The 55,485-nt window shown below is 70.3% G+C and carries 58 protein-coding genes, 2 tRNA genes and 1 pseudogene (1 of these 61 only partly in view); 19 read left to right on the top strand and 42 right to left on the bottom strand.

Annotation, left to right across the window (positions count from 1 at the left end; all coding sequences use genetic code 11):
- A protein-coding gene (locus ABH927_RS31345) for a CaiB/BaiF CoA transferase family protein (RefSeq protein ID WP_370027578.1) crosses the window boundary here: on the top strand, nt 1-324 show its end. Its footprint begins 798 nt before the window's first position; 324 of the gene's 1,122 nt are visible here — the last part of the coding sequence; its start codon lies beyond the left edge, outside the window; it ends in the stop codon at nt 322-324.
- Between the two features lie 17 nt (nt 325-341).
- On the top strand, nt 342-1,007 hold the full coding sequence (locus ABH927_RS31340; protein ID WP_370027576.1) for a nitroreductase family protein: 666 nt from the start codon (nt 342-344) through the stop codon (nt 1,005-1,007).
- Nucleotides 1,008-1,113: 106 nt separating this feature from the next.
- Here ABH927_RS31340 and ABH927_RS31335 read toward each other — a convergent pair whose 3' ends face one another.
- On the bottom strand, nt 1,114-1,599 hold the full coding sequence (locus ABH927_RS31335) for a GyrI-like domain-containing protein (protein ID WP_370027574.1): 486 nt from the start codon (nt 1,597-1,599) through the stop codon (nt 1,114-1,116).
- 103 nt (nt 1,600-1,702) lie between these two features.
- On the opposite strand from ABH927_RS31335, the gene ABH927_RS31330 reads away from it, so the two are divergent.
- The 4 genes from ABH927_RS31330 (at nt 1,703) to ABH927_RS31315 (ending at nt 6,060) form a co-directional block, all read left to right on the top strand.
- Nucleotides 1,703-3,142 carry a GuaB1 family IMP dehydrogenase-related protein gene (locus ABH927_RS31330; RefSeq protein WP_370027573.1) on the top strand — a complete coding sequence of 480 codons (1,440 nt, stop codon included), beginning with the start codon at nt 1,703-1,705 and terminating at the stop codon, nt 3,140-3,142.
- 69 nt (nt 3,143-3,211) lie between these two features.
- Nucleotides 3,212-3,847 (top strand): general stress protein, encoded by a 636-nt coding sequence (locus ABH927_RS31325; RefSeq protein WP_370027571.1) that lies wholly within the window; start codon nt 3,212-3,214, stop codon nt 3,845-3,847.
- Nucleotides 3,848-3,993: 146 nt separating this feature from the next.
- Nucleotides 3,994-4,368 carry an FKBP-type peptidyl-prolyl cis-trans isomerase gene (locus tag ABH927_RS31320; protein WP_370027569.1) on the top strand — a complete coding sequence of 125 codons (375 nt, stop codon included), beginning with the start codon at nt 3,994-3,996 and terminating at the stop codon, nt 4,366-4,368.
- 165 nt (nt 4,369-4,533) lie between these two features.
- Nucleotides 4,534-6,060: an ATP-dependent DNA ligase gene (locus tag ABH927_RS31315; RefSeq protein WP_370027567.1), complete on the top strand. Its 1,527-nt coding sequence runs from the start codon at nt 4,534-4,536 to the stop codon at nt 6,058-6,060.
- A gap of 6 nt (nt 6,061-6,066) precedes the next feature.
- Here ABH927_RS31315 and ABH927_RS31310 read toward each other — a convergent pair whose 3' ends face one another.
- Entirely contained in the window at nt 6,067-6,648 is a 582-nt protein-coding gene (locus ABH927_RS31310) for a DUF1707 and DUF4870 domain-containing protein (protein WP_370027565.1), read from the bottom strand.
- A gap of 160 nt (nt 6,649-6,808) precedes the next feature.
- On the opposite strand from ABH927_RS31310, the gene ABH927_RS31305 reads away from it, so the two are divergent.
- From ABH927_RS31305 to ABH927_RS31295, 3 genes are all read left to right on the top strand, one after another.
- Nucleotides 6,809-7,159: a hypothetical protein gene (locus ABH927_RS31305; RefSeq protein ID WP_370027563.1), complete on the top strand. Its 351-nt coding sequence runs from the start codon at nt 6,809-6,811 to the stop codon at nt 7,157-7,159.
- Nucleotides 7,160-7,246: 87 nt separating this feature from the next.
- Nucleotides 7,247-8,398, top strand: coding sequence for an LLM class flavin-dependent oxidoreductase (locus ABH927_RS31300; protein WP_370027561.1), 1,152 nt, complete (start codon nt 7,247-7,249; stop codon nt 8,396-8,398).
- Nucleotides 8,399-8,435: 37 nt separating this feature from the next.
- Nucleotides 8,436-9,068 carry an FMN reductase gene (locus ABH927_RS31295; RefSeq protein WP_370027559.1) on the top strand — a complete coding sequence of 211 codons (633 nt, stop codon included), beginning with the start codon at nt 8,436-8,438 and terminating at the stop codon, nt 9,066-9,068.
- Nucleotides 9,069-9,159: 91 nt separating this feature from the next.
- Here ABH927_RS31295 and ABH927_RS31290 read toward each other — a convergent pair whose 3' ends face one another.
- Nucleotides 9,160-10,368, bottom strand: coding sequence for a DUF4192 domain-containing protein (locus ABH927_RS31290; protein ID WP_370027557.1), 1,209 nt, complete (start codon nt 10,366-10,368; stop codon nt 9,160-9,162).
- Nucleotides 10,369-10,526: 158 nt separating this feature from the next.
- Here ABH927_RS31290 and ABH927_RS31285 point away from each other — a divergent pair, with 158 nt between their 5' ends.
- Nucleotides 10,527-11,369, top strand: a complete 843-nt coding sequence (locus tag ABH927_RS31285) for an IS5 family transposase (protein ID WP_370027555.1) — start codon at nt 10,527-10,529, stop codon at nt 11,367-11,369.
- 19 nt (nt 11,370-11,388) lie between these two features.
- Here ABH927_RS31285 and ABH927_RS31280 read toward each other — a convergent pair whose 3' ends face one another.
- A complete protein-coding gene (locus ABH927_RS31280; protein ID WP_370027553.1) occupies nt 11,389-12,246 on the bottom strand; it encodes an alpha/beta fold hydrolase in 858 nt (285 codons plus the stop codon).
- A 104-nt stretch (nt 12,247-12,350) separates the two neighbouring features.
- Here ABH927_RS31280 and ABH927_RS31275 point away from each other — a divergent pair, with 104 nt between their 5' ends.
- Entirely contained in the window at nt 12,351-12,761 is a 411-nt protein-coding gene (locus ABH927_RS31275) for a winged helix-turn-helix transcriptional regulator (protein WP_370027551.1), read from the top strand.
- A gap of 128 nt (nt 12,762-12,889) precedes the next feature.
- On the opposite strand, the gene ABH927_RS31270 is transcribed toward ABH927_RS31275, so the two are convergent.
- Both ABH927_RS31270 and ABH927_RS31265 read right to left on the bottom strand, forming a co-directional pair.
- Nucleotides 12,890-13,702: an IS3 family transposase gene (locus ABH927_RS31270; RefSeq protein ID WP_370027549.1), complete on the bottom strand. Its 813-nt coding sequence runs from the start codon at nt 13,700-13,702 to the stop codon at nt 12,890-12,892.
- 97 nt (nt 13,703-13,799) lie between these two features.
- A complete protein-coding gene (locus ABH927_RS31265) occupies nt 13,800-14,126 on the bottom strand; it encodes a transposase (RefSeq protein WP_370027547.1) in 327 nt (108 codons plus the stop codon).
- Nucleotides 14,127-14,193: 67 nt separating this feature from the next.
- Between ABH927_RS31265 and ABH927_RS31260 the strand changes: the two are divergent.
- Nucleotides 14,194-14,508: pseudogene (locus ABH927_RS31260) on the top strand (IS5/IS1182 family transposase); the annotation flags it as partial.
- A 203-nt stretch (nt 14,509-14,711) separates the two neighbouring features.
- Here ABH927_RS31260 and ABH927_RS31255 read toward each other — a convergent pair.
- From ABH927_RS31255 to ABH927_RS31230, 6 genes are all read right to left on the bottom strand, one after another.
- The gene (locus ABH927_RS31255; protein ID WP_370027545.1) at nt 14,712-15,473 is read right to left on the bottom strand and encodes a class I SAM-dependent methyltransferase; all 762 of its coding nucleotides are present in this window, start codon (nt 15,471-15,473) and stop codon (nt 14,712-14,714) included.
- Nucleotides 15,474-15,892: 419 nt separating this feature from the next.
- Nucleotides 15,893-16,672, bottom strand: a complete 780-nt coding sequence (locus tag ABH927_RS31250) for an EI24 domain-containing protein (protein WP_370027543.1) — start codon at nt 16,670-16,672, stop codon at nt 15,893-15,895.
- A gap of 10 nt (nt 16,673-16,682) precedes the next feature.
- On the bottom strand, nt 16,683-17,270 hold the full coding sequence (locus tag ABH927_RS31245) for a nucleoside triphosphate pyrophosphatase (RefSeq protein ID WP_370027541.1): 588 nt from the start codon (nt 17,268-17,270) through the stop codon (nt 16,683-16,685).
- A gap of 105 nt (nt 17,271-17,375) precedes the next feature.
- Complete coding sequence (locus ABH927_RS31240) at nt 17,376-17,969, bottom strand: hypothetical protein (RefSeq protein WP_370027539.1); 594 nt, start codon at nt 17,967-17,969, stop codon at nt 17,376-17,378.
- Nucleotides 17,970-18,462: 493 nt separating this feature from the next.
- On the bottom strand, nt 18,463-19,113 hold the full coding sequence (locus ABH927_RS31235) for a peptidyl-tRNA hydrolase (protein WP_370027537.1): 651 nt from the start codon (nt 19,111-19,113) through the stop codon (nt 18,463-18,465).
- Nucleotides 19,110-20,387 (bottom strand): MFS transporter, encoded by a 1,278-nt coding sequence (locus tag ABH927_RS31230; RefSeq protein WP_370027535.1) that lies wholly within the window; start codon nt 20,385-20,387, stop codon nt 19,110-19,112. The genes ABH927_RS31235 and ABH927_RS31230 overlap by 4 nt, the downstream gene beginning before the upstream one ends.
- A gap of 62 nt (nt 20,388-20,449) precedes the next feature.
- Between ABH927_RS31230 and ABH927_RS31225 the strand changes: the two genes are divergently transcribed.
- Nucleotides 20,450-21,433, top strand: a complete 984-nt coding sequence (locus ABH927_RS31225; protein WP_370027533.1) for a GlxA family transcriptional regulator — start codon at nt 20,450-20,452, stop codon at nt 21,431-21,433.
- Here the strand turns inward: ABH927_RS31225 and ABH927_RS31220 are convergent.
- Complete coding sequence (locus tag ABH927_RS31220) at nt 21,408-21,959, bottom strand: TetR/AcrR family transcriptional regulator (protein WP_370027531.1); 552 nt, start codon at nt 21,957-21,959, stop codon at nt 21,408-21,410. The genes ABH927_RS31225 and ABH927_RS31220 overlap by 26 nt on opposite strands.
- 84 nt (nt 21,960-22,043) lie before the next feature.
- Here ABH927_RS31220 and ABH927_RS31215 point away from each other — a divergent pair, with 84 nt between their 5' ends.
- A complete protein-coding gene (locus tag ABH927_RS31215; RefSeq protein ID WP_370027529.1) occupies nt 22,044-22,277 on the top strand; it encodes a hypothetical protein in 234 nt (77 codons plus the stop codon).
- Here ABH927_RS31215 and ABH927_RS31210 read toward each other — a convergent pair.
- Genes ABH927_RS31210 through ABH927_RS31185 form a run of 6 tightly spaced genes read right to left on the bottom strand, consistent with a single transcriptional unit; the run spans nt 22,251 to nt 27,867 of the window.
- Nucleotides 22,251-23,903 (bottom strand): SpoIIE family protein phosphatase, encoded by a 1,653-nt coding sequence (locus tag ABH927_RS31210; protein WP_370027527.1) that lies wholly within the window; start codon nt 23,901-23,903, stop codon nt 22,251-22,253. The genes ABH927_RS31215 and ABH927_RS31210 overlap by 27 nt on opposite strands.
- Nucleotides 23,900-25,168 (bottom strand): ATP-binding protein, encoded by a 1,269-nt coding sequence (locus ABH927_RS31205; RefSeq protein ID WP_370027525.1) that lies wholly within the window; start codon nt 25,166-25,168, stop codon nt 23,900-23,902. Before ABH927_RS31205 ends, ABH927_RS31210 begins: the two co-directional genes overlap by 4 nt.
- Before the next feature lie 58 nt (nt 25,169-25,226).
- Complete coding sequence (locus tag ABH927_RS31200) at nt 25,227-26,264, bottom strand: SpoIIE family protein phosphatase (protein ID WP_370027523.1); 1,038 nt, start codon at nt 26,262-26,264, stop codon at nt 25,227-25,229.
- Nucleotides 26,252-26,650 carry an ATP-binding protein gene (locus ABH927_RS31195; RefSeq protein ID WP_370027521.1) on the bottom strand — a complete coding sequence of 133 codons (399 nt, stop codon included), beginning with the start codon at nt 26,648-26,650 and terminating at the stop codon, nt 26,252-26,254. The genes ABH927_RS31200 and ABH927_RS31195 overlap by 13 nt, the downstream gene beginning before the upstream one ends.
- On the bottom strand, nt 26,647-27,009 hold the full coding sequence (locus ABH927_RS31190) for an STAS domain-containing protein (protein ID WP_370027519.1): 363 nt from the start codon (nt 27,007-27,009) through the stop codon (nt 26,647-26,649). The genes ABH927_RS31195 and ABH927_RS31190 overlap by 4 nt, the downstream gene beginning before the upstream one ends.
- Nucleotides 27,010-27,867, bottom strand: coding sequence for an STAS domain-containing protein (locus ABH927_RS31185; RefSeq protein WP_370027517.1), 858 nt, complete (start codon nt 27,865-27,867; stop codon nt 27,010-27,012).
- 53 nt (nt 27,868-27,920) lie between these two features.
- On the opposite strand from ABH927_RS31185, the gene ABH927_RS31180 reads away from it, so the two are divergent.
- Nucleotides 27,921-28,298 (top strand): STAS domain-containing protein, encoded by a 378-nt coding sequence (locus ABH927_RS31180; RefSeq protein ID WP_370027515.1) that lies wholly within the window; start codon nt 27,921-27,923, stop codon nt 28,296-28,298.
- Between the two features lie 27 nt (nt 28,299-28,325).
- Here ABH927_RS31180 and ABH927_RS31175 read toward each other — a convergent pair whose 3' ends face one another.
- The 12 genes from ABH927_RS31175 to ABH927_RS31120 form a co-directional block, all read right to left on the bottom strand.
- Nucleotides 28,326-28,526, bottom strand: a complete 201-nt coding sequence (locus ABH927_RS31175) for a DUF6203 family protein (protein ID WP_370027513.1) — start codon at nt 28,524-28,526, stop codon at nt 28,326-28,328.
- Nucleotides 28,527-28,619: 93 nt separating this feature from the next.
- Complete coding sequence (locus tag ABH927_RS31170; RefSeq protein WP_370027511.1) at nt 28,620-28,853, bottom strand: hypothetical protein; 234 nt, start codon at nt 28,851-28,853, stop codon at nt 28,620-28,622.
- A gap of 105 nt (nt 28,854-28,958) precedes the next feature.
- Complete coding sequence (locus ABH927_RS31165) at nt 28,959-29,423, bottom strand: hypothetical protein (RefSeq protein WP_370027509.1); 465 nt, start codon at nt 29,421-29,423, stop codon at nt 28,959-28,961.
- A gap of 103 nt (nt 29,424-29,526) precedes the next feature.
- Nucleotides 29,527-29,727: a contact-dependent growth inhibition system immunity protein gene (locus ABH927_RS31160; RefSeq protein WP_370027602.1), complete on the bottom strand. Its 201-nt coding sequence runs from the start codon at nt 29,725-29,727 to the stop codon at nt 29,527-29,529.
- A 58-nt stretch (nt 29,728-29,785) separates the two neighbouring features.
- Nucleotides 29,786-29,858, bottom strand: a tRNA-Ala gene (locus ABH927_RS31155).
- Between the two features lie 67 nt (nt 29,859-29,925).
- Nucleotides 29,926-31,407, bottom strand: coding sequence for a von Willebrand factor type A domain-containing protein (locus ABH927_RS31150; RefSeq protein ID WP_370027507.1), 1,482 nt, complete (start codon nt 31,405-31,407; stop codon nt 29,926-29,928).
- A 199-nt stretch (nt 31,408-31,606) separates the two neighbouring features.
- Complete coding sequence (locus ABH927_RS31145) at nt 31,607-32,431, bottom strand: polysaccharide deacetylase family protein (protein WP_370027505.1); 825 nt, start codon at nt 32,429-32,431, stop codon at nt 31,607-31,609.
- 50 nt (nt 32,432-32,481) lie between these two features.
- Nucleotides 32,482-33,276 (bottom strand): SDR family oxidoreductase, encoded by a 795-nt coding sequence (locus ABH927_RS31140; protein WP_370027503.1) that lies wholly within the window; start codon nt 33,274-33,276, stop codon nt 32,482-32,484.
- Between the two features lie 170 nt (nt 33,277-33,446).
- Complete coding sequence (locus ABH927_RS31135) at nt 33,447-34,445, bottom strand: alpha/beta fold hydrolase (RefSeq protein ID WP_370027501.1); 999 nt, start codon at nt 34,443-34,445, stop codon at nt 33,447-33,449.
- A gap of 111 nt (nt 34,446-34,556) precedes the next feature.
- On the bottom strand, nt 34,557-36,008 hold the full coding sequence (locus tag ABH927_RS31130) for a SpoIIE family protein phosphatase (RefSeq protein WP_370027499.1): 1,452 nt from the start codon (nt 36,006-36,008) through the stop codon (nt 34,557-34,559).
- 55 nt (nt 36,009-36,063) lie between these two features.
- On the bottom strand, nt 36,064-36,729 hold the full coding sequence (locus tag ABH927_RS31125; protein WP_370027497.1) for a class I SAM-dependent methyltransferase: 666 nt from the start codon (nt 36,727-36,729) through the stop codon (nt 36,064-36,066).
- Nucleotides 36,730-36,907: 178 nt separating this feature from the next.
- Nucleotides 36,908-37,882 (bottom strand): LacI family DNA-binding transcriptional regulator, encoded by a 975-nt coding sequence (locus ABH927_RS31120; protein ID WP_370027495.1) that lies wholly within the window; start codon nt 37,880-37,882, stop codon nt 36,908-36,910.
- A 150-nt stretch (nt 37,883-38,032) separates the two neighbouring features.
- Between ABH927_RS31120 and ABH927_RS31115 the strand changes: the two genes are divergently transcribed.
- Complete coding sequence (locus ABH927_RS31115; RefSeq protein WP_370027493.1) at nt 38,033-38,920, top strand: dihydrodipicolinate synthase family protein; 888 nt, start codon at nt 38,033-38,035, stop codon at nt 38,918-38,920.
- Here the strand turns inward: ABH927_RS31115 and ABH927_RS31110 are convergent.
- Together ABH927_RS31110 and araD are read right to left on the bottom strand one after the other, a co-directional pair.
- Nucleotides 38,913-39,581 carry a GntR family transcriptional regulator gene (locus tag ABH927_RS31110; protein ID WP_370027491.1) on the bottom strand — a complete coding sequence of 223 codons (669 nt, stop codon included), beginning with the start codon at nt 39,579-39,581 and terminating at the stop codon, nt 38,913-38,915. The two genes, ABH927_RS31115 and ABH927_RS31110, sit on opposite strands and share 8 nt — an antisense overlap.
- Before the next feature lie 93 nt (nt 39,582-39,674).
- On the bottom strand, nt 39,675-41,372 hold the full coding sequence (gene araD, locus ABH927_RS31105; RefSeq protein ID WP_370027489.1) for an L-arabinonate dehydratase: 1,698 nt from the start codon (nt 41,370-41,372) through the stop codon (nt 39,675-39,677).
- Between the two features lie 374 nt (nt 41,373-41,746).
- Between araD and ABH927_RS31100 the strand changes: the two genes are divergently transcribed.
- Nucleotides 41,747-43,507 (top strand): glycoside hydrolase family 75 protein, encoded by a 1,761-nt coding sequence (locus ABH927_RS31100; RefSeq protein ID WP_370027487.1) that lies wholly within the window; start codon nt 41,747-41,749, stop codon nt 43,505-43,507.
- Between the two features lie 125 nt (nt 43,508-43,632).
- On the opposite strand, the gene ABH927_RS31095 is transcribed toward ABH927_RS31100, so the two are convergent.
- Complete coding sequence (locus ABH927_RS31095) at nt 43,633-44,475, bottom strand: SCO6745 family protein (protein WP_370027485.1); 843 nt, start codon at nt 44,473-44,475, stop codon at nt 43,633-43,635.
- Between the two features lie 723 nt (nt 44,476-45,198).
- Between ABH927_RS31095 and ABH927_RS31090 the strand changes: the two genes are divergently transcribed.
- A complete protein-coding gene (locus ABH927_RS31090) occupies nt 45,199-45,393 on the top strand; it encodes a hypothetical protein (protein ID WP_370027483.1) in 195 nt (64 codons plus the stop codon).
- Nucleotides 45,394-45,472: 79 nt separating this feature from the next.
- On the opposite strand, the gene ABH927_RS31085 is transcribed toward ABH927_RS31090, so the two are convergent.
- The 8 genes from ABH927_RS31085 to ABH927_RS31050 form a co-directional block, all read right to left on the bottom strand.
- Nucleotides 45,473-45,985: a hypothetical protein gene (locus tag ABH927_RS31085; RefSeq protein WP_370027481.1), complete on the bottom strand. Its 513-nt coding sequence runs from the start codon at nt 45,983-45,985 to the stop codon at nt 45,473-45,475.
- Between the two features lie 197 nt (nt 45,986-46,182).
- Nucleotides 46,183-46,255, bottom strand: a tRNA-Ala gene (locus ABH927_RS31080).
- Nucleotides 46,256-46,443: 188 nt separating this feature from the next.
- Nucleotides 46,444-47,325 carry a DMT family transporter gene (locus ABH927_RS31075; protein ID WP_370027479.1) on the bottom strand — a complete coding sequence of 294 codons (882 nt, stop codon included), beginning with the start codon at nt 47,323-47,325 and terminating at the stop codon, nt 46,444-46,446.
- A 479-nt stretch (nt 47,326-47,804) separates the two neighbouring features.
- The gene (locus ABH927_RS31070) at nt 47,805-48,500 is read right to left on the bottom strand and encodes an SRPBCC family protein (RefSeq protein WP_370027477.1); all 696 of its coding nucleotides are present in this window, start codon (nt 48,498-48,500) and stop codon (nt 47,805-47,807) included.
- A 122-nt stretch (nt 48,501-48,622) separates the two neighbouring features.
- On the bottom strand, nt 48,623-50,173 hold the full coding sequence (locus ABH927_RS31065; RefSeq protein ID WP_370027475.1) for a CynX/NimT family MFS transporter: 1,551 nt from the start codon (nt 50,171-50,173) through the stop codon (nt 48,623-48,625).
- Between the two features lie 92 nt (nt 50,174-50,265).
- Complete coding sequence (locus tag ABH927_RS31060) at nt 50,266-50,679, bottom strand: hypothetical protein (RefSeq protein WP_370027473.1); 414 nt, start codon at nt 50,677-50,679, stop codon at nt 50,266-50,268.
- Complete coding sequence (locus tag ABH927_RS31055; RefSeq protein ID WP_370027471.1) at nt 50,676-51,032, bottom strand: hypothetical protein; 357 nt, start codon at nt 51,030-51,032, stop codon at nt 50,676-50,678. Before ABH927_RS31055 ends, ABH927_RS31060 begins: the two co-directional genes overlap by 4 nt.
- A gap of 127 nt (nt 51,033-51,159) precedes the next feature.
- A complete protein-coding gene (locus ABH927_RS31050; RefSeq protein ID WP_370027470.1) occupies nt 51,160-52,254 on the bottom strand; it encodes a glutamate--cysteine ligase in 1,095 nt (364 codons plus the stop codon).
- A gap of 112 nt (nt 52,255-52,366) precedes the next feature.
- On the opposite strand from ABH927_RS31050, the gene ABH927_RS31045 reads away from it, so the two are divergent.
- A partial coding sequence (locus tag ABH927_RS31045; protein WP_370027468.1) for a glycosyl hydrolase 2 galactose-binding domain-containing protein occupies nt 52,367-55,485 on the top strand: 3,119 nt, incomplete at its 3' end.

Genomic DNA, 55,485 nt, shown 5'->3' with positions numbered 1-55,485 from the left:
CGGGCCAACTGGCCGGAGCTGCGCGAACGGCTGACGGCGGCCTTCCGGTCCAGGACCAGGGCGGAGTGGGAGGAGATCTTCGGCGACTCGGACGCCTGCGTGTTCCCCGTCCTGGAGATGGGCGAGGCCGCGGACCACCCCCACAACCGGGCGCGCGGGACGTTCGTAGAGGTCGGCGGCGTGACGCAGCCGGCTCCCGCCCCCCGCCTGCTGGACAGCGGGCGGAGCGACCTGTCCCCCGCCACCCGCCTCCACGACCTGACCGGCTGGGGGCTGCCGGACGAGGACGCCAAGACCCTCCGCGCTGCGGGGGTGCTGGCCTGATGGAAGGACCGATGCGCATGGACCTCTTCGAGGCCCTTTACACGACCCGGGCGATGCGGCGGGTGAAGCCGGACCCGATCCCGGCGGACGTCCAGGAGCGGATCCTCGACGCCGCCGTCCGCGCGCCGAGCGGCGGCAACACGCAGGGCTGGCGGTTCCTGCTGGTGGACGACCCGGCGGTGAAGGCCGAGCTGGGGCCGCTCTACCGCGAAGGGCTCGGCAGGCTCTTCGACGGCCACTACAAGCCGATGCGGGAGAGGGCCGAGGCGGCCGGGGATACTCAGACGCTGAGCGTGCTGAAGTCGGCCAAGCACCTGGCGGACAACTTCGAGGCGTACCCGCTGCTGCTGTTCGCCCTCACGCGGAACGACCCCAGCGGCGGATCGATCTTCCCCTCGGTGTGGAGCGCCCAGCTCGCCGCCCGCGCCTTCGGGGTGGGCAGCGCGCTGACGACGGTGCTCGGGCTCTTCCACGGCGCGGCGGCGATGAAGATCCTCGGCGTGCCGGAGGGCAAGGGCTGGGAGCTGGCCTGCATGGTCACGTTCGGCTACCCGACCGGCCGCTGGGGTGTGGCCGAGCGCAAGCCGGTCCACGAGGTGAGCTACCGCAACCGGTGGGGTGAGCCCGTCGGCTTCGAGATCCCGGGACCGCTCTGGGGCCCGTCCGCCGCACCCGAGGCATGATCACGAACGAAGGAGTCACAGGCCGCGAGGCATGCCCGGGAATCCCTGCATGATCACGCACGGAAGGCCGGCAGGCCGGGAGGCATGTCCGGGAATCCCTGCATGATCACGCGCTGGAGGTGGGATCGGTGAAGGAGGGGAGCACGGCGACGTAGACGTCGGCTCCCCCAGGGTGATGGATCTCCAGGTCGGTCGTGAAGGCCCGCGCCGGGGCGCCGCCCGACTCGGTGTGCTTCCACACGTACTGCCATGCCTCGACCAGCGCGCCCGGCATGGGACCGCGGGCCTCCAGCATCAGGGCCGGCACCCCCGGGGCCCGCACGGCCACCATGCCCTCGGGCAGCCGCGCCGCCGTGTGCACCGCGACGCCGACCACCTCGGTGTACGCCCCGTGGTGGTCGCTCTCGTAGTCGGTGAGCACCGCGTAGAGGTTCTCGTCGACGCGGCCGGGCACGTGGGCGAAGGCCCCCGGCGCCCCCGCCCGGGCCCACAGGGCCGGAAGCCGGGCGCGGGACGGATCGGCCTCCGCCGCGTTGGTGGTCCGTACGGCATAGCCGACGACCAGCACCTCAGGCCGGTCAACGATGATCACAGCTCCTCCTATTGGCCGACGTCAATGTATCCGCCCCCTGGGTCTGGGACTGCCCCGGGACGGGAATGCCGCGTCTAGCACTTACGACATAGGCTGGACAAACGTGCGATTCCTCAATGATGTGACGCCGCCCTACGATCTCACGTACAGCGATGTGTTCATGGTCCCGTCCCGGTCGATGGTCGGTTCGCGGCTCGCCGTGGACCTGTCGGCCAAGGACGGCACCGGCACCACGATCCCCATTGTCGTCGCCAACATGACCGCCGTGGCGGGACGCCGGATGGCGGAGACCGTCGCGCGACGCGGCGGCATCACCGTCATCCCGCAGGACATCCCCATCGACGTCGTCGCCGATGTGGTCGAGTGGGTCAAGGGCCGCGACCTGGTCCACGACACGCCCATCACGCTGACCCCGCACGACACGGTCGGAGAGGCGCTGAACCTGCTGCCCAAGCGGGCCCACGGCGCCGTCATCGTGGTCGACTGGGACAACCGCCCGGTCGGCGTCGCCACCGAGGCCGACTGCGCCGGCGTCGACATGTTCACCCAGCTCTCCCAGGTCATGACCGCGTCACCGCAGACGCTGCCACAGGGAGTCGACCCGCAGGCCGCGTTCGAGGCGCTGCACGAGGGCCGCCACCGGCTGGCGCCCGTCGTCGACCCGCAGGGCCGCCTGGTCGGCATCCTGACCCGCACAGGCGCGCTGCGCGCCACTCTCTACCAGCCCGCGGTCGACTCCCGGAACCGCCTGCGCGTCGCGGCGGCGGTGGGCGTCAACGGCGACGTGGCGGACAAGGCGAAGGAACTGCTCGACGCGGGCGTCGACGTGCTGGTGGTCGACACGGCGCACGGCCACCAGGAGAAGATGATCGCCGCCCTCAAGGCGGTCCGCGCGCTCGGCCCCGGCGTGCCCGTCGCCGCCGGGAACGTCGTGACGGCCGAGGGCGTCCGCGACCTGGTCGAGGCGGGGGCCGACATCGTCAAGGTCGGCGTGGGGCCTGGCGCCATGTGCACGACCCGCATGATGACCGGCGTCGGCCGGCCGCAGTTCTCCGCCGTGCTGGAGTGCGCCGCCGAGGCCCGCCGGCTCGGCCGCCACGTGTGGGCCGACGGCGGCGTCCGGCACCCCCGCGACGTCGCGCTGGCGCTCGCGGCGGGCGCGTCCAACGTCATGATCGGCTCATGGTTCGCCGGAACCTACGAGTCGCCCGGCGACACCCGCACCGCCCCCGACGGCCGCAAGTACAAGGAGAGCTTCGGCATGGCCTCCGCCCGCGCCGTACGGCTCCGCACCGCCGACGACACGCCGTTCGAGCGGGCCCGCAAGGGACTGTTCGAGGAGGGCATCTCGACGTCGCGGATGTACCTCGATCCCGTACGGCCCAGCGTCGAGGACCAGATCGACGCCATCGTCGCGGGCCTGCGCTCCTCGTGCACGTATGCCGGAGCCGCCAGCCTGGAGGAGTTCCACGAGCGGGCCGTCATCGGCGTCCAGAGCGCCTCCGGGTACACGGAAGGCATGCCTCTCCACCAAAGCTGGTAAGTCCACGCATATCGCCCGATCGTCGGGTAGTGCGGTTGCGTAACGACCGCACTACCCGCGGAGGCGATCATGTTCGATTCCCCTGCCACAGGGCCGGTCTCGCCGGCGGTCGACAGGCGGCTGCTCGTCAGTTATGACAACTACACGGCCGCGCAGAAGGCCGTCGACACCCTCTCGGACGCCGGCTTCCCGGTGGAGACGTCCGCGATCGTCGGCAGCGACCTCCGCCTGGAGGAGACCGTCACCGGCCGCCTCACCAACGGCCGGGCGGCCCTGATGGGCCTGGTCAGCGGCGCCGTCTTCGGCCTCATCGTCGGCCTGTTCCTCGGGCTGTTCACCTCGACCACGACCTCGTTCATCGGGCTCGTGTTGTGGTCGATCCTCTGGGGCGCCATCGCGGGCGCCGCGTTCGGCTTCACCAGCCACGCCTTCACGGGCGGCACGCGGGACTTCTCGTCGAGGAGCTCGATCGTGGCGGGCCGCTACGACGTGCTCGTGGCCGCGTCCGCGCTGGAGCAGGCCCAGGCGCTGCTGCAGGGCGGCCTCCAGCCCGCCGACACCGTGGTGGTCCAGCGGCCGCCTTCCGCCGGGCCCGCCACCACCTCGCCGCTGACCCCGCCCGGCGAGACCCCGCCCGCGGAGACCGAGCCCCAGCGTCCCGTTGACGCTCCCCGACTCTCGGACCGGGGGGGACGCACCCTCTAGCGGCTCCTGCGGCGGCTCCTGTAGCTGCTCCTGCTCCGTGATGTCCTCCTCACCGATGGCGGGGAGGACATCGCCGTTCCGACGATCTTCGGTAGAGTCGTTCGGTCGTCCGGAACACCCGGCCGCGGAGAACAGAGGAGACCCACGTGGCACTCGAGAAGCCCGAGATCGACTTCCCCGAGGGGAAGCCGCCCGCGGACCTGGAGATCGTCGACCTCGTCGAGGGCGACGGACCGGAGGCCAAGCCGGGGCAGAACGTGACGGTGCACTACGTCGGCGTCGCGTTCTCCAGCGGCGAGGAGTTCGACGCGTCCTGGAACCGCGGCCAGCCGTTCCAGTTCCCGCTGGGCGGCGGCCGGGTCATCGCCGGATGGGACCGGGGCGTCGCGGGCATGAAGGTCGGCGGCCGCCGCCGGCTCACGATCCCGCCGCACCTGGGCTACGGCAACCGCGGCGCGGGCAACGCCATCAAGCCGGGCGAAACGCTCATCTTCGTCGTCGACCTGCTCGGCGTGGGCTGATCCCAGGCTGCCACGGTGGACGGCATGCCGGGAGAGGAACAGGGCGCCCCGATCGTCGTGTGCCGTGACCCCCGCCGGCTGTTGAAGGAGATGTGGCCGGAGGCTCGCCACTACAGCTGACGCCCCGTGTGGGCGAATGCCGGTGCGGTAGGGCAGGATTACGGTGTGTTGCTGATCGACCTTGCCCGGACGTCCGCGGCGGTGGCCGCCGACGCCGCGCGGCTGGCCAAGATCGCTCATCTGGCCGAGCTGCTGAGCAGGGTCGCGCCGGATGAGGCCGAGACGGCGATCGCCTACCTGTCCGGAGAGTTGCCCCAGCGGCAGATCGGCGTGGGCTGGCGCACGCTCGGCGAGCTCCCGGAGCCGCGCCAGGTCGCCACGGCGACGCTGACCCAGGTCGACACGCTGCTGGAGCGGATCAAGGCCCAGTCGGGGACGGGCTCGCAGGCCGCGCGCAAGGCGCTGCTCGACGAGCTGTTCGGCGCGGTGACCCGCCAGGAGCAGTCCTTCCTGCAGCGCCTGCTGACCGGCGAGTTGAGGCAGGGCGCGCTGGACGGCGTGATGATCGAGGCGATCGCCAAGGCGTCCGCCGTGCCGTCGGCGGAGGTGCGGCGGGCCCTGACGCTGCGCGGCTGGCTGCCCGCGGTCGGAGCGGCCGCGCTCAAGGGCGGCGTCGAGGAGCTGCGCGCGTTCACGCTGGAGGTCGGCCGCCCGGTCGCGCCCATGCTGGCGCAGAGCGCGCCCAGCGTCACCGCTGCGCTGGAGAAGATCGGCGGAGCGGCCGCGGTCGAGTGGAAGCTCGACGGCGTCCGGGTGCAGGCCCACCGGTCCGGCGACCGGGTCGGCGTCTTCACCCGCACCCTGGACGACATCACCGCGCAGGTCCCCGAGCTGGTCGAGGCGGTCCTCGCCCTGCCGGTGAGCGACCTCGTCCTCGACGGCGAGGTGATCGCGCTGCGGCCCGACGGCCGTCCCGAGCCGTTCCAGGTGACCTCTGGCCGGGTCGCGAGCCGTACCGGTGTCGCCTCTCTGCGCGAGAGCGTGCCCCTGAGCGTCTTCTTCTTCGACGCGCTCCGGATCGGCGGGGCCGACCTGCTCGACCTCCCCGACGAGGAACGGCACGCGGCGCTCGCGGCGGCCGTGCCCGCCGAGCTGATCACACCGCGCGTGGTCACCGCCGACGCCGAGGAGGGCGAGGCCTTCTTCGCCGACGCCGTACGGCGGGGCCACGAGGGCGTCGTGGTCAAGTCACCGCGGACGCCGTACGCCGCGGGAAGACGCGGGGCCGGCTGGATCAAGGTGAAGCCGCGGCACACCCTCGACCTGGTGGTGCTGGCGGCCGAGTGGGGCAGCGGGCGGCGCAAGGGCTGGCTGTCCAACCTCCACCTGGGCGCCCTCGACCCGGAGACCGGCGGCTTCGTGATGCTCGGCAAGACGTTCAAGGGGCTCACGGACGAGCTGCTGACCTGGCAGACGGAGCAGTTCCTGCGGCTCGCCGACGGGTCCACAGAGGACTGGGTCGTCACCGTGCAGCCGGAGCTGGTGGTGGAGATCGCCTTCGACGGCGTGCAGCGGTCGAGCCGCTATCCGGGCGGGATGGCGCTGCGGTTCGCCCGCGTCCTGCGCTACCGCCCGGACAAGCGCGCCGAGGAGGCCGACACCGTGGCGACGGTCCGCGCTCTCATGCCATGAGCCTCGCTACTTGATCAGGCGGAGGGTCAGCGGGTAGCGGTAGTCGCCTCCCGTGAGGGCGGCCACGCCTCCGACGATGGGCAGGATGAAGGCCACGATCCAGATGAACGGCAGCAGGGCCACGCCGACGATGGTGAACGGGAGCAGCAGCGTCGCGCCCAGCACGGTCAGGTGGAAGTTGAGCGACTCCACCGCGTGCTTCCTGATGTAGGGCGAGGTCCGGCCGCCGGTCAGCAGCATGATCAGTGGGCCGACGACGATGAGCCCGCACAGCGTCAGCAGGTGCGCCGCGCCCGCGCCGGCCCGCTCGCCTCCATCAGGTACCGGACCGGCGGCATACGGCTGCGGGGCCCGCAGGGGCGGGCGGAAGCCGTACAGGTCGGTCATGATGGGGGCGAGGTCGGCGTGGGTGCGGGCGGTCATCGCCTGGTGCAGCCGCTCGTCCATCTCGTCCTTGTCGAGCCGGCCCTCGGCGAAGGCCGCCTTGACGTGCTCGACCACCTGGTCGCGGTCCTCGTGGGTCACCCGCAGGTGGTGATGCGGCACGGGCGGCTGCCCCCGCCACGGTGGTGTCGCTGTCGCCGGCATCAGCGCGTCACCTTCCATCGTGAAAGTGCTTGGCTACGTTCGAGTCTGCCTCCATCTTCGGCGGGCCGCCGTGATCCGGTCCATCGGGGACAACCCCTACATGGCCCCGAGATGGCCCTCATTAACACGTTCGTGATGTTGGCAACGGTATATATGACCCATGAGATGGCGAGATCGCTATGGCATCCGGCGTTTCCGGGGCACTCAAGTGGCGAAATTCGACCGTGAGGCGACGGACGCCGACATCGAGGCGCTCATCGAGTTCGCCCAGTCCCGGCGCGGGGTGGAGTTCTACGTCGAGCCGGAGACCTTCGCGACGGACACCACGGCCGTCGCCGTGGCGCACGACGGGGAGTGGACGCGCCGCCGTGTCGGATCGCCCGCCGTCATCGGCAGGGTCGCCAGAAATCTCGCCCTCCCGGTCTACGACGTGCAGCTCACCGGCTACCCGGCGCGGATGCGCGCCTACAACGAACGCCGCCGCCAGGCCCAGAGCGGCGAGCCCGCATAATTCCGCGCGGGCCGGCCCGCGCGGAATAAGCACGCCCGCTTCGGCGCTCAGTGGTTGAAACTTCAACGACATGGGAGATGGTGGGCGATGCAGTTCGGGATCTTCACTGTGGGTGACGTGACCACGGATCCCACGACGGGCAGGACGCCGACCGAGCATGAGCGGATCAAGGCGATGGTCGCGATCGCGCTCAAGGCGGAAGAGGTCGGTCTCGACGTCTTCGCGACAGGTGAGCACCACAACCCGCCGTTCGTGCCGTCGTCGCCGACGACCATGCTCGGCTACATCGCGGCGCGCAGCGAGCGCCTGATCCTGTCGACCTCCACGACCTTGATCACCACCAACGACCCGGTCAAGATCGCCGAAGACTTCGCCATGCTCCAGCACCTGGCGGACGGGCGCGTCGACCTGATGCTGGGGCGCGGCAACACCGGGCCGGTGTACCCCTGGTTCGGGCAGGACATCCGCCAGGGCATCCCGCTGGCCATCGAGAACTACGCGCTGCTGCACGAGCTGTGGCGCAAGGACGTCGTCGACTGGCAGGGCCGCTTCCGCACGCCGCTGCAGGGCTTCACGTCCACGCCCAGGCCGCTCGACGGGGTGCCGCCGTTCGTGTGGCACGGCTCGATCCGCAGCCCGGAGATCGCCGAGCAGGCCGCCTACTATGGTGACGGCTTCTTCGCCAACAACATCTTCTGGCCGAAGGAGCACTTCATCCGCCTGATCAACCTCTACCGGGAGCGGTTCGCCCACTATGGCCACGGCTCCCCCGAGCAGGCGATCGTCGGGGTCGGCGGTCAGGTCTTCATGCGGAAGAACTCCCAGGACGCCGTCCGCGAGTTCCGGCCGTACTTCGACAACGCCCCCGTGTACGGTCACGGGCCGTCGCTGGAGGACTTCACGGACCAGACTCCGCTGACGGTGGGCAGCCCGCAGGAGGTCATCGACAAGACCCTGGCGTTCCGCGACTCCTTCGGCGACTACCAGCGGCAACTGTTCCTGATGGACCACGCCGGGCTGCCGCTGAAGACGGTGCTGGAGCAGCTCGACCTTCTCGGCGAGGAGGTCGTGCCCGTCCTGCGCGAGGAGTTCGCCGCCGGGCGGCCGAGCCAGGTGCCCGACGCGCCCACGCACGCATCCCTCGTCGCCCGCCGCGACGCCGACGCCGAGCCATCCAACCCAGCCGGCACGGAGCCGGCTGACGCGGAGCCGTCCGTCCCGGCCGGCGCCCAGTCCTGACCGATCCCCGGTCACGCGCCCCCCATTGGAGATGAACATGGAATCCCTGAAGCTCGTGGTCGTCTCGGCGGGTCTCAGCCAGCCGTCGTCGACCCGCCTGCTGGCCGACCGGCTGGCCGAGGCGACCAGGCGACGCCTGGCCGGGGAGCACACGGCCGGGGAGCACACGGTCGAGGTCCGTGTGGTCGAGCTGCGCGACCTGGCCGTCGACATCGCGAACAACCTGGTGACCGGCTTCCCCGGCCCCGCGCTCCGTGAAGCGCTCGACGCGGTCACGGAAGCGGACGGCCTCATCGCCGTCACGCCCATCTTCACCGCCTCCTACAGTGGGTTGTTCAAGTCGTTCTTCGACGTGATCGACAACACCGTGCTCGCCGGAAAGCCGGTGCTGATCGCGGCGACGGGCGGCACAGCGCGACACTCGCTCGCGCTGGAACACGCGCTGCGTCCCCTGTTCGTCTACCTGCGCGCGCTTGTCGTCCCCACAGCGGTCTTCGCGGCCTCCGAGGACTGGGGCGGCAGCGGGGACGCGCGCACCGACGGGCTCGCTTCCCGGATCGACCGCGCCTCCGGCGAGCTGGCCGACCTGATGCTGCGCCGCCCGCCCACCACCCGGCAGGCGGACACCTTCATCCCATTCGGGCAGCAACTCGCGGCCTTGCGCCCCTGACAACCAGCCAACCAACCAACCAGCCAACCAGCCAACAGAACCGGCCCGCCAGCGGGAATCACTCGGCCAGCGGGACCGTGAGGTCCTGTCCCTAACTCGCCAGCGTGGAGGGCTCCTCGTAGGGCTGGCCGTGGGCCTGCTCGTGTGGCTGTTCGTGGGGCTGCTCGCGCAGCAGCGTGAGCAGGGGCGCGAGCCAGGCCGCCCGGGGCGGGCCCATCTCCTCGTCCAGCTCTTCCGGCGTGGGCATGCGGTCACGCAACACGGCGGGCGAGAGCAGGTGGAGCAGAGCCTGCCGCAGGAGATTCGCCATCGAGTAGGTCGGATCGGCCTCCAGCGCCCGCTCCAGCGCCATGCCGGCGAGTGCGCACTCCCCCGCCCGCCAAGCGGCTGCCGCGAGCAGAGAGGCGGCCGGAGCGACGCAAGCCGGCTCCATCCGCCGGGTCACGTCCCTCCACAGGGCCATGTGCGCCTCCTCGTCGTCGAGGAGGGCCCACGCCTCATCGCGGATCCGGATCACCGAGAGATCGAACCCGAGCCGTGCCACGGCCTCATCTCCAAGGCGGTCTCCCGAGGCGTACAGGCCGATCGCGGCCCGCACCCTCGCCAGCCCCTCCGCGACGAACTCCGCGGCGAACTCCTCGGTCACCGCGCCCGCCGCAGCCCCGGCTGCCGCACCCGGCACCCCGATCGGCCTCGCACCCGTCAGCCCGCTCGGCGCGGGTCCGGTCGCGGGGCTGGGGGCGGCCTCGGTCATGGCGAGCTTGGCCCGTAGCTCGGCCGCGACCCGCCGGGTGGCCTGCCACATCGCCGCCCCGCCGTACGGCTCGACAGAACGTTTGAGGCTGTGCCGGTCGGGGAGCGCGACGAGCCCGTACACGACCGCCTCGGCGGCCACGGGGCTCGCCACAGGGTCATACGGCGTGCCCTCGGCCGGGCAGCAGTCCGCGATGTGGCACGCATAGGACCAGTAGCGTCCGTCGTCTGCTCGCAGCGACTCGGCTACCCCGATGCCCGCTTCGCCCAGCCGGCGGGTCGCCTCGTCCACGACGGGCGTCACGAGGTGACCCGGGCCGTATCCGGCGAGGATCGTCATGGTGACCTGTTCCCGCCGCAGCACCGACACCAGGCGGTCGAAGTCGCCCGGCTCGGGCGGCAGGTCCCACCGCGTGGTCAGGCGGAGAGACGACCCGGCGAATCCGGTGACGACGAGACTGTCAGCGGGGTGGAACCCCAGGAGGTACGGCACGGCGGCGAGAATGTCCGCCGGGGTGGAGAGAGTGAGTGTCGGGGTGAGGGTCATGCCACGAGAGCCTGGCCCACGGCCCGGCCCCCCAAGGCGCAGAACGCCGCTCTGTGGAGAACGTTAGTTATCCACATGGCGGGGGGTTGAGAACCTCGGCTGTGGAACGGGCACAGCGATCATGGAGTTGCGACACTCTGTGATCACTGGGGGGACCTGTGCCCGCGCTGCCATCATGGCTGGCTGAACCACTCTGGGACCAATTCGCGGCGCTGCTGCCCGAGCGGCCGGTGTACCACCCGGACCATCCGCTCGGCTGCCACCGCCGACGCATCAGCGACCGGATCATCTTCGACAAGATGCTGCAACTGCTGCGCTTCGGCTGTTCTTACGAGGCGATCGCCGACACGACCTGCTCGGCCACCACGATCCGCATCCGCCGCGACGAGTGGATACGACTGGGCGTTTTCGCCCGGCTCAAGCAGCTCGCACTGGAGTCCTACGACCGGATCGTCGGCCTCGCCCTCGACCAGATCGCTGTCGACGGAGCGATCACCAAGGCGCCTGGAGGCGGGGAGGCCGCCGGACGCTCACCGGTCGACCGCGGCAAACAGGGACTGAAGCGCTCGGGCATGACGGATGGATACGGCATTCCGCTGGGCCGTGTCCTGGCCGGTGCCAACCGCCACGACTCTCCGCTGCTCGCCCCGACTCTGGACCGTCTGGAGGGGCTCGGCCCGTTGCCCGACACCATCACCGTGCACCTGGATGCCGGCTACGACTCGGACATCACCCGCGCTCTGCTCAGCGAACGCGGCCTGCACGGACGCATCGCGCACAAGGGGGAGAAGGCGCCCATTCAGGCCAGTCGGCGTTGGCACGTCGAACGCACTCACGCGTTGCAGAACGCCTTTCATCGTCTTGCCCGGTGCTACGAGCGTCACGTCACTGTCATTGATGCCTTCTTCCACCTCGCCGACACAATCATCACCGTGCGCAGCCTGATCCGGCGGTCCTGGACAACTCACCGCTGGGACGAACGCCCGAACCGCCGACCGTGATCCTTCGGCCCCGCTCCGGTCACTTCGGCAGATCGGCAGAGAGGAAGGGAGCAAGGAGCGCGAACAACGCGTCGGGGCGGTCGAGGGGGATGATGTGGCCGCAGTCCTGGAGATGGTGTCCGACCAGGTCATCGGCGATGGGGCGGAGTTGGCGTTCGAGCCCGGTGCCGACGGGGTGAGAGCCGACGGCCATGGTGGGCATGGTCAGCCGAGCCGTCGCGACGGCGTCCTGGATCTGCTGCGCGCTGGTGGGTAGGGCCCGGTAATAGGAGAACGCGCAGCGCAGGGCCTCGCTCCCGGTGTACGCGTGGACGAAGGCCGCACGGATGTCGTCGGGTACTCCTCGCCCGAGCGTCCCCGAGTCGAGGAACCAGTCGATGTACGGGGCCTCGTTGCCGGCCAGGACGGTCTCGGCGAGGCCGGGGACGGCGTGGAAGCCGAACCACCACGGGGCGCCGCCCGCGACGACGTGTTCTGCTCCGGGCAGGCGGCCGAGCAGTGCCTCCATCACGACCAGGCGCCGGACGAGGCCGGGCCGGCGCAGCGCGAGCAGGACGGCGGGGGCGGTGCCCGCGTCGATGCCGACCACCGCTGCGGAGGGCTCGCCGAGTGCGTCGAGCAGCCCTTCGGTGTCGGCGGCGAGGGTGCCTGCGTCGTAACCCTCGACGGCACGTGCACTGGCGCCGAAGCCTCGCAGGTCCGGGGCGATGACCCGGTACTGCCCGGCCAGTCGGCCCATGATGCCGCTCCAGAGTTGCCAGGTGTGCGGGAAGCCGTGCAGCAGGAGAACCGCAGGTCCGTCCCCGGCGATTGCGACGTTGAGGTAAACGCCGTTCGTCGCGATGCGGCGCAGTCGGTGTGCGGTGGTGACGGGCATGACGGCTCCTCCGGCTGACTGGTTACTATTGGTGACCACAGAACGATAGGTAACTTTCCGACCGCTTCCTAGACGGCACTTTCAGGGAAGGTGGTGAGCCACAGGTGACCACCCGAGGAGCCCGGGCCGCCGGTCGCGGGGTACGCGGCGATCTGTTCGATCCCCAGTGCCCGACGCGTCAGTTGCTGGACCGCATCGGTACGAAGTGGACGTCCATGGCCGTCAAGACGCTCGCCGATGCCGCACCGGACGAGGTGCGCTTCGCGGAGCTGAGACGCCGGATGCCCGGCGTCTCGCAGAAGATGCTGTCCGTGACGCTGCGAAGCCTGACCCGCGACGGGCTGGTGTCGCGCCGGGTCGAACCGACCGTGCCGCCGCGGGTCTTCTACCGACTCACCGGACTCGGGCTGTCCCTGGAAGCCGCGCTTGCGGGGCTGCGGACCTGGGCGGAGGAGCACATGGCCGAGGTCGACCGCGCCAACGAAACCGCCGACCAGGAGGTCGATGAGGGATAGGCAGGCCGGTTCCGCGCTCAGTACTGGTGGCTCGGGCACTCGATGTAGTCGGCGTCGCCGCCCTGGTACCACGTAGAAGATGGAGGGGATGTCGCCGGTGGCAATCCCCTGAAACCGTGGAGACGTTTCTATGCGGCGATGGGTTCCTGAGCCCTCGCCCTGGCAGCCGCTCGGGCGGCTGTCATCCGTTGTTCGTAGTCGATCGGGGGTAGCCCCTCGGCGGCGCTGTGCCGACGGCGGGCGTTGTAGAAGTCGGCGATCCAGGTGGCGATTTTCACGCGGGCCTGGTCGCGGGTGGCGAAGCGGTGCCGGTGGACAAACTCGACTTTCAGGGTGGAGTTGAACGACTCGGCCGCGGCGTTGTCCAGCGCGCAGCCGACGCGGCCCATGGACTGCACGACGCCCCAGTGCCTGCAGGCGGCCGCAAAGCGGGCGGCGGTGTACTCGCTGCCGCGGTCGGTGCGGAAGATCACTCCGTCGATGTTCCCACCGCGGGTGACGGCGGCCATCTGCAACGCGGCGATGGTGAGGGCGGCGTCGTGGTGGGCGGACATGGCATAGCCGAGTATCTGGCGGGAGAACAGGTCCTCCACCGTCGCCAGATACAGCTTGCCCTCCCCGGTGACAATCTCGGTGACGTCCCCGCACCACAACACATCCGGCGCGACCGCGGTGAACTGGCGCCGCACCAAGTCAGGCGCGGCAGGCCGCCTCCCCTGCCTGGTCAACGACCGGGGTTTGCGGCGCTCGCGGGCGACCAGGCCGAGTTCGGCCATCCGCGCCGCGACCGTGTTGACCGAGACCCGCCACCCATCCTGGTGCAGATCCCGGGTGATGCGTGGAGACCGTAGGTGCCGGCCGAGGCGGCGAAACTGGCGGCGATCGCCGCGTCCAACCGGTCTTGCCGCTGCCGGCGGGCGGTCGGCGCCCGGTCGCGCCACTTGTAGAACCAGGCCTGTGAGACGCCCAGGGCCCGGCAGGCAAGCGCGTGGGGGACGTCATGATCGGTCTTCTGGGAAGCGATGAAGGCCGCCACGCTCACCGGCCCGTCGCTTCCTTGACCCAGAGGACCACCGAGCGCTTGAGGACATCACGCTCCATCTCCAGCTCAGCGCGTTCCTTGGCCCACTCGGCCTTCTGCCTGCGCAGCCGCGCCAGCTCCTCACGCTCGGACTCGGCAAGCTCCTGGCCCGAACCGGCGTCCTGCTCGCGGGCGAGCCGATCCATCTGCACCCAGTTGGCCAGCGTTCCCGCGTTGATCCCTAGGTCCCTGGAGACCTGAGCGATGGACTTGCCCGTCTCCCGGACGATGCGCACCGCACCAGCCCGGAACTCCGGATCGAATCTGCGTCTGGTCTCTCCCACGCCCAACCCTTCTTAGGTCAGGTCTCCACGGTACGAGGGGAGGGCCAAAGGGCCCTGGCCAGAGCAGACCACGGCGCATTTGGACCGCGGGTACGACAACGGGCCCAGCCGCCGCGTGCTGGACAACCTCGGCTTCGACGGACAGATCGCCCGCAAAGGCATTCCCGCACCGATCCAGGCGGGCAAACGCTGGGTGGTCGAACGCAGCCACGCCTGGATGAACGGGTACGGCAAGCTGCGCCGTTGCACCGAAATCGACGCCACGGTTGTCGACTTCTACCTCTACCTGGCCGCCGCGTTCGTCACCGTCCGTCAGCTCATCCAGCGAGCCAGGAAGCTCTACCGCTGGGATAGCCGCCCGACGACTCGCCGCCTTAAGTGATCCATTTGCCGGTCGCTCTAAGCGCTCAATTGCCGGAAGAAATCAGGAACGATCACCTTCTCATTTATCGAGAACGATCACCTTCCCAATTCCGGCCGTTCCCGTTCGGCCCGCCCTCCGGCGTGGCGATGCCGCCGTGCCACCGCTGAGGCCCATCCCGCGCGGTTCGATGCGAGGGGACGTACCTCCGTCTTCGGACGACGCTAGTGTTCCGGCGGAATGCGGTAGACGGACACGTGGGAACGCGACTCGGCGGTGAAGTCGGCTCCGGCCCAGTCCGCATGCCTGGTCTCCAGCTCGAACCCAGCCAATTGAGCCATGAGGTCAAGCTCGGCCGGCCAGATGTAGCGGTGTGGGCTGCGGAACAGCTGAGCCTGTCTGCTCTCATCGAACGTGAAGTGGTGCGACACGACGTGCTGCCGCAAAACGTCGTAGGTGTCCAAGCCGATGTAGCCGGGCTCAGAATGCCACACCGTGGCCTGCTGACCCGGTGGGAGCTTGCGCAGCTCAGGTACCCAGAGCTCGATCACGAACCGGCCGCCGGGTGTGAGGTGGCGGGCAGCATTGCGGAAGCACGCGACCTGCTCGGCTTGAGTGAGCAGGTTCGAAATCGTGTTGTAGACGAGGTAGACGAGCGTGTATTTCCCCGGGGCGACGGCAGTCGCCATGTCGCCGACGATTACTGGGATCGTCGCTTCGTCCACCTTCGTTCGCAGTCGGCCGATCATCGGAGGTGACAGCTCGATGCCGGTGACGGGCACCCCTCGCTCGGCGAGCGGGACGGCCACGCGGCCGGTTCCGATGGCGAACTCAAGCGCCTGTCCGTCGCCTGCGAATTCAGCGAGGCGGTCCACGGTCGGTCCCAAGACCTCGGGCGCGAACATGCCGCTGCCCGGCGTGTCATAGCGCTGGGCCGCATCGACGTCCCAAATCTCCTCCTGTTGCATACCGCCAACGATCGCCATCGGTACACGCATTGTCCAACGACTTTGCGACCCCCTACGGGTCACGAATGCACTCAAGCCGCTGAGCGCTCGGATCTTGTCAAGCATCTAGTGGGACGCGACCGTCAAACCCGAAGGGTGGGCGACGGCGGACGGGAAGGCAGGCAAGGGAGATCGTTACGGTATCGGCCCCTTCACACCTCCTCAGCCCGTACCGCCGTCACCGGAGACGCTGTGACCTGGGAAATGCCCGTCCAGCTTTGGCCCGTGTATGGCCCACAACCAGTGATCCACAGTGAGACACCGTAAGCCATGGTGAGACAGCCCCAATCGGCCGCCTAATGCATTCTCGCAGGTCAGACATTGATCAGCCCCCCCGACCCGGGCCGAAACGATCTCTGTTGAGCCGTCCACAGGAGGTCTACGTTCTTCTGTGGAAATCAGACTCGCTGTGGATGAGCCAGCCGTACGCGCACGAGCATGGCGGCGCCCGCCACCGCGCCCGGCATGACGATCACGGCCACCAAGGGCAGCAGGAAAAGCAGGAAGATGGGGATTCCGAAGCCGAGCGACGCGGCCATGTTGGAGCGCAGCAGGGTCAGCCGCTCCCTCCGCGGGATGCCCCGCCGCTCCATGGCCAGAGCCGTCAGCTCCACGGTCAGGAAGAACCCGGAGACGATGGCGCCCAGCACGGGCACGACCGTTTGGCCGATCACGGGCACGAAGCCGAGCACGAACAGCGGGAGGGTGAACATCAGCACATAGAGCAGCGTGATGACGCTGTCGCGGATGGACCGGAACAACGACCGCCAGAACGGCACGTCCGGCCCATCGGGAAGCCCGCCGAGATCCTCCTCGACCTTCTCGGACAGCTTCTCGTAGAACGGGTCACCGATCGCGAGCGTCACCGCCGTGAACGTGAACACGGCGAGACCGAGGCCGACCACGAAGATCATGATGCCGACGAGCGTCCGGAACGCGTCGCGCCAGCCCCAGTCGCCGGCGAACGGTGTGACCCAGGCGGCGACGTCGGAGGCGTGAGTGCCCAGCCAGATCAGCGCGACGGCGTAGAGCACCAAGGCGATGAGCGCGGGGATGAGGCCGAACAGCCACCATCTCGGCTTCCTCGCGACCCAGCCGACCCCCTTGAGGAAGAAACCGACCCCCTCGGCGAGACCGCCGATTCCTCGCTTTTCGACCTGCCGTCCGTTGCCGCTCATGCCCGGCAGGCTAGCGCCACAGCCGGGTGACGGACACTCCCAATTCGCCCAGAAGACGGCGGATGAGGGGAAGCGAGATGCCGAGGACGTTACCGTGATCGCCTTCGATGCCTTCGACGAACCAGCCGCCCAGGCCGTCGAGGGTGAAGGCCCCGGCGACCCGCAACGGCTCACCGCTCGCGACATAGGCGTGAATCTCGTCATCCGTCGGCGTCCCGAACCGGACGACCGTGGACGCGACCTCCGACACCATGCGGCCCCCCGCGACGTCGATGACGCAATGGCCGGTCAGCAGCCGTCCCGTCCGTCCCCGCATCGATTGCCACCGGGCGATCGCGTCCTCGGGCGACGACGGCTTGCCGTACGCGACGCCGTCAAGCTCCAGCACCGAGTCGCAGCCGATGACGAGCGCGTTGTTCAAAGAGCGGGCCACGGCGGCGGCCTTGGCCTCGGCGAGGACCAGGCAGAGCGCTTCGGGGGAATCGGCGACAAGAGCGTCCTCGTCCACCCCGCTGACGATGACCTTCGGATCGAGCCCGGCCGCACGCAGCACGCCGAGGCGGGCGGGCGAGGCCGAGGCCAGCACAAGCTCAGTCACATCAGCGAAGCCTAATGCCGATCGCGGACAGCACGACAAGGGATGGCCTCCACGCGCCGGGCCGACGACGGCCAGGACGGCGACCTCGGGCACGCGTCCAGCGCGCTACAGGGCCTTGATCCGGGACATCACGGTGTTGATGTCGCGCCAGTGCTTCTTCTGGGTGTCGGGGATGGTGACGAACACCAGCGCCGGCTTTTCCAGGGGAACGTCCACGAGGGCGATGGCGGCCATCGACGTCCGCTTCTTGCCCTTGAGGGTGTAGTGGACGTGGTATCCCAGCAGCCAGCCGTCCTGCTTGCCCACTCGGATCGGCTGCGACGCGGCCCAGGTGATCGTGGCCCCGGAGGGGTGGTGGTTGAGCGTCCAGCGGGCGGCCAGGAAGGCGGTGTCCCGCAGGCTGTCCTGCACCGGGATCGGCACTGGACAGGAGACCAGCAGGCCGCGGAAGGCCGAGCCCTTGACCTTGGGCAGCACCTGCCGCGAGGCGAACGGGCTGGCCTTGGCGAGCTTCCACACCTTGGCGAACCGGGGGAACGCCACACCGGACCGCCGGTCCTTGATCAGGCCACGGGTGGCGGCGGGCTTGCCCGGCAGCTTGCGCAGCTTCTTGGAGCTCGCGGGCAGCACCGGCACCCGGGGATCGGAGAGGGCCGCGTCCATCGCGGTCGTAGCGGGCGACGGCGAGGGACTCGCCACCGCGCTGGGTTCACTACTAGGTCCACCACTGGGCCCACCACTGACCCCGCCGCTTGGCGCGGCGCTCGGAACAGCGCTCGGAACGACGCCGGCCACCGGGCTCGGCGGCGCGCTCGGCACGGAGCTGGACAGGACGGCCGGCGACGCGGCGGGGGCGGTGCCACCCGCGACCGCGACCGTGTTGCCTGGCACGTTCCCCGGCGTGTGCTGAGAAGCGGAGTTGCGGCTGGCGAGCACCACGGCGGTCCCCGCGACGCCCACTACCGCCACGGCGGCGACAGTGGCCACCACCCGGTAGACCACTCGCATCGGCAGGTCGCCGAGGCCCTTGCCAGAACTCGGCGGCGGCGGAGCCTCCGGGACCGTGATCTTTGGCAGGGGGGTCGTCTCCGCCTCGGCCGCAACGTAAGTGGGAACAGCCTTCGTCCCATAGTCCCCAGGTGACACGATCGGGAGCGTACGGCATATCCCGTTAATTCGGGCGCAATCCCCATCACACTTCGAGAACGCCCTGGGGTAGCCACGGCGCGTCGGCGATGACCGTCGCGGAGCCGGGTTCGATCTCCGTGAAGCCCGCGTCCCGGACCACCGGCAGGCCGCCGCCCCCCAGTTCCGCCCATCTGGCCGGGCCGGCGGTCCGTACGGACACGGCGAGCCCTCGGCCCCTCCAGGCGGCCCTGGCGGTCTCGCCGGAGGCCCACCAGGCGAGCTGGGCGCCGTGGCCGGCCTGGGCCATCGCCTTGCCGGCCGTCATTTCGAGGCTCGGATTGACCCACAGCACCACGCCGCCGAGGTCCGGCTCGGGCGGAGGCGCGGAGTCGGCCAGATCGGTGCCCGACACCTGGAGCCGCGACAGGTCCGTGGGCCAGTCGTCGAGCGGCACCGGAGGGTGCACCCGGACCTCGGCCGTGCGGTGCGTCACGGTGATCCCCGGCAGGGTGAGGACCCGCCGCCACTCCGACCCCCGCGCCCGGCGGACGACCTTCCTGATCCGGTGGTCCTCCCACTCCGCGATCGGCTCGGACCACTCGTCCTGATCGAGCAGGCGCAGTACGGCTGTCGCCGCCGCCTCGAGCGCGTCGGTGCGCTCGGGCGGAGCGGCACGCTCGATGCGGACGACCAGGGGAAGCACGCGTTCCGTCACCCGACCAGGATGGCAGCCTGGCGGTCCTGCCTCACATTCGTGGCGATGCGGGCAGACATCAGGGCGGCGAGCAGGCACAGGACGCCCGCGCCGTACCACGCGAGGTTGTAGTTGCCGAGGTGGTCGCGCGTCACGCCGGCCACGGTGGCGGCGACGGCCGCGCCCACCTGGTGCGAGGCGAACACCCAGCCGAACACCACGGATCCGTCCGGGCCGAAGATCCTGCGGCACAGGGCCACGGTCGGCGGCACGGTCGCCACCCAGTCGAGGCCGTAGAAGATGATGAAGACGAGCATGCTCGGGTGGGCCGTGGCCGCGAAGAGCTGCGGCAGGACGAGCAGCGACAGCCCGCGCAGCGCGTAGTAGACCGTGAGCAGGATGCGCGAGTCCACCCGGTCGCTCAGCCAGCCGGAGGCCACCGTGCCCGCGATGTCGAAGATCCCGATGACGGCGAGCAGCGAGGCCGCGGTGGTCTGGGGCATGCCGTGGTCGTGCGCGGCCGGGATGAAGTGGGTGCCGACCAGGCCGTTCGTGCTCGCGCCGCAGATGGCGAAGCCCGCGACGAGATACCAGAACGACTTCTTCCGCGCCGACCGGCGGAGCACCCTGAGCGCTCGCGCGGCGGCTCCCCCGCTGGGCGTGCGGACGACCGGCTCGGTGGCGCCGAGAGCCGTGAGCCCGAGCTCCTCGGGGGTGTCGCGGAGCAGGAACCACACGAGCGGCACGACCGCCAGGGCCGCCCCCGCGACGGTCAGCGCCGCGGTCCGCCAGCCCTGGGTCTCGGCCATGTGGGCGAGCACGGGGAGGAAGATGAGCTGCCCGGTGGCCCCGCCCGCCGTCAGCACGCCCATGACCACGCCGCGGTGCCGGACGAACCAGCGGTCGGTGAGGGTCGCGGCGAAGACGAGGGCCATCGAGCCGGTGCCCAGCCCGACGAGCACGCCCCAGAGCAGGACGAGCTGCCAGCTCGCGGTCATGAACACGGTGAGGCCGCTGCCCACCGCCACCAGGGCGAGCGCGGCCGAGACCACCCGCCGCATGCCGAGCCGTTCCATCAGGGCGGCGGCGAAGGGCGCGAAGAGGCCGTAGAGCGTCAGGTTGACCGAGACCGCGAGCGAGATCGTCCCCCTCGACCAACCGAACTCGTCCTGCAGTGGAGTGATCAGCACGCCCGGGGTGGCGCGGAACCCGGCCGCCCCCACGATGGCGACGAAAGCGACAATGGCGACGATCCAGGCCCGATGTAGGGTCCGCGACGATTGCATGCCGCTCATACTGTCTTCGCCGGACATCTCCCGACAGTGGCCCGAAAGCCAATGTGTGAAAGAATCCGGCCATGCAGCACCGCGTCGCCGTACTCGCGATGGACGACTTCGCCACGCTCGACCTAGGCGTTCCGGGTCAGGTCTTCTGGGCGACCGGCGGCGACGAGCCGCTCTACGAGGTCGTCACCTGCACGCCGGACGGCAGGCCGGTGTGGAGCCGGGCCGGTTACAGCGTGCTCCCGGACCACGACCTCGGCGTGCTGGCGACCGCCGACACGGTGGTCGTGCCGGGGATCCACAGCGGGACGCCCCTCACCGACGGCACGGTCAGCGCGCCCGTGCGCGCGGCGCTGCGCCGGGCGGCGGAGCGCTCCCGGATCATCTCGATCTGCACGGGGGCGTTCGTCCTGGCCGCCGCCGGGCTGCTCGACGGCCGCCCGGCCACGACCCACTGGCGCAACGCCGACCAGTTCCGCGCGCTCTTCCCTCGCGTACGGCTCGACCCCGACGTGCTGTTCATCGACGACGGCGACATCCTGACCTCGGCCGGGGTGTCCGCCGGGATCGACCTGTGCCTCCACGTCATCCGGCGCGACCACGGCAGCGAGGTGGCCAACCGGACGGCCCGCCGCTGCGTGACCCCGCCGTTCAGGGAGGGCGGTCAGGCGCAGTACATCGAGCGCCCGCTCCCCGACCCGTCCGGGACCACCACGGCGCCCACGCGGGCGTGGATGCTGGAGCACCTGCAGGAGCCGGTGGACCTCGCCGCGCTGGCCGAGCACGCCAGGATGAGCGTGCGCACGTTCACCCGCCGCTTCCGCGAGGAGACCGGGCTCAGCCCGGCCAGGTGGCTCACCCGGCAGCGGGTCGAGCACGCCCGCCACCTGCTGGAGACCACCGGCCTCCCGGTGGACGTCATCGCGCGGCGGGCCGGGTTCGGCACGGCGGTCTCGCTGCGCCAGCACCTCCACGCGGCCGTGGGCGTCTCGCCGCTGGCCTACCGCCAGACGTTCCGTCACGCCGGACGACTCACCGAGGACGCAGCCCCTCGATGACGAAGGTGATCATCCGGTCGGCGATCTCCGGAGACTGCTCCGTGGCGAGCGCGATCGCGTGGATCAGCTTGAGCAGGTCCAGAATCTCGACATCCGGCCGTACGGCCCCGGCCTCCTGGGCCTTGGCGAGCAGCGTGCCCCCCGCGCGTGAGATCACCTCCCGGCAGATGGAGAACAGCTCGGAATCCCGGCCCAGCGTGACCAGGAGGGCGGAGTTGAGGCCGCGCTTGGTGGCGGAATGCGACATCATCGACCGGATCCACTGGACCAGCGCCTCGCCCGGCTCGTCCCGCTCGGCCAGTTTGTACGCCTCCACGGCGAGCGCCTCGATCTGGTCCCGGTAGACCGCCTCCTGGAGCGCCTGCCGCGTGGGGAAGTGCCGGTAGAGCGTCCCGATGCCGACCTCCGCCCGGCGGGCGATGTCCTCCAGCGGCGCGTCGGGACCCTCCTGGCCGAAAAGCTCCCGGGCCTCCGCCAGTAGCCGCTCGTAGTTACGCCGCGCGTCGGCGCGCATGGGCCTGCTCATAGATAACACCCTTACAAACCGGAGGACGCCTCCGTATATTCGCCGTATCGGAGGCTCCCTCCACTTAATCCCTTGGAGGGTCGTTTGTCGACGCTCACCGTATCTCCCCGTGCGGCGCACACCCGCCTGGCCCTCGCGTCGTCGTCACCTGCCGCCCTTGTCACCGTGTTCGGCACCGCCATGCACGGCAGTGCGGCTTCGGGCGGAATCGTCCACGGCATGGCGGCCGCCTTCGCCGGAGGCGCGGTGCTGGCCGCGCTCGCGCTGACCGGCGCGGCGGTCGCCATCCGGTCAGCCGGCACGGCCGGTCAGGGGTGAGCGGCGCAGAACCACGAGGGCGATGTCGTCCTCGTGGTCGGCCGGCATGAGGCCCTCCAGCATCCGGTCGCAGAAGCGCTCCAGGTCGGGCTCGACGACGGTGGCGAGCCGCTGGAGGCGGGCCATGCCCTCCTGGATGCTCATGTCGCGACGCTCGACGAGCCCGTCGGTGACCAGGACGAGCGCGCCGGCCGGCGGGATCCACAGCGCCGACTCCCCCGGTCTCGGCAGGTCGGCCCCGAGCAGGGGGCCCGCCAGGGTGACGTACTCCGATCGTGCCGTGGACACGAGCAGCGGCGGAAGGTGACCGGCGTTGCAGGCGCGGACGTCCCCGGTCGCCGGATCCACCAGCAGCAGGCACACGGTCGCGATCTCGCGGGGGTGGAACCGCAGCAGCAGCCGGTTGATGTTCGCCAGGATGTCGTACGGCGAGTGTCCCTCGGACGCGTACGCCCGCAGCGCGTGCCGCACCTCCGCCATGACCGTCGCCGCGTGCAGCGAGTGGCCCAGCACATCGCCGATCGCCACGAGCAGCCGGTCGCCGAGACTGATGACCTCGTAGAAGTCCCCGCCGATCTCCGCCTGCGCGCTCGCCGGGACGTACCGCGCGGCCAGCTCCATTCCCCGGACCTTCGGCAGGTCACGCGGCAGCAGACTGCGCTGCAGGGTCACGGCGATCCGGCGCTCCTCGTCATAGGAGCGCAGCGCCTCCACGGCCAGGGCGACGGCCTGCGTGAGCTGGCTCAGGACATGCCGGTCCTCCTCGCTCGCGGTCGCCGCCGCGGGCACCAGCACCGCCACCGGCGGCCGGCCCCCGCCCGGCTGGGATGCGGGTGAAGGGGATGCGGATGAAGGGGATGCGCCTGGATGCGCTCTGCCGAGCCGGGCAAGCGCCACCCGGACGTCGGCCATCAGAGCCGAAGGAGCCAGCAGCTCGGCCCACTCCTCTGGTGGGGCGACCGTGAGGGTGAAGCCGGTCGCGATATCGCCGAACGTCCTGTGCGCCGCCGCCCGGACACGTCCGTCGCCGCCCCACGGGTCGGCGACCGCGTACCGCACGCCGCCGCTTCCGCCGCCTGCACTGTCATCGTCACGGGAGACGGCCACCGTCGCCGGGCAGCCGAACATCCGCGCGGCGCCTTCCGCCGCCGCCGTCAGGAGCTCCCCGAGGCTGGTCGCGGTGTTGACGGCGACCGTCGTGTCGGCGAGCCCGGCCAGCCGGCCCGCCAGCCGTTCGGCGCGGTGCCGCGCCCGGGCATACCGGAGTGTGGCGTGCACCGTCGCCAGCAGCACCTCCGGCTCTATCGGCTCGGTCAGATAGCCGTCCGCGCCCCTGGTCAGCCCCATCGTCCGGTCCCGCACGTCGACGGCGGTCGCCGTGAGATGAATGACGGGCACCGCGGCGGTCTCGGGATCGGCCTTGATCCGCTCGCATACCTCGAAGCCGTCCATGTCAGGCATCTGCACGTCGAGCAGCACGAGGTCGGGGCGCTCCCGGCCGACCGCCTCCAGGGCGGCCCCGCCCGTGGCCGCCTCGGTGACCCGATATCCGGCGTGCTGCAGCCACGTGCCGATTACGTAGCGGTTGGCCTCCACGTCGTCGACGACGAGGATCAGCTCGCTCATCTCCGGCACGCCCCGATCACTCGAAGCAACTCCGTCCTGCTCAGCGCCGACTTCTGGAGCACGGCCACCGCTCCGCCGGGCGGCAGCCCGACCTCGGCCGAGGTCACCACCACGACGGGGATCTCCCGGAGGAGGTCGTCGTCGTGCATCGCCTCCAGCACCCGCGCCCCTCCCATCGCCGGCATCCGCATGTCGAGGAACACCACGTCGGGACGGCTCCGGCGCATCGCCTCCAGCCCCTCCTGACCGTCGGCCGCCTGCTCGACGGTGTCCGCCACGCCCTTCACCAGGTCGAGCAGCACGAGACGGAATGCGGCGTCGTCGTCCACGATGAGCGCTCTGCCCACTTTCGGACGCGGCAGCCGTACCTCGAAGGTGGTGCCTCTCCCGGCCGTGCTCCGCACCGACATCGTGCCGCCCAGAATGCGGACAAGCCTCCGGGCGTACGGCAGGCCGAGGCCGGTCCCGGTCACCTCGGCCTGCAGCGGCCCGCGCACCTGGTAGAACTCTTCGAAGATCTTGTCGAGCTGGTCGGCGGCGATGCCGATCCCGGTGTCGGCGACGCTCAGGACCACCTCGCCGTCCTCCTCGCGGGCGCTGAGGCGCACTTCGCCGCGCTCGGTGAACTTCAGGCCGTTGGTGAGCAGGTTGCGCAGCACCCGCGTCAGCATCACCTCGTCGGTGAACAGGTGACCGGCGGCGCCCGGATCTTCGACGGCGAGTTCCACGCCGTCCCTCACCATCGGCCGGAGCAGGCCGGTCAGCCGTCCGAAGACCGCCCGGACGTCCACCTCGGTCAGGTTGGGCTCCATCCGTCCCGACTCGGCCTTGGCGAGATCGAGCAGGTCGTTGACCAGGGTGAGGAGGTCACGACCCGAGGTGCGGATCAGCTCCACCTGGTGGCGTCGCTCCGGATCGAGCGGCTCGCCCAGGGCCGGATGGCCGGTGGGAGGGTCGATGAGCATGCGGCACAGGCCGAGGATCGAGGTCGCGGGAGCCCGGAGCTCGTGGCTGACGTTCGCGAGGAACCGCGTCTTGGCCTCGTTGGCCTCATGGAGCCGGGCCGTCCTGTCCTCCAGCTCGGCGTAGAGCGCGACCACGCCCTGATTGGTCTGCTCCAGCTCCTCGGAGATCTGCTCGTAGAGGGCCGTCATCCGCCTGTTGGCGGCCTCCAGCTCCGCGTTCCGCGCCCTCAGCTCCTCAACCTCGGCCTTCCTCGTGCGCGCCTTCGGGAGACGGATGCGGGTCATCTTCTTCAGAAGCATGCGCGCCTCCACGTCGATACGGCTGTCGATACGGATGCCGGTACGGATTTCGGGCCCGTCATGAGGCCGGCTTCGCGACCAGGACTCCGGCGTCGTCTCTCGGCACCCCCATGTCGCGCAGCAGGGTGGCCGCGATCACCAGGGGGCCCCGGGTGCGCAGCCCCGGATAGCCCTTGAGCTCCCACCGGTCCCTCACCCCGTCAGAATGCATGACGATCAGCGCGCCGGGCGGCAGCGGATATTCGAATTCCCGGATCGCGGGGGCGCGATGGCCCGCGATGCCGGGCAGGGAGACCAGGACCCGGCGCTCGTCGTCCACGATGCCGGCCGACACGTTGCCCAGCGCCGAGTAGCGGAGGATCCCGCCGGAGACGACGCCGACCGCCACGGCCGCGCCCCGGGTGACCCGAAGCTCTCTGTGGATCCGCCCCAGGAGCTCCCCCGGCCCGTCCACCGTCAGCCGCCCGTCACCGGCGACCGCCCCGCTGCCGCCGACCCGCTCCCCGCCGGCCACCGGCGCGCCGCCGGCGACTCGTCCTTCGTTTACCGCGTGCTCGAACGTGCGGATCGCCACGTCGGCGGCGGCCGCCGCCATGGGGCCGTGGCCGAGGCCGTCGCAGAGCATGAGCGCCAGTGTGCCGCCTACCTGCCGTACGGCGAAGCCGTCCCCGCAGAGCTCCTCACCCGCCACCGGCCGGACCAGCCCGTCCACCAGCCAGTCTTCGCCGGCCAGGTCGGGATGGTCCCGGCGAGGGCGGAAGCCGGCGGCGAACACGGTGCCGCGCCCGGGGTGAGAGTAAGCATCCGCCCAGTCGCTCACGCCGGTGATTTCCCCCAGCCGGGCGACGTCGAGGCCACCCCCTTCACCGACCGCGAGGATCTCCAGCTCCGGCCCGGCCTGCCGTACGTGCACGGTTCCGCGTGCGCCGTTCCGGCACAGGAGCGTGGCGATCTCAGCGGCGGCGGCGGCCGCCTCGGCGGCGCGGTGGCCGGGGAAGCCGAGCGCTTCGGCCCGGTCGGCGGCGGCGCGGCGGACGGCGACCACCGCGCTCTCGTCCTCGACGGAGACCCAGGCCGGAGGGGCTACCGCGCCCACTTGATCACCGTCACCGTCGTTCCGCTGCCGGGACTCGACTCCACGGCGAACTCGTCGACCAGCCTTCTGGCGCCTCCGAGGCCGAGACCGAGCCCCCTGCCCGAGGTGTAGCCGTCCGTGAGCGCGAGGTCCAGGTCGGCGATGCCCGGTCCCTTGTCGCGAAATATCGCTCTGACGCCGTTCTTGGTGCCGTTCGAGATCTGCTCGACCGTGGCCGTGCCGCCCCCGCCGTACGTCAGCGTGTTGCGGGCGAGCTCGCTGGCGGCGGTCACGAGCTTGGTCTGCTCGACCAGGGACAGCCGCGCGTCCACCGCCACCGATCGGACGACTTGGCGAACGCGGACCACGTCGCCGTCGTCGTTGATCGGGAGCTCCCGACGGGTCATGCCAGAGCGCCGTCGGCGGACAGCAGCCGCATGCCTCGCTCCAGGTCGAGGGCCGTCTTGATGCCGTCGAGCGACAGCCCCATCTCCACCAGCGTGATCGCCACGGCGGGCCGCATTCCCACGACGACGGTGTCCGCGTCGAGGACCCTTGAGATCGCGGCGACGGTGGCGAGCATCCGGCCGGCGAAGGAGTCCACGATGTCGAGCGCCGAGATGTCGATGATCACGCCGGACGCGCCCGTCGAGGAGATTCTCTCGGCCAGGCTCTCCTGGAGCGCCATGACGGCCTCGTCCTGTAGGTCGGTCTGGATGGAGACCAGCAGCACATCGCCGATCTTCAGGATCGGGACGCTGTCCATCTACCTGCCCCGCTTGGTGAGTTCGCCGCCCACACTCGCCCCGGTGCGGCTGATGGCGAGGACCAGCGCGTCCGCCAGCGTCGCCTTCGTCGCGATGTCGCCGAACTCGATGCCCAGCGCCACGATGGTCTGCGCGATCTGCGGGCGGATGCCGGAGATGATGCACTCCGCGCCCATCAGGCGGGCGGCCATGACAGTCTTCAGCAGATGCTGCGCCACCTGGGTGTCCACCGCGGGAACGCCGGTGATGTCGATGATCGCGTATTCCGACCCGGTGTCCACCAGGGTCTGCAGCAGCTTCTCCATGACGACCTGCGCCCGGGCCGATCCCAGAGTCCCGACGAGCGGGAGCGCCAGGACGCCGTCCCATACCTTCACGACCGGGGTCGCCAGCTCCAGCAACTGCTCGGCCTGGCTGGAGATGACCTCTTCCCTCGCCCTGGCGTACGTCTCGAACGTCAACAGCGCCAGCTCGTCGATCAGCTGCGAGAACGCGACGAACTCGCGGAACGCCTCGGCGTCGGCTTCCTGGTCGAAGACCTCCAGCACGGCCTCCTTGAGCGCGAACACGCTGATCGCGGTCTCGCGTGGGCTGAATCCCTGCCGGGCGCGGCTCCGGGACAGCTCCATGAGCAGCGCCCTCAGCTCGGCGTACGGCTCCGCCTCTATGTCGCGGCCCGCCTCCTGAGCGAGCGCGGTCAGCAGGACGTCAAGGATCTCCCGCTGCTCCTTGTCCACCTGCGTCTCCGGCACCCGGCCGCCCAGGCTCGCCGAGACCAGCGCCCGCCATCGCTCGCCGAGTCGTTCTTCCCGGGCCCGGCAAAGTTGGGCGATTCGCGTAAAAATGCCAGCCTCCATGAACGGCTCGGTCCTCTCATCATGACTGCCCCAACCTTATGGTTGTAGGCCTCATGACTACGATCTACGACAGGGAGCCGGGGATGGACAGCATGCAGGTGTTCACCGAGCTGACCGAGCCGTTCGCCGTGGTGACCGTGGTCGGCGATCTGGACGCCACCACCACGGCCCAGTTGCATGACTCCATCCAGCGCGCCCGCGACCTCTCCCCGCACCTGCTGCTCGACCTGGCGGGCATGACCTTCATGGACAGCGCGGGCATCAGAGTGCTGCTCGACGCCTACAACCACGCCCGCGCCCACGGCGGCAGCTTCACGCTCAGCGGCCCCCGGCCGTCGCCACGGAAGGTGATGGAGCTCGTCGGCCTGGCCCAGTACATCCCCATCCGCGAGTCACTCACCGAGGCCCTCCAGGACGGTCCCCCCGCCTGACGACGCTTCCCTTTCCCCGTCCCGCGGTCAGCGGCGGTTGCGGCTGGACGGCCCGTGCCACACGTAGGGACTGTCCTGCCTCCGGCCGGGCTCACGCAGCTCAGGGCGGTCGCCCTGCTGGTTACGGCGCTTCTTGCGCATGATCCACCAGCCGATGCCGAGGACGACGAGGCCGAACGGCGTCCGCGACAGCCAGCGAGTGACGAAGAGTTGCAGAATCCGTTTCATGCCTCCAGCGCCTACCCGCGTTCACGCCCGTCATGTACAGCCGGCCCTCTGAGCCGCGCCCCGGATCCCAGCAAACCGCTTCCTGACCACCGGCTACGCGCGACGTGACCGATATGGCGGGGGATGGTCCAGCAGCTTTGTGACCTGAGGGCTCAGTGAGTCGAGGAGTTCTTCCGCCAGGGCCACCGCGTCCTCCGCGTCGGCATGATGAACCACACCCGCCCGGTATTCGACGACGAGAACGCGGCACGCTTCCTCGTCCCGAGCGACGGGCTCCACAACCCCCTCGTCCAGCAACTGCTGGAGCGTCACCCGCGCTGGCGACAAGCTGCTTCACTCTCTCTAGTCCCGGACGAAGACCAGGTGCGGCCGGCCCAGGACCTCACGGACGAAACGGCGCGACGCCGTTGGAACCGGAGTCAGCGGGGGGCGTCAGGGTGCTCTGTACGGATAGCCGCGGTACAGGCTGATCATCTGCAGGCCTTCCCCGGTGGGGAATCCCAATTGGACATCCCCGATGGTCTGGATGCTTTCAACGTCAGGCGGCGGGCTGGGGTTCGGCTCCCAGCCGACACCAGCATCGTCGAGAGCGGCCCTCACCTCGGCTATGGGCATGTCCCACCGCAGAACCCACGGATCCAGGCCGATCGCGTCACCGCCCGAGGGAACGTCGAACGAGTCGGTGTAGATCATCCAAACCGTGTCAGTCTCGTCGTAGAAGTGGAACTCGAGATCACCGTAGAGCCAGATGCCTTCAAAGCGGGGGTCTTCAGACGGTGTGATCGCGTAGGCGTCCGGGTTGCCCAGCAGGTGGCGGAGCCTCGTTCGGGAGTCACCCAGCGCTATGGGGCCGAACCGTCCGGACCGCAGGACTTCAAGCAGCGAAACCTCTATCACATCGACTCCCCGGCGTTCTTCTGCCGAGCCCCGTCGAGGCGCGCGCGGAGGGCCGGGCACTCGGGCCAGAAGTCTTCCGGCACGCGCGTGAGCACGGCGTTCATCAGGTCACCGGGTACATGTCGCCTTCGGCCATCGGGTCGTGGTCGAGCCACTCGACGGCGATGGGCACCAGGCAGGGCAGGCCGATTCGCTGGCCGATCAGTAATCGGAGATCTTCGATGGTGAGATCGGCGAGCGGCTTGCCCGGAGTTCGTAGACGGTGACGATCAGGCGCGTCGCGCCGACAGGCGGGTCGCCCCAGCGGGCACCGTCGAGTTACTCCGGCGATCGGCTCATCGACTTCCCCGCTGCAAACCAGGTGGAGCTATGGGGACTCGAACCCCAGACCCCCTCCATGCCATGGAGGTGCGCTACCAGCTGCGCTATAGCCCCTTTGGTGACGCCGCGATCAGCGGCGCCACGCCAGTGTATAGGACTTCACGGACCGGGTCGTACTCGATCAGCCGAGGGACTTCGCCCGCGCGATGAGGTCGGCCAGCTCGCTCACGTCGGGGTCCTCGGTGATGGCGGCGAGGCGGGCGGCGCGCGTGCCGAGGTCGTCCAGGCTGAGACCGAAGCGTCCGACGCCGGGGTTCCAGCGTGAGCGGAGGTGCTCGGCGAAGGCGGCGGCGACCACGTCCACCTGCAGCCCGGGCTTGGTCGAGCTCCACAGATCGCGGGACAGGTCGCCGGTCTCCACCGAGCGGCTGGCCTCGGAGGGCCGGCGGTTGTCGGGGTCGAGCCAGCGCACAGTCGCGGTCGCGACCTGCCCGGACGCCCCCGGCCGCAGCCGCACCCAGTAGAGCGCGGTCACGGAGTGGCCGGGACCGACCTCTCCGCCGTCCCGGGAGTCGTCGCGGAACTCTTCCGGCGCGATCTGCCGGTCCTCGTACCCGAGAAGGCTGTACGACTCGACCGCGCCCGGGTTGAATACGACCTGGGCCTTGGCGTCGCGGGCCCGCACATCGAGTGTGGCGGGCAGTTGCTCGACGAAGACCTTGCGCGCCTGCTCCAGGGAGCTGACGTAGACGGCCGAGCCGTCGCCGTTGTCGGCGAGCTGCTCCATGAGCTGGTCGCCGTACTCGCGGCCGACGCCGGCGCACAGCAGCGTGATCTGCTTGCCCGCGTAATCGCGGACGCGGTTGAGGATGCCCTGCCAGTCGGTCTCGCCCGTGTTGGCGAGGCCGTCCGAGAGGAGGATGACCCGGTTGGTCGCGACGAGCCGGAAGGCACGGGACGCCTCCTGGTAGCCGGTGACCAGGCCCTGCTCCAGGTTGGTCGACCCGTCGACGGCCAGCTCGTTGATCGCCGCGTGCAGCCGGGAGCGCTCGGAGACCGGGACCATCGGGATGATCAGCCGGGCGGAGTCGCTGAAGGACACGATGGAGACCTCGTCCCCCGGCATCAGCTGGTCGACCAGCGTGTGCAGGGCGTCGCGGACCAGGTCGAGGCGGCTGGGCTCGGCCATCGACCCCGACACGTCGACGACGAACGTGAGGTTGGCCGGCTTGCGGGCCGCCGCCTCCGTCCGGCGTGTCTGCAGGCCCACCCGGACCAGCGCCCCGCCGTCGGTCCGGGCCCCGTCGACGTTTACGGCGAAGCCGTTGTCGCCGGGCTCGGGGTAGTCCTGGCGGAAGGCGTTCACGAACTCCTCGGTCCGCACCTGGCCGGGCTCGGGCCACCTGCCCTCCTGGATGGCCCGGCGGGCGTAGCCGTACGACGCGGTGTCGACGTCGAGGGCGAACGTCGAAATCTGCTGGGCGGTGGCATCCCGCTCGGAGGAGCCGGGTGGAAGGCCGGAGGAGTCGGCCGGGAGGCCCGCGGTCGGCGCGGCGGGCGCCTGGGTGGGCCGGTAGTCCGGAGCTCGTTCGCTGCCCCCGCCTCCACAGGCGGCGGCGAGCATCAGCAGGGCGATGACCAGGATGAGAACACGCGGCTTCATGAGCGCCTCCATTCGGTTCACCCCCTTACGACTGCGCGCCGTACGGCCTGGCCGGGCCCTTCACCTAAGCGACTGCAAACCGTTCCCACGGCGTGACCTCGGAGCGGGGGCGTCCGCCCATCTCACGCGGCCGCCTCCTCGTGGCACGCGTGCCTGAGGAGCAGGAAGGCGACGAGTGGTTCCAATTCGGCCTGGAGGCCTACCGCGAATAGCCGAGCAGCTCCGACAGCCTGACGAGCCGGAGCCCGCGCTTGCGCAGGCCCTTGACGATCGCCGGGACCGCGTCGTCGGTGAGGCCCGACGGCTTGCCGCCGCCGAGGTGGAGGACGACGATCGAGCCGTCCCGCGCGTTCGCGAGGGTCTGGCGCACGATCGCCTCCCTGGAGGTGGCGAAGGCGTCCCCGCCGATCACGTCCCACTGCACGGGGGTCACCCCCTGCTTCGCCACGGCCTTCAGCGCGGCCTTGTTGAAGCAGCCCCCGGGGAAGCGGAAGAACTTCGGATGGCCCGGGGCGAGGCGGTCGAGGAGCCGTTCCGTACGGCTGACGCTCGCGGCCATGTCATCGGTCTTGTCCAGGCCGTAACACGGGGTCGCGAAGGCCCGGTGGTCGTAGGAGTGGTCGCCGAGCTCGAAGAGCGGGTCATGGGCGAGGCCGGCGGCCACGCGCGGATAGCGCTTGATCCACAGGCCGGTCAGGAAGATCGTCGCGGGGACCTTCAAGCGGCGCAGCTCGGCGAGAAGCCTCGGGTTGGCGTAGCTGCCGACCTCGCCACTGTCGAGCTGCCGCTCCATGAACGTCGTCATGTCGGCGTCGAAGGTCAGCGCGACCATTCCCGAGCCCCGCCGGCCGTGCCGTACGAGCGAGTGCGGCTGGGGAGCGGCGGTCGCCGGCGTGACCGGCGGCGAGGCCGCGGGAGCGGGCGTCACCCGTACGGCCGGCGTGCTCCGGGGGACGGTCGGACCGGACGCGGCACAGCCCGCGGTTCCGATCAGGGCGATGACGACGAGCACCCGGATGATCACGCGTTGATGCTATCGGCCGGGGCCACGCCCCCGCCCCAGGTCGGCGAGGCTCACCGTGAGAGCGACTCCACGAAGCGCGACATGCCGCTGAGCCAGCGGTCCGGGTCGTCGACCTTCATCCGGACGAAGTCGGCCACCTCGGGATGCGGGAAGATGTAGAACCGCTCCGCGTCCAGGCCGTCGATGACGTGCCGCGCCACGTCCTCCGGGTCGAGGACGGCCCCCGACGCCTCGACCGCCCTGGCGGTGATGTGGTCCTCCTCAAGGCCCTGACGCATCATCGCGGTCCGGACGCCTTGCGGGCAGAGCACGCTGACCCGGATGCCCTTGGCCTTGTAGTGGATGGCCAGCCATTCGGCGAAGGAGATCGCGGCCGCCTTGCTCACGGCGTACGGCGCGTCCCCGGGGCAGTTGACCAGTCCGGCGGCCGAGCAGGTGTTCAGCAGGTAGCCGCCGCCGCGCTCGACCATGCGCGGCACCACGGCCCGAGCGGCGTACACGTGGGCCATCGTGTTGACCGCGAGGGTCCGGCTCCACTCCAGGTCGGACGCCTCCTCCAGGCCGTGGCCGGTGATGATCCCGGCGTTGGAGCAGAACAGGTCCACCGGCCCGAGCGCCCGCTCGGCGGTGTCGACGAGCGACCTGACGTCGTCCTCCACGGTCACATCGGCCCGTACGGCGATCGCCCGGTCGCCGATCTCCTTGGCGACGGCGGTCGCTCCCACCTCGTCCAGGTCGGCGACCAGCACCCCGGCCGCCCCCTCGGCGGCGAACCGGAGCGCCATGGCCCGGCCGATGCCGTTCGCGGCGCCGGTCACGACGGCGACCCTGTCCCGAACTCGCATGAACCCCTCCAAACCGACCAGTCGGTATCCCCGAACCTATGCTCCCGCTCCGCCGTCCGTCAACGCGACCGCGTCGCCTGCGCCTTGATCACCGGCGATGACCGGCGCGACGCGATCACGCGATGTGTCCCTCAACGGGCGGCGCCGACCTCATATGGACGTCATCTGGACTACATCGTGGATGACATCTGGACGACATCGTGGACCGCATCGAGGACGAGCTCGGGCTGCGCGTGCTGCACGTAGTGCTCCGCGGTGGTCGCGACCACCAGTCGACCGCGGGTCGAGAGCGCGGCGAGGCGCCCGGCCTGCTCGGTGACGGCCGCCGGCTGGCCTCCCGCGGAGATGACCACGACCGGCAGGTCGCCCCACGCTCGCGGGCGGACCGTCGCGCGGACCTGGGCGGCGCTCTCCACCGACTCCCAGGCTTCGGCGCGGGCCGCCGCCATGCTTCTGGAGCCGTAGACGACCGTGGCGTGGGCGCGGGCGGCCGCGGTGGCCTCGGACGGTATGAGGGCGTCGCCCAGCAGCCTCAGGAGGCCGAGGCGGGCGATGAGCCGGCCGGCGGTGAACTGGACGGCGAGCAGTGGCCGGGAGATCCGGAGCGCCGAGACGGCCGTCTCGTCCGTGACGTCGATCAGCACCAGTCCGGCGGTCAGATTCCACCATCGGTCGGCGAAGACACGCACGGTGTTCCCGCCGTAGGAGTGGCCGACGAGGACGTACGGGCCCGGCTCCCGCGCGGCGGCGAGCAGCGCGTGCAAATCCTCGGCGGCATGCTCGGCCGTGGGCGGCAGCGGGCTGTCCTCGCTCCAGGCGTATCCGGCCCGGTCGTAGGCGCACACCCGGTTGCCGGCGGAAAGCCGTCGCTGGATCACCTCCCAGCTCGCGCTCGACTCGGCCAGCCCCGCCTCCAGCACCACGGTGGGAGCGCCTGTCCCGGTGCAGTACAGGTGCAGGCGATGGCCGCCCACGTCGACCAGCCGTCCCGGTGGCCTGTGGCGCGCGGCGTCCCCCCGCCGGGCGTTCGTCTCATAGACGAATCCCACGCTCGCCGCCAGCGCAAGCAAGGCCGCGCCCCAAAGGGTGATCCGCGACAGCACACGCCGAAGCCGCCGCGTTCCGCGGGGCCGCTCCACCTCTGCGCCTTCGCGCCGTCCGTCCGTCACGCCTTGAATCTAGGGACGCGGCCCGCCCGTTTCCTCCTCCGATCAGCGGAACCGCCGTGCTACTGGCACCTCAGCCACAGCGGCTCCCTCCTCCGCCAGGAGGAGGGAGGCTCACAAGCGGACGGACGGCACTGCGGGCGGGATGGGCATGGAGAACCAGACCGTCTTCCCTCCGGCCACCCGGCTCGTCCCCCAGCGCCCGGCGAGCTGGCTGACGAGGTAGAGCCCCCGGCCGTCCTCGTCGAGCACGCCGGGGTCGCGCAGGATCGGCGTCCGGTGGTCGTCGTCGCTGACCTCGCACAACAGGGCGTCGGTCCGCATCAGCCTGATGGTGATCGGCCGGGAGGTCTGCCGTACGGCGTTGGTGACGAGCTCGGAGGCCAGCAGCTGGGCGACCGGGATCATCTGTTCGAGGCCCCAGGAGGTCAGGGTCCTGCGGACCAGGCCGCGCACCCGGCCCGCCGTCATCGGCTGCGGCTCCATCAGCCACTGGGCGACGTTGTGGCTCGGGATGCCCTTGAAGCGGATGGCGAGAAGCGTCACGTCGTCCGCCTGGGCCGAGGGCACCACGCCGTCGCACACCTCCTCGACGGACATGCCGCGAGACAGCTTCTCGCACAGCGCCTCGACGCTCTGGCCGATGTCCTGGCCCCGCTGCTCCACGAGCCCGTCGGTGTAGAGGACGAGCATGCTCCCGTCCTCCGCGGCGATCTCCATGGTCTCGAACGGCGTGCGCCCGAGGCCGATGGGCGGGCAGCGCGGCGGGCAGAGCACCTCCGCCTTGCCGTCCGCCCCGACGAGGATGGGCGGCAGGTGCCCCGCGCTCGCGATCGTGCAGCGGCGGAGCACCGGGTCGTACACGCAGTAGACGCAGGTCGTCAGGGTCTGAGCGGCGAGCCGCTGGGCCATCTCGTCCAGGGAGTGGAGCACCTGCTCGGCCGGCAGGTCGAGCGAGGCCAGGGTCTGCACGGCCGTGCGGAGCTGGCCCATCACGGCCGCCGCCGGCAGACCGTGGCCCATCACGTCGCCCACGACGAGGGCGACCCGGCTGCCGGGCAGCGGGATGACGTCGAACCAGTCGCCGCCCACCCGTTCGGCGGCGGGCTGGTAGCGGAAGGAGATCTCCAGCCCGGGGAGCTCCGGCGGGCTGCCGGGGCGGATGCCGCGCTGCAGGGTCTCGACCGTCTCCAGCTGCTGCCGGTGCAGGCGGCCGTGGAAGATGGTCAGCGCGGCCGGCACGCCGAGTTGCTCGGCGGCGAGGAGGTCGGCCTTGCCGAAGGCCACCCGCTCCCGGTCTCTCGCGAGTACGGCACAGCCGACGGGTGTGCCGTACGCGCGGAGCGGGACCGCGAGGAGGTGCTCGTCGAGCACGGCGGGTCCGCACGGGCGGTCGCCGCCCCACCGCGGCGGCAGCCGTCCCTCGGGATCCAGCCGGTGCTGCGGGCCGCCGTCCACGTAGACCGCCGCGGCGTCGGCGAGCCGCGGCACCGCCGCCTCGCAGAGCATCTTGGTCGCCTGCTCCGGAGTCGGGCTGTCGCCGATGGCCTGGACGGCTTCACTCATGAAGGTGAGGAACGCGAGCGATTCCCCGTCCCACGACACGGGTGACGCCTGCCCCTCAGAATTGGTTGCGACGGCAATTGAAGAAGAGCTGAATTTCCGGTGGCGCCTGGGTCGTCGCCGGGGCGTAGGAGATATGGTTCTCCGTCAGAACGCTGAACCCGGCGTCCTCGACGACCTCGCGCAACTCGTCGCGCAGATATCCGGTCACCCTCACCGGCGCGCCGAGGAATTGGAAAGGCACGTCGTCGAGGTCGATTTCCACCATGCTCAGCGAGAGCAGGCCGCCCGGGGCGAGCACGGAGTGGATCCTGCCGAGCGCGGCGACGATGTCGGCGCGCGGCAGCATCAGCAGCGCGAAGAACGCGGTGGCGGCGTCGAAGGTGCCGAGCGAGCCGTCGAGCTCCAGGACGTCGAGCTCCAGGAAGGTCCCCTCCGGGACGTTTGTCCTGGCCAGGTCGAGCATCACGGGCGAGATGTCGACGCCGGTCACCTCACAGCCCGCCGCGGCGAACTGCTGGGCGGTGGGCGACCCGGTGCCGCAGCCGACGTCGAGGACGCGGGCACCGGGCTGGAGCTGCTTGATCAGCCACTCACCTGCGGCGATCTGTCCGTCCTTGTGTGGGAACGCCTCGTCGTATCGGCCGCCGATGCGATTGAACGCCTCGGCCTGCAGTGCACGGTACTCTTGGCGGGCATTACCTGAACCGGATTCGATTGTCATCTCGCCACCATTGGTGATCAGCCGACTTTACCTTCTCTTAAATAGAGGTCTGGGCCCATTCAAGTCAAGGCATATCACCGTAAATTCGACATTTCGCCTGGCCAGAGTCAAGGCCGCTTGTCAAATCGCCGTCACTCCGGTGAGACCATGCCGGCGTACTGATGAGGCGCGGTCTTCCTTAGAGCCCGGCTGGGCGGGCGCTTTCCGTAGTGCTCCGGATCACCAGACGGGCCGCGAGCTCCTGCGCCGCCGGGCGCGGCGGGCCGTTGCCGCCGAGCAGGGCGAGGAGCATCGAGGCGGACGCCCTGGCCACGGCGGTGATGGGCATCATCACCGTGGTCAGGGGAGGGTTCATCATCGACGCCATCGGGATGTCGTCGAATCCGAGCACGCTCATCTCGCCGGGGACCCGGATCCCCCGGTCGTTCAGCCGCGACATGACGCCGAGGGCGACGAGGTCGTTGTACGCGAATATCGCGGTGACGCCCGCGGCGACGGCTTCGTCCGCTCCCCGATAGCCGCCGCCGAAGACGGGTTCGAAGGGCCCGAGGACGATCAGCTCGACGCCCTGCGCCTGGCAGGCGGCCGTGAAGAAGCGCAGCCGCTGCTGGTTGGACCACGAGCCCCGAGGCCCTGAAAGAAAGGCGCACCGGCGGTGGCCGAGCGCGTGGACGTGGGCGACCGCCTGCCGGACGCCCGGCCCGATGTCCATGGTGACCGCCGGAGCCGTACGGCTCTGCCGGTTCGCGATGACGACGGGCGTGTGGACGGCGATGGACCTGAGCCGGTTGCCCGGCATGCGCGGCGCGCACAGGATCATGCCGTCCACCTGCTTGGCCATGGCCCTGGCGGCCTCGACCTCGACCTCGACGTCCTCGTCGGTGTCCGCGAGGAAGAGCGAGTAGCTGGCCTGCCGCACCTGGGCCTGGACCGCCTTGATGAAGGGCGTGAAGAACGGGTTGGCGATGTCGGGAACGATCAGGCCGAGATTCGAGGTCCGGCCCAGGACGAGCGACCGAGCAGCCCGGTTGGGTTGATACCCGAGCTGCTCGGCGCTCTCGAGCACGCGCTGCCGGGTGACGGCATTGACGAGCCCTGGAGAGTTGAGCGCACGAGAGACGGTGGATGGCGAAACACCGGCGAGTGCGGCCACGGCGTGGATCGTGGCCGCCCGTGCTACCTCTCGTGCACCTTCCATAGTGGCCCTATGTTGGAAACGTTTGCGGAACATGTCAATAGGTCAAGATGGCGGCGTACTGATATACCAGATATCGACACAGGTCAGAGCCCGAGGAGATTCCCGATGATCGATGATGTCCGGCAGGCGCTGCGCTCCGTCGTCGCGGTGGCGGTCACGCCGTTCGGCCCAGACGACCGGATCGACGAGCCGGCCTACCAGGCCGCGATCGACCGCCTCGTGCGCGGCGGTGTCTCGGCCCTCACCCCCAACGGCAACACCGGCGAGTTCTACTCACTGAGCGACGAGGAGCTCGCCCGGGCCGTGACACTGACCCGCGAGGCCGCCCCGGACGCCGTCGTGATCGCCGGCGTGGGCCACGACGTGCACCGCGCCGTACGGCTCGCCCGCGAGGCGCGGGATCTCGGCTGCCAGGGTGTCATGATCCACCAGCCGGTCCATCCGTACCAGTCCGAGGAGGGCTGGACGGACTACCACCGCGCGATCGCGGAGGCCGTGCCGGACCTTGGGCTGGTCTGCTACGTCCGCTCCCCCGTCGTCACCACCCGGGCTCTCCAGGACCTCGTACGGCACTGCCCGAACGTCGTCGGCATCAAGTACGCCGTGCCGGATCCCGTGGCGTTCGCCGTCCACGCCGCGGCGCTCAGCGAGCTGGTGTGGGTCTGCGGCCTCGCCGAGAGCTGGGCCCCGTTCTTCTGGGCCGGCGGCGCCGAGGGGTTCACCTCGGGCCTGGCCGTCATCGTCCCCGAGATGTCCGTGGAGCTGCTCGAACTGCTGCGGGCGGGCGACCAGGCCAAGGCGCTGGAGCTGTGGCGGCGCCTCAAGCCCATCGAGGACCTGCGGGCCAGGAACGCCAGCGAGCACAACGTCTCCGTCATCAAGGAGGCGCTTGCCCAGCTCGGCGTCTGCAGCCGCGCCGTACGCCCGCCGATCTCCGAGCTGTCCCCCGCCGACCGCGAAGAGGTCGCCGCCATCCTGAGAACCCTCATCTAGCCCGTGAAAGGTGGAGCACCGAGCGCTTGATGTGCTTGCGCGTCAGGCGCTCGGCCAGCGTGCCGTCGCCCGCTTCCACGGCGGCGAGGATGGCCTCGTGCTCCTCGTACTCCTCCCGCCAGGTGGGCCAGTGCTTCCACAGCACGGTGACGGTGCCGAGCGCGGCGAGGTCCTGGAGGTTGTCGAGCTGGGTGACGACCAGCTCGTTGCCGCAGCCCGAGTAGAGCTCGCGGTGGAACCGCCGGTTGGCGAGGCTCATCGCGGTCATGTCGGCCCCGGCCAGCAGCTCCCTGGCCTCGTCGAGGGCCTTCCTCGCGTCCGCGACGACGGCCGGGTCGCCCGCCCTGGCCGTGCGGCCGATCGCCCATGGTTCGCTGAGGAGCCGCACCTCGTACGCCTTCCGGACGTCGTCGGGCCCGACCACCCGGACGGTCACGCCGCGGTTGGGGCTGATGACGACGAGGCCGGTGGAGGCCAGGCCGATGAGCGCCTCTCGGACGGGAGTCTTCGAGACCCCGAGCTGGTCGGCGAGACGGCGCTCGACCAGCGTCTCCCCCTGATTGATCCGGCCGGAGAGGATGGCGGCGCGGATGGAGTCGGCGACGAGGTCGGTGCGCGTGGTCGAACGCGCCACCGGCTGCAGGACGTGCTCAGCGGTCATGTATATGGATATACCAATACTCTGCCGTGCTCAGTCCATGGCGGTACCGCGCCGCGGCCCTCGGGCGCCCGGCGCAGGTCCTGACACGCGTTCTCAGTCGACCTCGGGTTCCGGCACTCCCTTCGCGCCCGCCAGGAAGTCGAAGTCGCATCCCTCGTCGGCCTGGAGGACGTGGCTGTCGTAGATCGCGCCGTACCCGCGGGAATAGTACGGCTCGGGCGGCGTCCACTCGGCGCGTCTCCTGGCCAGCTCCTCCTCCGGGACCTCCAGCGTGAGCCTGCGCGCCTCGACGTCGAGCGTGATGAGGTCGCCGTCCCTGACCAGCGCGAGCGGGCCTCCGACGTGCGACTCCGGGGCCACGTGCAGCACGCACGCGCCGTAGCTGGTGCCGCTCATCCGGGCGTCCGAGATCCGGACCATGTCGCGGACGCCCTGCTTGAGCAGGTGGTCGGGGATGGGCAGCATGCCGTGCTCCGGCATGCCGGGGCCGCCCCTCGGGCCCGAGCCACGCAGTACGAGCACGCTGTCGGGGGTGGCCGGCACCTCGTTGATCCGGCGCAAGAGGTCGCGGTGGCTCTCGAACACCACCGCCGGGCCGGTGTGCTTGAACAGCCGGGGGTCCGCCGCGATGTGCTTGATCACCGCGCCGTCGGGCGCGAGGTTCCCCCGCAGGACGGCGAGGCCGCCCTCGGGCGACAGCGGATCGTCCCGGCGCCTGATGACCTTCTCGTCGTACGGCTCCCGCGTGGCGATGCCCTGGCCGTTGACCGTGGGCCGGTCGAGGTGGAGGAGGTCCGCGACACGGTGGAGCAACGCGGGCAGGCCGCCCGCCCGGTAGAAGTCCTCCATCAGGAACGCCCCGCTGGGCCGTACGTCGGCGAGGACCGGCACCTCGCGGGCGGCGGCGTCGAAGTCGTCGAGCGTCAGGTCCACGCCGCTGCGGCGGGCCATCGCGATGAGGTGGATCACCGAATTCGTCGATCCGCCCAGGGCGAGGACGGTGGTCAGCGCGTCGCGGTAGGCCCGCTCGTCGAGCAGGGTGGAGGGCCGCACGTCGTCCCAGGCAAGCTTGACGGCCAGGCGCCCGCTCGCGGCCGCCATGCGGGTGTGCGCGGAGAGCACCGCGGGGATGGACGCCGCGCCCGGCAGGGTCAGCCCGAGCACCTCGGCCACCGAAGTCATCGTCGAGGCCGTGCCCATCGTCATGCAGTGGCCGGGCGAGCGGGCGATGCCCTCCTCGATCTCCGCCCACTGCTCGTCCGTGATGAGCCCGGCGCGCTTGTCGGCCCAGTACTTCCACATGTCGCTGCCGCTGCCGAGCCTGCGGCCCTGCCAGTCTCCCGGCACCATCGGACCGCAGGGCACGAAGATCACCGGCAGGTCCATGCTGATCGCGCCCATGAGCAGGGCCGGGGTCGTCTTGTCGCATCCGCCCATCAGCACGGCCGCGTCCAGCGGGTAGGAGCGCAGCACCTCCTCGGTCTCCATCGCGAGAAGGTTCCGGTACAGCATGGCCGTCGGCTTCTGGAAGGTCTCCCCCACCGCCATGACCGGCAGCTCCACCGGGTAGCCGCCCGCCTGCCACACGCCGCGCTTGACGTCCTGCGCGCGGTCGCGCAGATGCATGTGGCAGGGGTTGAGCTCGCTCCAGGTGTTCAGGATGCCGATGACCGGTTTGCCCAGATGCTCCTCGGCCGACAGGCCGAGCTGCCGTGTTCGTGCCCGGTGGCTGAACGATCTGAGGCTTTCGGTCCCGTACCAGCGATGGCTGCGCAGCTCTTCCGGTGTCACTTGCTCGAAGTTAGCCAGCTCGCATTGATATATCAAGATATCTCCGGCTGTTATGAGGAGATCATGCAAACGTTTCCACGATCGCCCTCATCGCGGCGGGTGACCTCATCACGGCGGGTGACCACGCGGCCTTCCGCGCGTCCTCGTTGACGAGCCCGAAACATCCCCGTGATCATGCCGGGGCTCGGGCGGCCGGCCGGGCCGGGTGGCGCACAGGCCTGGCCAGGACTTTCCCCACCCGGCCACCGCATAGCCGTACATGTCCTGACGGGAAAGTCTTTTCCTGTCTTTATCAGCTCTTGACCTGGTTCTGACTCGGGCCTAGCGTAGCGGCCAATTGTTAGGAAGGCTTCCTAATTTTCAGGAGGTGAGCGATGCGAAGAGCCCCCCGCTTCGCATCAGCGCTGCTGACGCTGAGCGTCGTAGCCGCAGGTCTGTTCGTCACAGGCTCCGCGAGCGCGGCGACAACCCGTTTGGAGGCGGAGAACGCCACCATCTCCCAGGGAGTGGTGGAGTCCAACCATCTCAACTTCTCCGGCACCGGCTTCGTCAACGGCGACAACGTGACGGGCAGCTACACCGAGTGGACCGTGAACTCCTCGGTCGCCGGGAGCGCCACGCTGGCGCTCCGATACGCCAACGGCACCACCGTCAACCGGTCCGCGGACATCGCGGTCAACGGCACGGTCGTCGCCGCCAACCAGGCGTTCAACGGCACCGGCAACTGGGACACGTGGGCCACCTACACCGTCACGGCGAACCTCAACGCCGGGACGAACAAGGTCCGGATCACGTCCACGAGCGTGAACGGCAACCCCAACCTCGACTATCTGGACGCCACCACCGCCGACACCCCGGCGACGGCGTACCAGGCCGAGGACGCGACCCTGTCGCAGGCAGGCGTGTTCAGCAACCACCTCGGCTTCACCGGCACCGGTTTCGTGGACTACACGAACGTGACCGGCAGCTACGTGGAATGGACGGTCAACGCCGCGGCCGCCGGAAGCTCCACCATCACGTTCCGGTACGCCAACGGCACCACGATCAACCGGCCGATGGACATCGTCGTGAACGGCACGGTCGTCTCCGCGAACAAGGCGTTCAACGGCACGACCAACTGGGACACCTGGGCCACCAGCTCGGTCACCGCGAACCTCAACGCGGGCGCCAACACCATCCGGGCCACCGCCACCACCGCTAACGGCGGCCCGAACGTCGACAAGATCGACGTCACCGGCGGCGGCGGAGGCGGCGGGGACACCCAGGCGCCGACCGTGCCCGGCGGCCTCCAGGTCACCGGCACCACGTCGTCGAGCATCTCGCTCTCCTGGAGCGCGTCCACCGACAACGTCGGCGTGACGGGCTACCGGGTCTACGAGGGCGGCACGGTCGTGGCGTCGCCCAGCGGCACCACGGCGACGATCTCGGGCCTGTCGGCCTCGACGTCGCACACCTACAACGTCACCGCCGTCGACGCGGCCGGCAACGAGTCGGGTCACAGCTCCAGCGTGACCGGCACCACCACCAGCGGAGGCGGGGGCGGCACCGTGACCGCCGACCAGCTGCTCGCCAAGATCACGACTTGCCAGCAGATCTCCAACGGCAAGTACAAGACCGACAGCGACTCCGGCAGCGCCACCGTTCCGGTGTGCAACAAGACCGGCGCGGTGTACTGGCAGGCCGACATGGACATCGACTGTGACGGCGTCCGCACCACCCAGTGCAACGAGAACACCGACTGCTGCTACCAGAACGACACCGCCTGCCACACCAGCGGCGGCTCCCCGCTCAACGCCGCTCAGCTGCCGTACGTCGTGGTCCCGAGCTCCAGCAGCATCTGGAACTACACGACCAAGGGCATCGGCTGCGGCACCGTCATCGCGGTGATCTACAACGGCAAGATCGAATACGCGGTGATGGGCGACACCGGCCCGACCGGAATCATCGGTGAGGCGTCCTACAAGACGGCCTCCGACCTCGGTATCAACCCCGACCCGAGCAACGGCGGCACCGACTCCGGCGTGACGTACATCGTCTTCACCGGATCCGGCACCAAGATTTCTCAGGAAGAGAACCACCAGCAGGCCGTGACCCTCGGCAACCAGCTGGCCCAGCAGTTCATCAACAACAACTAGGCAGGTCCCCCGTCCGGCGGGATCAGCCGTAGTGGAAATCGTGCCCGCTCCGCGCGCCGGGGCGGGCACGATGCGTTCCGGACCTGACGCCGGCTTCCGGAAGCACCGTCACGCAGGAAGCACCGTCAGGCCGGGAGGGTGAGCAGACCGGCGTCGACCACCGCCCGGCCGAACCCTCTCGCCAGTACGGCGAGGCGCTCGCAGCCCTCCTCGCCAAGCGCGGCGTAGGCGGGCAGCGCGAGCTCGTCGGTCCGCTCCTCGATCCTCCGGCGGAGCGCCTGGCCCCGCTCGCTGACCGTGAGCCCGTCTCCGAGGAGCCCGCGCGACCGCAGCGCGTCCTCTCCGGCGGCCCATTCCTCCCTGCTCCATCCCCGGGTCTTCTTGAGAAAGGAGACGGGCATGTCCCCGGCGGCGGCGGCGTGGAGGATGAGCGCGTCCAGGCCGCTCAGCTCCTCGGCCGCCAGGACCGCGATGTGGCCGTCGCCGCGATACTCGCGCAGCAGGGTCTGGGCGTGCCACAGGGCGAGAACCGGGTCCTCGGGCCACGGCAGCGCCGCATGGGCGGCGAACAGCGGGCGTCCGGGGAGCCGCTCGCACGCGGCGAGGGCCGCGCGGCGTGCCAGCGCCAGTGTCTCCTCCAGATCGGGACGGGCGTGGATGTCCGCCCGGCGCAGGGCCGCGCCCGCCGCGTCGAGCCGGGCGGCCAGCAGTTTGTCCGGGCTCACCACGCCCCAGGCCGCCGGGAGCGCCCTCCGGATGAGACGGGGCGAGAAGTTGTAGAAGGTCGCGATGACCAGTTCCGGGGAGGCGGGCCCGAAGGCCGCGGCCCGCGAGGCGAAGTAACCGCTCCGCCAGTCGGTGAGGCCCAGCGCGGCGTACTGCTCCGTGGCCTCGGGCACGAAGTAGACCATGGCGTGCACGGGTTCGAGACGGCGCCATCCCTGACGAGCGACATGAGGATCGACCATGGCCCGATCCTGCCATACGGACCGACCAGTCGGTATGCCCGCGTGTATGCCCGCGTCCCACCTGGCCGGCAGGGATGTCATTGGGACGGACATGGCAACTAACACGGATCCATGCCGTCTCAGCGCATGTTCCTCTTTTTCGGCTCAAATGACGCGATCCGTATTGGCCTGATCCCAGCCATGATGGTTATGAGGAACAACTTGGTCTCAAATCGCCCTGGCACCCCAGTACGTCGTGAACCTGACGAACAATGACGGCGTCCGATCCGTACTGAATGGACTCGCGGGTGAGAGACCCGGAGAAAGGTGCGCCTGAATGGCCGAGCGCGTCGACGGGCAATCGGACGGGAAACGCAAACGTCCGAGGGCCCGCCGTCTACTCCACCGTCCTGGTCGCGGGCGTCCTCGCGCTGTTCATCGTCTACTGGGCGCTCCTCGGTCCCCAGCGGTCCCAGCCCAGCGCCGTCCTCGTCTGCGCGACCGTGCTCATGGCGCTGTCCGTCGGCATCTCGCTGGCGGCCCTGCTGCAGCGGCTGGGGACTGTGGCCCGGCCGCACACGGCCGAAGCGAGCGGTCCCCGAAGCGTCCGAGACCCCCGAGGCCTTCGCCGAACGGCTCCGCCGCCGTGTCGCGACCGTCAACGACGCCTTCGTCGAAGCGGCCACCCTGCTGGACGAGCTCCGGCGCGACCTCGCCGCGCAGGAGGCCGCCTACCATGAGCTCGTGCGTCATGCCGAAGAGCAGCAAGGCGTCATCACCAGGGACCACAGGACGGTCGCGGCGGCCAGGGCACTGCTCCTCGCCGGCCGCCCGAAAGGCGAAAGCCGCCAGAAGCCCGATCAGTGGCTGCTCTTCTTCCTCGGCGTCATCGCCTCGATCCCGACAGGCGTCCTCGTCAATTTCATCACCCCGAAATAGCCGGCCGCCGGCCGGCCACGAAAACAAAAGGCGGCCGCGCGAAACGCGGCCGCCTTTTTCGTGGTGACAGGCGACGGGTTCAGAACTCGCAGTTCTCCTCGATCTCACCGGCGCAGGTGTCGCTGCCGGCGCCGCCGTCGGTAGTGTCATTGCCGCCGTTGCCGACGAGTGTGTCGTCGCCGCTGCCGCCGACGAGGATGTCCCGGCCCGAGCCGCCCGAGAGATTGTCGGCGCCGGCGGAGCCGAAGATCTCCGAGAAGAGGCCGGTCCGGTTGACCACGGTGTCGTTGCCCGACCGCACGTTGACCGTGATGGTCTTGACGTTTCCGCAGGACACGGACTTGCTGCCCTGCTGGACGCAGCCCGCGGAGGCGGTCACCGCGTGCGCGGCGGAGCTCACGGTGACCGTGCTGCCGGACGAGGTGAGCTTGATGCTGTCGCCCGCCGTCGTCCCCACGACGGACAGGCCCCCCAGCGACACCGAGGCGGTGGCGCCGCCCGCGGCCTGGGCCGGCGCGGCGAGGGCGGCGGTGGCCACGAGGCCCACGCAGGCGAGGGCGAGAGTCAGGATGTTGCGCCGCATAAGCGACATGAGAGAAATCCTTAGCTGTACGAGAACTGCGGACACCTTCATGAAAACGGCGACGGGAATCGCGGTCCGCGTCGTAATGCACACAGGCGGGTAGTCGTAATGCACACACGGGAAGTCGTGCCGCCCACGGGGAAAGGAAAACGCCGGGAAACGAAGAAGGCCACCCCGGAGGGTGGCCCTTGAATCGCCCATCTGTGTGGAGCTATGGGGACTCGAACCCCAGACCCCCTCCATGCCATGGAGGTGCGCTACCAGCTGCGCTATAGCCCCTTGCGACGCCAGCCAGTGTATAGGACACCGCCCGCAGGCGGGTAACCGGCGAGAGGATGCCCCGCCCCGCGCCGAGATCGCGGAGGACCCGGCCCGCGCCGGGCCCGCCGTACGGCCGCTCGATCAGGTCCATGGCGAGCAGGTCCACGGCGAGCAGGCCGTACGGCAGCGCGGTCAGCCGGCGGCGGTCAGCCGTCGGCGTTCATCTCCGACCGCGCGAGGCAGGCTACGGCGGCCAGCAGGGTGATCCCTCCCGCGAGCTGGGCCGGGGCGAGGTGCTCGCGCAGCAGGAATACCCCGATGGCGGCGGCGACCAGCGGCTCCAGCAGCGCGATGACGGCTGCGGTCGTGCCGCTCACCGTCCTGAGGCCCGCGAAGAACAGGCCGTACGCCAGCGCCGTCGGGACGGCCCCCAGATAGACGAGCAACAGCACAGCGGCCCCCGCGTCACCGGGCGCCGGAAGCAGGCCGTGAGCCGCCGCCAGGGGCAGCAGGCAGACGGCTCCGGCCGCGAACCCCCACAGAGCGCGACCCCGGCCGTCCCCCGCCGATCGGGCGAACAGCGTGACGGTGGAATACCCCGCCGCCGACAGCAGGGCGTAACCCACGCCCGCCGGCGTGAACCGGCCGGCTCCACCGGCGAGCATGGCGAGGCCCGCGACGGCCAGCCCGACGCAGGCCAGGCGAGTGCGACTCAGGGGCTCACGCAGGAAGATTCGCCCGCCGACCGCGACGAGCACGGGGTTGGCGCCCATCGTCACCATCGTGGCGACGGCCACGCCCGACTCGGCGATCGCGGCGAAGTACGCGGCCTGGCACACCGCCATGGCAGGGCCGATGACCGCGGTCGTCCTCCACGACGGACGGCCCGCGGGGCGGCGGCCGACGCGGGCGGCGGCCAGCAGGAACGCCGCTCCGCAGGCGAACCGCCAGAAGGACACGGCGACGGGGCTGAGGTCGCCCGTACGGTGGAGCACCGCACCCGCGGCGCCACCGGTCCCCCAGGCGACCGCGGCGATGGACAGGTGGACGAGGCCCCGCCGTACAGGCAGGGCGGAAGCATGCGTCATCGACGCCTCTCATCGGTTGATGGCCGGCCCAGGTCCCCCTAATGCGGGCAGCGGCCATCAACCGGGCCGGTCAGGCCCGGTTCACCGGAGAGCGCGCCCGCTATCGGGCGGGCGGCGGAGAGACGATCAATCGCATGCGGGCACGGTAGCGCGGGGCGCGGACTCCCCGCACCCCCGTTTCCAGGCGCCGGGAGGCGACCCCCTACTCTTGGGTTGAGGCAGCCCGGGACGAGGTCAGGTCGCCCCGGGCTGCCTCATGTCGCATGCCTGGAGAGCCGGGACGGGCCCCGCCGGCCCCAGGAGTGAGCGCGGCGCGACAGGCCGCCCCGTACGGCTTGCGCCGCCCCCGTGGAGGTGCAAGCCGTATTCATGGGATGACCCGATGTGTGAACATACCAGAAAGGAGCCCATCCTCCCTTTTGGGGGGATGGGCTCCATTTCACACAGGCCGGCGGGTGCGCCGGTCCCCACGGACCCGGCTAGATGACCGGTCCGGGAGTCTCACGCGGCGGCACGGGTCCGGCGCCGGGCGGAACCGGGCCGGTGCCGGGAGCCGGGGGGATCGGGCCGGTGCCGGGCGGAGGCAGCGGCGTCTCACGCGGATACTCCGCGTTCACCGGCTGAGGCGGCATCGGCTCGCCGATGTCGTAGCCCGTGCCGGAGCCCCCTCCCGCGCCGCGGCCGGTTCCGGTGTCCGAGCCGCCGCCGGGGCCCCGCTGGTGCGGCCCGGGGACCTCACCGCGCCAGGCGCCGGTCTCGGCGCCCCGCGACTCCATGAAGTCCTTGAACCTCTCCAGGTCGCCCCTGACCCGCAGGCGCACGATCTGCAGCGCGTCGGCGGCCCTCTCGGCGAAGCCCTCCGGGTCGTACTCCATCTGGAGCGTCACCCGCGTCGAGTCGTCGCTCAGCCGGTGGAACGTCACCACACCGGCCTGCCGCGGCCTGTCCAGGGAGCGCCATGCCACCCTCTCGTCCGGGTGCTGTTCGGTGATCTCGGCTTCGAACTCCCGGCGGACCCCGGCGATCTCGACGACCCAGTCGGTACGCGTGTCATCGAGTTGCTTGACCGACTCCACGCCTTCCATGAACTCCGGGAAGCTCTCGAACTGGGTCCACTGGTTGTACGCCGTTCGGATCGGGACATTCACGTCGACGGAGTGTTCGATCGAGCTCATGCCTCCTCCTTCCGTTGTGGGTTTGCACCCCAAGCCCTGCCCGCACGCCGGGGCCTAAACCCGGCGCGCCATGTCCCCTCACGTCCCCTTCACGTCCCCTTCACGTCCCCTTCACGTCCCCCTCACGTATGAGGAGCGGGCCTGCGACGGTTCCCGCGCCGGGCGGCGTGCCGCGCCGGCTGCGGCCGGGGCGACGGAACCGGGTCGGCCTTGCCGTCACGCCGCGCTCTCGCGCCGACGGCACGCGCGCGAGGACGCCCAGTGACGGGCCCGGTGATGGGCCCGGTGATGGGCCCGGTGATGGGCCCGGTGATGGGCGCGGTGATGTTCTGGTCGCGGACCCCGCGGGACGCGTGGCCCCGGTGCAGGCCCCAGCGCAGGCCCCAGTGCAGGTCCCGCAGGCCCAGCAGGTTCAGCCCCCGATCGGCCCGCCCGTCGTCCTGTACGGCCCGCCGGTGGCCGCCGCCCCGGCGGCGGCCGTGATCCTCGTCCTCCAGGGCTCGCGGGGCTCCCACGTACCAGCCGGTGAGGGCCTGCGCGGCCACCGCGGCGAACAGCAGGCCGAACGGCAGCGCCCAGCCGCCGCTCACCTGGTACAGCAGGCCGAAGACGAGCGGGCCCGCGCCCGCGATGAGATATCCGGTGCTCTGCCCGAAGGCCGACAGGGCCGCGGTGGCTTCCGAGGTCCGGGTGCGCAGCGCCAGCAGTGACAGCGCGAGCGGGAAGGAGCCCATCCCGAGGGCGACGGCGACCGACCACACCCACAGCCCGTGGCCGGTGAGCAGCCCGGCGAACCCTGCCGCGTAGAGGGCGACGAAGCCCAGCACCAGCGGCCGCTGGTCGGACATGCGGGCCGACAGCGCCGGCACCACCAACGAGGTCGGGACGCCCAGGCCGGTGAACACGGCGAGCACGAGACCGGCCTGCCCCGAGGTGTATCCGTGGTCCCGGAGCACCTCGGGCAGCCAGCCGAACATCACGTACGCGATGATCGACTGGGAGCCGAAGTATCCGGCCATGGCCCAGGCCAGTCTGCTCCGCATCAGTCCGCCGCGGCCCGTGTGCGCGAGGGTGTTACGCCGCTCCGGCTCACTGCGCGACAGCGCAAGCCACGGAATGGCGGCAACGGCGGCGAGAGCCGCCCACACTCCTAGTGCCACGTGCCAGTTCCCATCGGCCGCCCGCTCTATGGGCACCGTCGCGGCCGCCGCGGCCATGGTCCCGAGGGCGAGAGCCGTCGAGTAGACGGTCGTCATCGTCCCCGCCCGGCGGGGGAAATGCCGCTTGATCAGCGTCGGGATCACCACGTTGCCGATCGCCCCGCCGGCCAGCGCCACCACGCTGGCCGCGAGGAACACCTCCGCGGTCCCCACGAGGGACCGCAGTGCCAGACCGGCGCCGAGCAGGATGAGCGCGCCCAGCAGCAGCCGGTGCTCCCCCATCCTCCGGGCGAGCGCGGGCGTCACAGCCCCGAAGACCGCGAAGCAGAGCACCGGCAGCGTCGTCAGCAGTCCGGTCGCCGCGCCCGACATGCCGAGACCCGTCGTGACCTGGTCGAGGACGGGCCCCACACTCGTCACGGCGGTGCGCAGGTTGAGCGCCGCCAGGGTGATCCCGGCGGCGATCAGCCACGCGACGGACGGGCTGCCTTTACTGCGTGCGACGGCGCTCATTGCCGGCCTCAACTCCATAGATCGTCCAGTCATCCCACGATTCGACAACCATATCAATGGAGTTATTCCGAGCCGGGACCGGGACGGCTTCCCTAGGAGGCGGACTTACGGTGGCGGAGCAGCCAGAACAGCCCGACGACCGGCAGCACGAGTGGCACGAAGCCGTAGCCGCTGCCGTACCCGGACCAGACGGTGGCGTGCGGGAACGCGGCGGGGTCCGCCAGGCTGAGGGTGCCGACGATCAGCACGCCGGCCAGCTCGATCGCGCAGGCGGCCAGCGCGACACGGCGGCTGCCCCGGGCCAGCGCCACGGTCAACACGATGTAGACGACCGCGGCGAAGGCCGACAGCAGGTACGCCAGCGGCGCCTCGCCGAATTTCGTGGCGATCTGGACGCCGGCGCGTGAGATGGCCGCGAGGGCGAACACGCCGTAGACCGCCACGAGGACGCGTCCCGGCCCCGACCTGACCGCGGCGTCGCCGCGCGCCGGGCCTCCGTCCGTCATGGGGTCGCCCCGTTCCAGATCTGCAGGAGCCGCCCTGTCATGACGGCCACGGTGAAGGCGGCGACGGCGATGACGCCGGGGCCCCAGCGGGTCCGTTCCGCCCGCCCCCACCAGACGGCGGCCGGGGGGATCACGATCGTGCCCGCCAGGTAGCCGATGAAGGTGGCCTTCTCCTCCACGTGCCCGATCCCGGCGACGGCCATGCCCGCCTGGACGAGCAGCGCCACCTCCAGCAGCGCGAGCGCGGTCAACAGCACGGGCCCCATGGGCCGGTCGCGGATGGCGCTGACCACGCCGACGAGGGCGACGAGCAGGGCGCCGCCGATCAGCCAGCTCGAATACGCGCTGGTCATCGCGGGCCGCACACAGGGGACACCGGGACCTTCGGGAACGCCGGGAGCATGGCCAGTAGGCTATCGGCCCCACCGGGCCGTCCATGACGGAGGTGACGGCCCGGAACCCGGCGGTGGATATCGGCGTCTACGCCAAGCGGGTCTCCCGGAGCAGGAGATCGACGGCGTCCTGCGGGCGGCCGTGCTGGGCGAGCGCGCCGCGCTGGCGCGACGCGGCGCTGCCCCGGCGCAGCGCCGCGTCGGCCAGCTCGGACACGAGCTCCCAGTCGCCGATCTCCTCCAGCGTCGGCCGTAGGTCGTCGAGCATCCACGTGACCACCTGAGGCGCCGACGCCGGCCTGCTCGTGATCGGTGACAGAAGGTCGTCTTCGAGGCCCGAGCGCGCGGCCCGCCAGTTGGCGGCGCGCAGGAGCGCGAGCCGTCCCTCGCCCTTCGGGGGCTCGCCGTTCAGCACGGCCTCGCTCTCCCGGGTGATCAGCGCCCGGAAGAGCCCGGCGAGCAGCACCACGTCGTCCGCCAGAGGGCAGGAGTCGCAGACGCGCAGCTCCACCGTGGGCACGTGGGCGCTCAGCCGCATGTCGAAGTAGACCATGCCCCTGTCCTCGATGACGCCGGAGGCGACCAGGTCGTCGGCGGTCTGGTCATACTCCTCAGCGTTCTCGAACGGCCCGACGGGCCCGGCGGTCGGCCAGCGCTGCCAGGCCAGGGCCCGGCTGCTGGCATACCCCGTGTCCGCGTCCTGCCAGTACGGCGAGCTCGCGCTGAGCGCCAGCAGCACCGGGAGCCACGGCTCGACGCGCTGGGCCGCCAGGACGGCCACGTCGCGGTCGTCGATCTCCACATGCACCTGAGCCCCGCAGATGAGCTGCTCCTGCGCGAGGAACTGGTAGGAGTCCGACAAGTACTGATACCGCTCCCCTGGCGAGATGGTGAAGCCCTCGACCCCCGCCAGCGGGGTCGTCCCCGAGGCGATCACGCCGACGCCCAGCGGCTCCCCCGCGGCCACGAGCGCCTGGCGCAGCCGTACGATCTCGGCCCGCACATCGGCGAGGTCCTCAAGCGGCGTGCTGTTGGTCTCCACGACGGAGCGCTGCAACTCCGCGGCGAAGCCCTCCTCCGGCAGCCGATCCAGCATCGCCCGCGCCAGCGGCGTCAGCCGCCGGGTCTGCAGGTCGACGACCAGGAACTCTTCCTCGACACCCAGGGATGTCTTCTTTGTCATGTGCCCGTCACTACCCACGGGACGGGGATTACCCTTGACCAGACATGACGGGCGTCCTACTATCTGGGCAATTTGTTAATAACCCTTATTAACAAAAGCTCAGGAGGACCCTGTGCGCTCCCGGACCCTGATCCGATTACTCGCCACACTTGCCCTGACGCTGACCGGCGTGACCGTGCTTCCCGCCGCCGGATCTCAGGCCGCCACGCAGCCCATCGTGCTGCCCGGCTACAAGATCCAGTCATCGTCCAAGACCTCTGACGGCGGAGGGGCGATCTCCTCGCCCGGCTACTCCGCGTCCGGCTGGTACGCCGCCGGACCTCGCTCCACCGTCCTGGCCGCTCTGCTGAAGAACGGCGTCTACCCCGACCCGTTCTTCTCGACCAACATGAAGAACATTCCGACCGCGGACTTCACCGTCCCCTGGTGGTACCGGTCGGACTTCACCCTCGGCTCGGAGACCGGGCTGAACACGTTCCTGGACTTCAGCGGCCTGATGTCAGGCGGCACCGACGTCTGGGTGAACGGCACCCAGGTCGCGACCGGCATCCAGGGCGCCTACACCCACAGCGAGATCAACGTGACCTCGCTGGTCCACTCCGGCGTCAACTCGGTCGCTTTCAGGATCAGCCCCAACGATCCGAACAAGCATCTGACGACCGGCTGGATCGACTGGACGCAGAACCCGCCGGACAAGAACATGGGCATCTTCCGTGATGTCCTCGTCAAGCGCACCGGCTCGGTCGCCCTCCGGAACACCCACGTCGTGACGACCCTGACCTCCGCGCTGGACCGGGCCGACCTCACCGTCAAGGTGGACGCCCGCAACGACTCGTCGTCCTCGGTCACCGCGACCATCTCCGGGACGGTCGGCTCGCAGAGCTTCAGCCAGGACGTCGCGCTCACCGCGCACCAGACGAAGACGGTCTCCTTCCCGGTGACCATCAACAACCCCCAGGTCTGGTGGCCGTACGGCATGGGCGGCCAGCCGCTCTACGACCTGAGCGTGACCTCGACCGTCGCCGGCAACGTGACCGACAGCGCGGCCGAGAAGATCGGCATCCGCAACACCACGTCGTCCCTCGACGGCAGCGGTCACCGGCTCTACAAGATCAACGGCAAGAACGTCCTGATCCGGGGTGGCGGCTGGTCCCCCGACCTCTTCCTGCGGTGGGACCCGACCTACGTCCAGGACAAGCTGAAGTACGTCCGCGACATGGGGCTTAACACCGTCCGCCTGGAGGGCCACCTGGAGCCGGACGAGTTCTTCGACTGGGCCGACCAGATGGGCATCCTCGTCATGGCCGGCTGGGAGTGCTGCAACAAGTGGGAGGGCCAGACGAACGGCGGCGAGGCGGGCGACACCTGGAGCTCCGCCGACTACCCGGTCGCCAAGGCGGCGATGGCGGCCGAGGCCGCGCGGCTGCGCGACCACCCGAGCGTCTTCACCTTCCTGATCGGCAGCGACTTCGCCCCCAACGGGACGCAGGAGACGAACTACCTCGACGCGATCAACGCGGCCGAATGGAAGGTCCCGGTCGTCGCGGCGGCGTCCGCCAAGTCGTCGCCCCAGCTCGGCGGCTCCGGCATGAAGATGGACGGGCCGTACGACTGGATCCCGCCGAACTACTGGTACAACAAGCAGCTCGGCGGCGCCAACGGCTTCGCGTCCGAGGTCAGCGCCGGGCCGGACGTGCCGACGCTCGACTCGGTCAAGCGGATGCTGTCCAGCAGCGAGCAGAACACGCTGTGGCAGAACCTGAGCGCCACGCAGTACCACCGCTCGCCGTCCAGCACGTTCAACAACCTCACGCTCTTCAACAACGCGCTCGTGGGCCGGTACGGCTCGCCGGCCAGCCTGGACGACTACGTCCGCAAGGCGCAGCTCGCCCAGTACGAGAACGTGCGCGCCCAGTTCGAGTCGTTCGGGCGTAACTTCAAGGACTCGTCCAACCCCGCGACCGGCGTCATCTACTGGATGCTCAACAGCGGCTGGAGCTCCCTGCACTGGCAGCTCTTCGACACGTACCTGGACCAGGGCGGGTCGTACTGGGGCACCAAGGAGGCCATGAAGCCGCTGCACGTGCAGTACTCCTACGACAACAAGTCCGTGGTCGTCGTCAACTCGACTCCCACGGCCGCCTCGGGGCTGACCGTCAAGACCGACGTCTTCAACCTCGACGGCACGAACAAGTACACCAACACCTCCACGGTGTCCGTCGCCGCCGACGGCGGCCGGACCACCGCGGTGACGATCCCATCGATCTCGGGCCTCAACACCACCTACCTGGTGCGGCTGACGCTCAGCAACGGCAGCGGCGAGATCGACCGGAACGTGTACTGGCTGTCGACCTCGAACGACACCCTGAACTACGGCGGCAGCGACTGGTACTTCACCCCCACCACGTCGTACGCCAACCTCAAGGGTCTGACGAGCCTGGCGCAGGCGCCGATCTCGGTCACCGCGACCTCGGCATCCGCGGGCACGGCCACCGTCACGATCAAGAACACGGGCTCGGGCGCGATCCCCGCGTTCTACCTCGACGCCCACGTGCTCGACGCGGCGGGCAAGCCGATCCTGCCGGCCCTCTGGTCGGACAACGCGATCAGCCTCTGGCCCGGTGAGTCCAAGACGCTCACGGTCACCTACCGGGGCACCGCGGCGTCCGTCCGGGTCACCGGCTGGAACTCGGCCACCTCGACCGTGGCGATCGGCGGCGGCGGGCCGGACACCCAGGCGCCGTCGGTTCCGGCGAACCCGCGGGTGACCGGGACCACGGCCAGTAGCATCAGCCTGGCCTGGGACGCCTCCACCGACAACGTCGGCGTTACCGGCTACAAGGTCTACGAGGGCACAACCGTGGTGGCCAGCCCGACCGGGACCACCGCCACCATCAGCGGGCTCGCCGCCTCCTCCTCCCACACCTACACGGTGACCGCGGTCGACGCCGCCGGGAACGAGTCGGCCAAGAGCTCTCCCGTCACCGGCACCACGTCGTCGGGGACCGACACCGAGGCGCCGTCGGTTCCGGCGAACCTCCGGGTCACCTCGACGACCTCGAGCAGCGTCAGCCTGGCCTGGGACGCCTCCACCGACAACGTCGGCGTTACCGGCTACAAGGTCTACGAGGGCACCACCGTGGTGGCCAGCCCGACCGGGACCACCGCCACCATCAGCGGGCTCGCCGCCTCCTCCTCCCACACCTACACGGTGACCGCGGTCGACGCCGC

The sequence above is a fragment of the Planotetraspora sp. GP83 genome (genome assembly GCF_041262585.1).
Classification (GTDB): Bacteria; Actinomycetota; Actinomycetes; order Streptosporangiales; family Streptosporangiaceae; genus JAOEGB01.
Note: the sequence above shows the minus strand (reverse complement) of the source record. Positions and strands in the feature narration are given on the sequence as shown.

Bases quoted from the DNA above. Each gene is read 5' to 3' on its own strand.
- ABH927_RS31220 (WP_370027531.1), bottom strand. From the start codon at position 21,959: ATGAGCAGGCCCATGCGCGCCGACGCGCGGCGTAACTACGAGCGGCTA.
- ABH927_RS31310 (WP_370027565.1), bottom strand. From the start codon at position 6,648: ATGCCGGCGACAGCGACACCACCGTGGCGGGGGCAGCCGCCCGTGCCG.
- ABH927_RS31140 (WP_370027503.1), bottom strand. From the start codon at position 33,276: ATGCGAGTTCGGGACAGGGTCGCCGTCGTGACCGGCGCCGCGAACGGC.
- ABH927_RS31075 (WP_370027479.1), bottom strand. From the start codon at position 47,325: ATGACGCATGCTTCCGCCCTGCCTGTACGGCGGGGCCTCGTCCACCTG.
- ABH927_RS31180 (WP_370027515.1), top strand. From the start codon at position 27,921: ATGACTACGATCTACGACAGGGAGCCGGGGATGGACAGCATGCAGGTG.
- ABH927_RS31125 (WP_370027497.1), bottom strand. From the start codon at position 36,729: ATGACAATCGAATCCGGTTCAGGTAATGCCCGCCAAGAGTACCGTGCA.
- ABH927_RS31100 (WP_370027487.1), top strand. From the start codon at position 41,747: ATGCGAAGAGCCCCCCGCTTCGCATCAGCGCTGCTGACGCTGAGCGTC.
- ABH927_RS31230 (WP_370027535.1), bottom strand. From the start codon at position 20,387: ATGAGCGGCATGCAATCGTCGCGGACCCTACATCGGGCCTGGATCGTC.
- ABH927_RS31255 (WP_370027545.1), bottom strand. From the start codon at position 15,473: ATGGCGATCGTTGGCGGTATGCAACAGGAGGAGATTTGGGACGTCGAT.
- ABH927_RS31210 (WP_370027527.1), bottom strand. From the start codon at position 23,903: ATGAGCGAGCTGATCCTCGTCGTCGACGACGTGGAGGCCAACCGCTAC.
- ABH927_RS31290 (WP_370027557.1), bottom strand. From the start codon at position 10,368: ATGACCCTCACCCCGACACTCACTCTCTCCACCCCGGCGGACATTCTC.
- ABH927_RS31250 (WP_370027543.1), bottom strand. From the start codon at position 16,672: ATGAGCGGCAACGGACGGCAGGTCGAAAAGCGAGGAATCGGCGGTCTC.
- ABH927_RS31305 (WP_370027563.1), top strand. From the start codon at position 6,809: ATGAGATGGCGAGATCGCTATGGCATCCGGCGTTTCCGGGGCACTCAA.
- ABH927_RS31225 (WP_370027533.1), top strand. From the start codon at position 20,450: ATGCAGCACCGCGTCGCCGTACTCGCGATGGACGACTTCGCCACGCTC.
- ABH927_RS31280 (WP_370027553.1), bottom strand. From the start codon at position 12,246: ATGCCCGTCACCACCGCACACCGACTGCGCCGCATCGCGACGAACGGC.
- ABH927_RS31065 (WP_370027475.1), bottom strand. From the start codon at position 50,173: ATGAGCGCCGTCGCACGCAGTAAAGGCAGCCCGTCCGTCGCGTGGCTG.
- ABH927_RS31150 (WP_370027507.1), bottom strand. From the start codon at position 31,407: ATGAAGCCGCGTGTTCTCATCCTGGTCATCGCCCTGCTGATGCTCGCC.
- ABH927_RS31295 (WP_370027559.1), top strand. From the start codon at position 8,436: ATGGAATCCCTGAAGCTCGTGGTCGTCTCGGCGGGTCTCAGCCAGCCG.
- ABH927_RS31110 (WP_370027491.1), bottom strand. From the start codon at position 39,581: ATGACCGCTGAGCACGTCCTGCAGCCGGTGGCGCGTTCGACCACGCGC.
- ABH927_RS31070 (WP_370027477.1), bottom strand. From the start codon at position 48,500: ATGAGCTCGATCGAACACTCCGTCGACGTGAATGTCCCGATCCGAACG.
- ABH927_RS31195 (WP_370027521.1), bottom strand. From the start codon at position 26,650: ATGACCCGTCGGGAGCTCCCGATCAACGACGACGGCGACGTGGTCCGC.
- ABH927_RS31300 (WP_370027561.1), top strand. From the start codon at position 7,247: ATGCAGTTCGGGATCTTCACTGTGGGTGACGTGACCACGGATCCCACG.
- ABH927_RS31190 (WP_370027519.1), bottom strand. From the start codon at position 27,009: ATGGACAGCGTCCCGATCCTGAAGATCGGCGATGTGCTGCTGGTCTCC.
- ABH927_RS31115 (WP_370027493.1), top strand. From the start codon at position 38,033: ATGATCGATGATGTCCGGCAGGCGCTGCGCTCCGTCGTCGCGGTGGCG.
- ABH927_RS31085 (WP_370027481.1), bottom strand. From the start codon at position 45,985: ATGTCGCTTATGCGGCGCAACATCCTGACTCTCGCCCTCGCCTGCGTG.
- ABH927_RS31185 (WP_370027517.1), bottom strand. From the start codon at position 27,867: ATGGAGGCTGGCATTTTTACGCGAATCGCCCAACTTTGCCGGGCCCGG.
- ABH927_RS31325 (WP_370027571.1), top strand. From the start codon at position 3,212: ATGTTCGATTCCCCTGCCACAGGGCCGGTCTCGCCGGCGGTCGACAGG.
- ABH927_RS31060 (WP_370027473.1), bottom strand. From the start codon at position 50,679: ATGACGGACGGAGGCCCGGCGCGCGGCGACGCCGCGGTCAGGTCGGGG.
- ABH927_RS31175 (WP_370027513.1), bottom strand. From the start codon at position 28,526: ATGAAACGGATTCTGCAACTCTTCGTCACTCGCTGGCTGTCGCGGACG.
- ABH927_RS31205 (WP_370027525.1), bottom strand. From the start codon at position 25,168: ATGCTTCTGAAGAAGATGACCCGCATCCGTCTCCCGAAGGCGCGCACG.
- ABH927_RS31055 (WP_370027471.1), bottom strand. From the start codon at position 51,032: ATGACCAGCGCGTATTCGAGCTGGCTGATCGGCGGCGCCCTGCTCGTC.
- ABH927_RS31130 (WP_370027499.1), bottom strand. From the start codon at position 36,008: ATGAGTGAAGCCGTCCAGGCCATCGGCGACAGCCCGACTCCGGAGCAG.
- ABH927_RS31050 (WP_370027470.1), bottom strand. From the start codon at position 52,254: ATGACAAAGAAGACATCCCTGGGTGTCGAGGAAGAGTTCCTGGTCGTC.
- ABH927_RS31340 (WP_370027576.1), top strand. From the start codon at position 342: ATGGACCTCTTCGAGGCCCTTTACACGACCCGGGCGATGCGGCGGGTG.
- ABH927_RS31095 (WP_370027485.1), bottom strand. From the start codon at position 44,475: ATGGTCGATCCTCATGTCGCTCGTCAGGGATGGCGCCGTCTCGAACCC.